The organism is Gracilibacillus halophilus YIM-C55.5, from assembly GCF_000359605.1.
Classification (GTDB): domain Bacteria; phylum Bacillota; class Bacilli; order Bacillales; family Amphibacillaceae; genus Gracilibacillus; species Gracilibacillus halophilus.
In genome coordinates this window covers 1-52,219 of sequence record NZ_APML01000034.1, presented here as the reverse complement: position 1 = coordinate 52,219, position 52,219 = coordinate 1, and the positions used below count along the sequence as shown (strand labels likewise).

45 protein-coding genes, 1 tRNA gene and 4 pseudogenes are annotated in these 52,219 nt (G+C 39.2%); 41 read left to right on the top strand and 9 right to left on the bottom strand.

Annotated elements, in window-relative coordinates; translation table 11 throughout:
• Positions 1 to 170 precede the first annotated feature (170 nt).
• From J416_RS09310 to J416_RS09295, 4 genes are all read left to right on the top strand, one after another.
• Positions 171 to 614, top strand: coding sequence for an urease accessory protein UreE (locus J416_RS09310; RefSeq protein ID WP_003469252.1), 444 nt, complete (start codon positions 171 to 173; stop codon positions 612 to 614).
• Between the two features lie 66 nt (positions 615 to 680).
• Positions 681 to 1,289, top strand: coding sequence for an urease accessory protein UreF (locus J416_RS09305; RefSeq protein WP_003469249.1), 609 nt, complete (start codon positions 681 to 683; stop codon positions 1,287 to 1,289).
• 19 nt (positions 1,290 to 1,308) lie between these two features.
• Positions 1,309 to 1,941 carry an urease accessory protein UreG gene (ureG, locus tag J416_RS09300; protein ID WP_003469246.1) on the top strand — a complete coding sequence of 211 codons (633 nt, stop codon included), beginning with the start codon at positions 1,309 to 1,311 and terminating at the stop codon, positions 1,939 to 1,941.
• A complete protein-coding gene (locus J416_RS09295; protein ID WP_003469243.1) occupies positions 1,928 to 2,737 on the top strand; it encodes an urease accessory protein UreD in 810 nt (269 codons plus the stop codon). The genes ureG and J416_RS09295 overlap by 14 nt, the downstream gene beginning before the upstream one ends.
• An 84-nt stretch (positions 2,738 to 2,821) precedes the next feature.
• Here J416_RS09295 and J416_RS09290 read toward each other — a convergent pair whose 3' ends face one another.
• From J416_RS09290 to J416_RS09260, 7 genes are all read right to left on the bottom strand, one after another.
• On the bottom strand, positions 2,822 to 3,265 hold the full coding sequence (locus tag J416_RS09290; RefSeq protein WP_003469233.1) for a DUF2269 family protein: 444 nt from the start codon (positions 3,263 to 3,265) through the stop codon (positions 2,822 to 2,824).
• Positions 3,266 to 3,399: 134 nt separating this feature from the next.
• Complete coding sequence (locus tag J416_RS09285; RefSeq protein ID WP_003469228.1) at positions 3,400 to 3,843, bottom strand: small multi-drug export protein; 444 nt, start codon at positions 3,841 to 3,843, stop codon at positions 3,400 to 3,402.
• Positions 3,844 to 3,898: 55 nt separating this feature from the next.
• The gene (locus J416_RS09280; RefSeq protein WP_003469225.1) at positions 3,899 to 4,339 is read right to left on the bottom strand and encodes a flavodoxin domain-containing protein; all 441 of its coding nucleotides are present in this window, start codon (positions 4,337 to 4,339) and stop codon (positions 3,899 to 3,901) included.
• A gap of 28 nt (positions 4,340 to 4,367) precedes the next feature.
• Positions 4,368 to 5,417 carry a ribonucleotide-diphosphate reductase subunit beta gene (locus J416_RS09275; RefSeq protein WP_003469222.1) on the bottom strand — a complete coding sequence of 350 codons (1,050 nt, stop codon included), beginning with the start codon at positions 5,415 to 5,417 and terminating at the stop codon, positions 4,368 to 4,370.
• Between the two features lie 53 nt (positions 5,418 to 5,470).
• Positions 5,471 to 7,759, bottom strand: coding sequence for a ribonucleoside-diphosphate reductase subunit alpha (locus J416_RS09270; protein WP_003469219.1), 2,289 nt, complete (start codon positions 7,757 to 7,759; stop codon positions 5,471 to 5,473).
• Between the two features lie 479 nt (positions 7,760 to 8,238).
• The gene (locus J416_RS09265) at positions 8,239 to 9,963 is read right to left on the bottom strand and encodes an ABC transporter ATP-binding protein (protein ID WP_003469216.1); all 1,725 of its coding nucleotides are present in this window, start codon (positions 9,961 to 9,963) and stop codon (positions 8,239 to 8,241) included.
• Positions 9,964 to 10,061: 98 nt separating this feature from the next.
• Positions 10,062 to 10,355: a hypothetical protein gene (locus J416_RS09260; protein WP_003469214.1), complete on the bottom strand. Its 294-nt coding sequence runs from the start codon at positions 10,353 to 10,355 to the stop codon at positions 10,062 to 10,064.
• 152 nt (positions 10,356 to 10,507) lie between these two features.
• Here J416_RS09260 and J416_RS09255 point away from each other — a divergent pair, with 152 nt between their 5' ends.
• The 6 genes and pseudogenes from J416_RS09255 to J416_RS09225 all read left to right on the top strand — a co-directional run bounded on the left by J416_RS09255 (position 10,508) and on the right by J416_RS09225 (position 18,319).
• Positions 10,508 to 11,497, top strand: coding sequence for a LacI family DNA-binding transcriptional regulator (locus J416_RS09255; protein ID WP_003469211.1), 990 nt, complete (start codon positions 10,508 to 10,510; stop codon positions 11,495 to 11,497).
• 161 nt (positions 11,498 to 11,658) lie between these two features.
• Positions 11,659 to 13,046: pseudogene (locus J416_RS09250) on the top strand (sucrose-specific PTS transporter subunit IIBC).
• A gap of 50 nt (positions 13,047 to 13,096) precedes the next feature.
• Positions 13,097 to 14,494 (top strand): glycoside hydrolase family 32 protein, encoded by a 1,398-nt coding sequence (locus J416_RS09245; protein WP_003469209.1) that lies wholly within the window; start codon positions 13,097 to 13,099, stop codon positions 14,492 to 14,494.
• A 1-nt stretch (position 14,495) separates the two neighbouring features.
• The gene (locus tag J416_RS09240) at positions 14,496 to 15,365 is read left to right on the top strand and encodes an ROK family protein (protein WP_003469206.1); all 870 of its coding nucleotides are present in this window, start codon (positions 14,496 to 14,498) and stop codon (positions 15,363 to 15,365) included.
• 127 nt (positions 15,366 to 15,492) lie between these two features.
• Positions 15,493 to 16,410 carry an aldo/keto reductase gene (locus tag J416_RS09235; RefSeq protein ID WP_003469203.1) on the top strand — a complete coding sequence of 306 codons (918 nt, stop codon included), beginning with the start codon at positions 15,493 to 15,495 and terminating at the stop codon, positions 16,408 to 16,410.
• A 1,228-nt stretch (positions 16,411 to 17,638) separates the two neighbouring features.
• Positions 17,639 to 18,319 carry an NAD(P)H-dependent oxidoreductase gene (locus J416_RS09225; protein WP_003469198.1) on the top strand — a complete coding sequence of 227 codons (681 nt, stop codon included), beginning with the start codon at positions 17,639 to 17,641 and terminating at the stop codon, positions 18,317 to 18,319.
• Between the two features lie 134 nt (positions 18,320 to 18,453).
• Here J416_RS09225 and J416_RS09220 read toward each other — a convergent pair.
• Positions 18,454 to 19,643: pseudogene (locus J416_RS09220) on the bottom strand (M14 family metallopeptidase).
• Positions 19,644 to 19,831: 188 nt separating this feature from the next.
• Between J416_RS09220 and J416_RS09215 the strand changes: the two are divergent.
• From J416_RS09215 to J416_RS09090, 27 genes are all read left to right on the top strand, one after another.
• Positions 19,832 to 20,908, top strand: coding sequence for a Gfo/Idh/MocA family protein (locus J416_RS09215; RefSeq protein WP_003469192.1), 1,077 nt, complete (start codon positions 19,832 to 19,834; stop codon positions 20,906 to 20,908).
• A gap of 156 nt (positions 20,909 to 21,064) precedes the next feature.
• Entirely contained in the window at positions 21,065 to 21,988 is a 924-nt protein-coding gene (locus J416_RS09210) for an AEC family transporter (RefSeq protein WP_003469189.1), read from the top strand.
• 54 nt (positions 21,989 to 22,042) lie between these two features.
• Entirely contained in the window at positions 22,043 to 23,311 is a 1,269-nt protein-coding gene (locus J416_RS09205; protein WP_003469187.1) for a nickel pincer cofactor-dependent isomerase, group 22, read from the top strand.
• 23 nt (positions 23,312 to 23,334) lie between these two features.
• Complete coding sequence (locus J416_RS09200) at positions 23,335 to 24,105, top strand: SDR family oxidoreductase (RefSeq protein WP_003469185.1); 771 nt, start codon at positions 23,335 to 23,337, stop codon at positions 24,103 to 24,105.
• Positions 24,106 to 24,123: 18 nt separating this feature from the next.
• Complete coding sequence (larE, locus tag J416_RS09195; protein WP_003469184.1) at positions 24,124 to 24,924, top strand: ATP-dependent sacrificial sulfur transferase LarE; 801 nt, start codon at positions 24,124 to 24,126, stop codon at positions 24,922 to 24,924.
• Between the two features lie 56 nt (positions 24,925 to 24,980).
• Complete coding sequence (locus J416_RS09190) at positions 24,981 to 26,444, top strand: gluconokinase (RefSeq protein ID WP_003469181.1); 1,464 nt, start codon at positions 24,981 to 24,983, stop codon at positions 26,442 to 26,444.
• Between the two features lie 18 nt (positions 26,445 to 26,462).
• Positions 26,463 to 27,230 carry a nickel pincer cofactor biosynthesis protein LarB gene (gene larB, locus J416_RS09185; RefSeq protein ID WP_003469179.1) on the top strand — a complete coding sequence of 256 codons (768 nt, stop codon included), beginning with the start codon at positions 26,463 to 26,465 and terminating at the stop codon, positions 27,228 to 27,230.
• 408 nt (positions 27,231 to 27,638) lie between these two features.
• Complete coding sequence (locus J416_RS09180) at positions 27,639 to 29,225, top strand: ABC transporter substrate-binding protein (RefSeq protein ID WP_003469178.1); 1,587 nt, start codon at positions 27,639 to 27,641, stop codon at positions 29,223 to 29,225.
• A gap of 21 nt (positions 29,226 to 29,246) precedes the next feature.
• The gene (locus tag J416_RS09175) at positions 29,247 to 30,227 is read left to right on the top strand and encodes an ABC transporter permease (protein ID WP_003469175.1); all 981 of its coding nucleotides are present in this window, start codon (positions 29,247 to 29,249) and stop codon (positions 30,225 to 30,227) included.
• On the top strand, positions 30,224 to 31,033 hold the full coding sequence (locus J416_RS09170; protein WP_003469173.1) for an ABC transporter permease: 810 nt from the start codon (positions 30,224 to 30,226) through the stop codon (positions 31,031 to 31,033). Before J416_RS09175 ends, J416_RS09170 begins: the two co-directional genes overlap by 4 nt.
• Positions 31,011 to 31,763, top strand: a complete 753-nt coding sequence (locus J416_RS09165; RefSeq protein ID WP_003469171.1) for an ATP-binding cassette domain-containing protein — start codon at positions 31,011 to 31,013, stop codon at positions 31,761 to 31,763. Before J416_RS09170 ends, J416_RS09165 begins: the two co-directional genes overlap by 23 nt.
• Positions 31,764 to 32,363 (top strand): ABC transporter ATP-binding protein, encoded by a 600-nt coding sequence (locus J416_RS09160; protein ID WP_003469167.1) that lies wholly within the window; start codon positions 31,764 to 31,766, stop codon positions 32,361 to 32,363. It begins immediately after the preceding gene.
• Between the two features lie 66 nt (positions 32,364 to 32,429).
• Entirely contained in the window at positions 32,430 to 32,912 is a 483-nt protein-coding gene (locus J416_RS09155; protein WP_003469164.1) for a PH domain-containing protein, read from the top strand.
• Positions 32,905 to 34,368 (top strand): PH domain-containing protein, encoded by a 1,464-nt coding sequence (locus J416_RS09150; RefSeq protein ID WP_003469163.1) that lies wholly within the window; start codon positions 32,905 to 32,907, stop codon positions 34,366 to 34,368. Before J416_RS09155 ends, J416_RS09150 begins: the two co-directional genes overlap by 8 nt.
• Positions 34,369 to 34,520: 152 nt before the next feature.
• Positions 34,521 to 35,339, top strand: coding sequence for a zinc transporter ZupT (gene zupT / locus J416_RS09145; RefSeq protein WP_003469162.1), 819 nt, complete (start codon positions 34,521 to 34,523; stop codon positions 35,337 to 35,339).
• Positions 35,340 to 35,591: 252 nt separating this feature from the next.
• Positions 35,592 to 36,062: a hypothetical protein gene (locus tag J416_RS09140; protein WP_003469160.1), complete on the top strand. Its 471-nt coding sequence runs from the start codon at positions 35,592 to 35,594 to the stop codon at positions 36,060 to 36,062.
• A 1-nt stretch (position 36,063) separates the two neighbouring features.
• Entirely contained in the window at positions 36,064 to 37,608 is a 1,545-nt protein-coding gene (locus tag J416_RS09135; RefSeq protein ID WP_003469158.1) for a spore germination protein, read from the top strand.
• A 2-nt stretch (positions 37,609 to 37,610) separates the two neighbouring features.
• Entirely contained in the window at positions 37,611 to 38,714 is a 1,104-nt protein-coding gene (locus tag J416_RS09130; RefSeq protein ID WP_003469156.1) for a GerAB/ArcD/ProY family transporter, read from the top strand.
• A complete protein-coding gene (locus J416_RS09125) occupies positions 38,707 to 39,891 on the top strand; it encodes a Ger(x)C family spore germination protein (RefSeq protein WP_003469154.1) in 1,185 nt (394 codons plus the stop codon). Before J416_RS09130 ends, J416_RS09125 begins: the two co-directional genes overlap by 8 nt.
• A complete protein-coding gene (locus J416_RS15940; RefSeq protein ID WP_003469152.1) occupies positions 39,891 to 40,034 on the top strand; it encodes a hypothetical protein in 144 nt (47 codons plus the stop codon). The genes J416_RS09125 and J416_RS15940 overlap by 1 nt, the downstream gene beginning before the upstream one ends.
• 55 nt (positions 40,035 to 40,089) lie before the next feature.
• A complete protein-coding gene (locus J416_RS09120; protein WP_003469150.1) occupies positions 40,090 to 41,109 on the top strand; it encodes a DUF3231 family protein in 1,020 nt (339 codons plus the stop codon).
• A 165-nt stretch (positions 41,110 to 41,274) separates the two neighbouring features.
• A tRNA-Gly gene (locus tag J416_RS09115) sits at positions 41,275 to 41,348 on the top strand.
• A gap of 329 nt (positions 41,349 to 41,677) precedes the next feature.
• Complete coding sequence (locus J416_RS09110) at positions 41,678 to 43,171, top strand: endo-1,4-beta-xylanase (RefSeq protein WP_003469147.1); 1,494 nt, start codon at positions 41,678 to 41,680, stop codon at positions 43,169 to 43,171.
• Positions 43,172 to 43,245: 74 nt separating this feature from the next.
• Complete coding sequence (locus tag J416_RS09105) at positions 43,246 to 43,866, top strand: class D sortase (RefSeq protein WP_003469144.1); 621 nt, start codon at positions 43,246 to 43,248, stop codon at positions 43,864 to 43,866.
• Positions 43,867 to 44,007: 141 nt separating this feature from the next.
• Positions 44,008 to 45,711 carry an ABC-ATPase domain-containing protein gene (locus J416_RS09100; RefSeq protein ID WP_003469141.1) on the top strand — a complete coding sequence of 568 codons (1,704 nt, stop codon included), beginning with the start codon at positions 44,008 to 44,010 and terminating at the stop codon, positions 45,709 to 45,711.
• Positions 45,712 to 45,726: 15 nt separating this feature from the next.
• Positions 45,727 to 46,869, top strand: a complete 1,143-nt coding sequence (queG, locus tag J416_RS09095) for a tRNA epoxyqueuosine(34) reductase QueG (RefSeq protein ID WP_003469138.1) — start codon at positions 45,727 to 45,729, stop codon at positions 46,867 to 46,869.
• Between the two features lie 75 nt (positions 46,870 to 46,944).
• The gene (locus J416_RS09090) at positions 46,945 to 47,451 is read left to right on the top strand and encodes a methylated-DNA--[protein]-cysteine S-methyltransferase (protein ID WP_003469136.1); all 507 of its coding nucleotides are present in this window, start codon (positions 46,945 to 46,947) and stop codon (positions 47,449 to 47,451) included.
• Positions 47,452 to 47,478: 27 nt separating this feature from the next.
• Here the strand turns inward: J416_RS09090 and J416_RS15780 are convergent, their stop codons facing one another.
• Entirely contained in the window at positions 47,479 to 47,631 is a 153-nt protein-coding gene (locus tag J416_RS15780; protein WP_156809563.1) for a hypothetical protein, read from the bottom strand.
• A gap of 215 nt (positions 47,632 to 47,846) precedes the next feature.
• On the opposite strand from J416_RS15780, the gene J416_RS09085 reads away from it, so the two are divergent.
• From J416_RS09085 to J416_RS09070, 4 genes and pseudogenes are all read left to right on the top strand, one after another.
• Entirely contained in the window at positions 47,847 to 48,683 is an 837-nt protein-coding gene (locus tag J416_RS09085) for an amidase domain-containing protein (protein ID WP_003469133.1), read from the top strand.
• 64 nt (positions 48,684 to 48,747) lie between these two features.
• A complete protein-coding gene (locus tag J416_RS09080) occupies positions 48,748 to 49,221 on the top strand; it encodes a tRNA (cytidine(34)-2'-O)-methyltransferase (protein ID WP_003469130.1) in 474 nt (157 codons plus the stop codon).
• Positions 49,222 to 49,598: 377 nt separating this feature from the next.
• Positions 49,599 to 49,975 (top strand): annotated as a pseudogene (locus J416_RS09075) (ArsR/SmtB family transcription factor).
• Positions 49,968 to 52,042: pseudogene (locus J416_RS09070) on the top strand (heavy metal translocating P-type ATPase). Before J416_RS09075 ends, J416_RS09070 begins: the two co-directional pseudogenes overlap by 8 nt.
• Positions 52,043 to 52,219 lie beyond the last annotated feature (177 nt).

The window sequence follows — 52,219 nt, the reverse complement described above, 5'->3', positions numbered from 1 at the left end:
GCAAGCATTCGCCGATAGCGAATCATCTTAAAACAACAAAGTTTACGAAAACAGCCTTTTAAGAAAAGCTTTTGTTGATAAAATGCTCAGTTTTCGTGGGCTCGGCTTCAGCTAACTTTGCAAAGCATCGTCAAATCAATGATCAATGGATCAATAAAGGGGGCTTATCAATGTTAACGAAAGAAGTGATCGGAAATATTGAACAAGAACAGGAAAGTCATCTGAATCGTGAGTTTATCGAATTAGATTGGGATGAATTAAATAAACGAATCTTACGAAAGAAAACGGACAAAGGAACGGATGTTGCGATTGCGCTGGAACAAGAACAACCATTAGCGGTTGGTGATATTGTCTATCAAGATGAACAACGACAAATTGTGATTCAAACGAAAAAAGAAAAAGCATTCGTCGCGTATCCCGAATCAATCGTCGAAATGGGCAAAACCGCTTTTGAATTGGGAAATCGACACACCCCATGCTTAATTACAGAAAACCAAATCATCGTTCGCTATGATCAGACGCTCGAGCGATTATTCGAAGAAGTAGGTGTCACATATGAACAGACCGAACACAGATTTAAACAACCATTTAAGTACCGAGGGCATCAGCACTAAATTTTTGTATTTAATGCATATTCATGATTCGGCTTTTCCGATTGGAAGTTATACCATTCGTTTGGGATGGAAACTTATATTCAAGAAGATCAGATTCGAACAAAAGAAGATTTGTTTCAGTTTTTACAAATGTACATTCATGAAAATATTAGTTATACAGATGGCATTTTTGTGAAAGAAGCTTATGAATCGCTCGCGCACAAAGATTGGCACAGCCTCATCCGATTAGAGAAAATATGTGATGCTAGTAAAAATGCAGAGGAAACACGTAAAGCAAGTCGAATGATAGGAAAACAATTTTTGCAGGCGATCCTTCCTGTTCACGAAACAGAGAATTTGCATGAATGGTACCAACTATTTCGGAACCAGCGAATTTATGGACATTTTCCAATGGCTTATACATTGTACACGTACGATATGGAATTTGATGTATATACGACATTGTTAACGTTCATCTATTCATCAACAGTTGGTTTAGTACACAATGCTGTGCGGGCGATTCCATTAGGACAAAAGGGTGGTATCGAAGTCATTCATCGCTTAATACCGGAAATGGAAAAGGGTGCACAAATCACATTGAACCGTTCATTAAGTGATTTGTCCAATCATGCCATTGGGCTAGAGCTTGCATCCATGAATCATAAATTTTTACCATCAAGATTATTTATTTCGTAATGTGAAAGGAGAATGATATATGAAACCTGTTATTGTAGGTATCGGAGGTCCAGTTGGTTCAGGAAAAACGTCATTAACTGAACAATTAACGAAACGCATGGTAGATCATTATAATGTTGCGGTTATTACAAATGATATTTACACGAAAGAAGATGCCGAATATTTAATGAAACAAGGTATTTTATCAAATGATCGTATTATTGGTGTGGAAACAGGCGGTTGTCCACATACAGCGATTCGTGAAGATGCATCGATGAATTTTGAAGCGATTGATCAATTAAAGGAACGATTTCATGACCTTGATTTGATTTTATTAGAAAGTGGTGGGGATAACTTATCGGCAACATTTAGTCCTGAACTCGTTGATGGCTATATTTATGTAATTGATGTCGCAGAAGGTGGCGATATTCCACGTAAAGGCGGACCTGGTGTTACACGTTCGGATTTATTAGTCGTTAACAAAATCGATCTGGCTCCTTATGTTGGTGTGGATATTGAAAAAATGAAACAGGATGCCAGTGTTGTGCGGAAAGAGCGACCATATGTTTTTGCTAATGTGCGAGGTGGGAATGGCGTCGATCAAGTCATTGAATGGATTCAGCATGACATGTTATTAGAAGGAAGTGGAGAAACGGAACATGCTGGCAGCTAATCAAGTGGAACATCCCCAACGTAACGGTAAACTGGATATGCATTTTGCTTCAAAGCAAGGTAAGACTGTCATGACAGATCTTTATCATCAACCGCCACTCAAGGCAAGTCGCGCATTATATTTGGATGATTCTCATAGAGCAACCGTTTATTTAATGGAATCTTCGGGTGGAATGGTTGCGGGTGACCGAAATACGTTTGGCGTTTATTTGGAAAAAGGGGCACAAGTTCGACTACATCCGCAATCGGCGACCAAGATTTATCCATCTTTTAACAAGCAACCGAGTCAGCAAGTCGTCAACATTCATTTAGAAGAAGGGTCATCTCTCGAGTGGAAGCGAGAAGAGGTGATTCCTTTTACAGATGCTCGGTTTCATAGTGATATATCGATCGACATGGACCGAACGGCTTCGGTTTGGTGGGAGGAAATTTTGTATCCTGGTCGTGACAAGCGGGGTGAATCATTTGAGTTTCAGGAGTGTCACACGAAGTTTCAAGTTTGGTCAGGCGAAGATTGTTTAGCTTATGATGCTGTTCGTTTAAATCCATCACACCAGCAAATAGCTGCACTAGGTGTGATGGAAACTTATCAGTATGTAGGTAGTGTTTGGGTCATCGGACCGAATATAAACTTTGATGAAGAATTGATTCAATCGGAGTTACGTCAGACGAAAGGTCATCAATCTAGTGTAACAAAGCTGCATGAACGCGGGTATTTAATCCGTTGGCTATCGAACCATTTACCTGTCATCAAACAAGAAATGGATACATTATCAGAATGGATAAATGGTCAGTGAAAGGAGACTGGGACAAAAGGAAATTCGTATGTTATCAGCTAACATTTGGTTTTCATGACTTAAAAATCCTTTGTCCCAGTGTCTTTACAATGGCTTTGTGATCATGAGAAGAATAATGATGATCAGAAGTGTATTTACTATATATTCAGCTATTAATAATTTTTTTATATACTCGTGATAGACAGTTGGTATTTCTTCTGGCTGTTGTGCGAGAAGTTCTTTGATCGGTTTGGTATACTGTTTTAACACGGTTGGTCCCATTAGAAACGAAATGGAATAGAGCACTAAGCTTAGTAGATACCATCCTTCTTGAAACAGTCTTGGCTTAAGGATGCCCATAGCGATACCTGTCAGTAACATGAAGCTACCACCAGAGATAACAATATTATGCACTTTTCTTTTGAGAAAGAATGCAAATTGAATCTCGTTAATGGTTTGCGCTGACTTTACAATCGTTGTGAGAATAAATCCAGGACCAACACCGATAATCGCGGAGAAAATATGAACAATCACCAATGTTTCATACACTGCGTCCACCTACTTTTTCGAATATCGCTATATCATCTGCCTGTCGCAAAAATATCTTGTTTTTCGCAAAATTATTTCTAATTTCGCAAAAAAATTTTCAAAATCGCAAAATGATGGTCATTTTCGCAAAAATATTATTGCTTAGGGACAAAGGCTTCAAATCCGAGTGCAGTCGCAATTCCTAATACAAGTGCCCAAATGACAATCGCGATCGTTGACCAGATCAATACCGCTTGTTTCGATGATCCAAGTGTCATCCCAATAAATGCAGCAAGGTGAGAGCCAAGAACAACAGGTCCAAGCATGATCATTCCCGGTAGGCCGTATTTGTTCCACATAATTTTCGCTCGCGCAGATCGTTTGGACTGTTTTTTGGAATCGCTTTTATCAGTGATCCATGTTTTTACCTTCTCAAAAGCAATGACTAACGGTATCAATGTCGATAAGTTGCCAACAATGCCAATTAATATCACAAGAGCTGGATTCAGGCCAGTAAAAACACCTAAAGGAATGACAACTAATATCTCAAACCAGGGTATCGCTCCTCCAAGAAATACGAGAAGATATTCGACTAACATTATATGATTCCTCCTTTAGTTACAGAAAAAAAGTTGATGCTTTAGGAGCACCAACTTATACAAGGATAAGCTCACGCGTTAAACGATCACAGAATTTATCACAACGATCGAGATCGGTCTGCTGTGGTGTTAATTCGACTTTTAGTGTAACAGCGAGACTCGTTTGTGCAAATAGCATATCTCGAAAAAGGTCGACAGCGCCGCAATAGTGGGCAAAGAAACTATCACCAGTTCCGAATACACCAGTTGTTACATGTTTCACGTCTTCGGTTTCAAATGCTTCATATAGGTCTTCCATTTCAAGCGGAAGTTCACCATTATCCCAAGTATATGTTCCAACGGCAATGATGTCATATTGAGATAACTGTCCAGGACGGAATTCATGAATTGGGATGAGGTCTGTCTCCATGCCACGACTTTCCATCCGTTCATGAATTAACTCGGCTAGCGTTGAGGTATTTCCAGTTACCGATGTGTATATAATGGCTGCCTTCATCGCTTGATCAGTCCTCCTATATTATAAATTACAATTCGTCAAATCCGTTTGATGAAGATACTTTCGTGTACGTTCTCGACTTTTGCTCAAAGAAATCGGATTTTGTTTCGTTCATCATTTCATCACTAAACACTTGAATCCACTGCATTGGATTTTCGCGTGCAGGATAATAATTATCGAGACCCAGCTGACGGAATCGCTTATTCGCGAGGTATTCTACATAGCCATGGAACTCTTCAAGGTCAATGCCATCAATATCTTTTAAGATGTAATCGGCCCATTCTTTCTCTAACTGCACAGCTTTATCGACCGTCTGATAAACGTAATTGATATTTTCTTCCGTATTGAGTTCTGGGTTTTCTGTTAGTAAAATACGAACGAACTGGGACACAAAATACGCATGTTGCATCTCATCGCGCTGAATGTAGCTGATCATAGAGCTCGTTTTTACCATTTTTTGTTGACGGGCTAAATGATAGAAAAAGGCAAATCCAGCATAGAAATAAATGCCTTCTAAATTAATCGAGTTGACCGCTAATTCAAATAGACGTTGCGGTGATGGATGCTGGCGAAATGCTTCATAGCGATCTAAAATTAATTGATTTCGTTTTCTAACGATGGGATCTTCTTTCGCCTGGTCAAATCGTTCATTTTGCTCACGTAACGGAACGAGTGAACTTAAGATATAAGAATACGATTCATTGTGAACAGCTTCTTGTTGTGAAATGACAGCAAAAATCGCTTTGAAACTCGAATCGGTTACGTAATCCATAACTTCTGTCATCGTTGGCGTTTGTAAGCTGTCTAATGATGCTAACTGTGTATTAATGCGCAAGAATACATCTTTCTCAGTCTCTGTTAGATATTCCCACTGTTTAATATCATCTTGCATGTTAATCTCTTGTGCTTTCCAAAAGTTCGCAAGCAATGTTTGATAGAGATCATACATTTGCGGATAAGCAATATCATTCCAATTTAGTAATCCAGAAGATTCTCCATTAATAATACCGGTCGATTTATTTGGATAAGTGGGGTTTAACAGTTTAATTTTTGATAAGGGTTGGTCCATTTGTGACATGCACGGTTTCCTCCTTCAATGTTCGAAAAATCGAAGAAACAAGGTGCCACGAATTAGCTGTGGCACGCTTCACATTCTTCAATCTCAGTCTGTGATGTACTGCGAACGTAATACGTCGTTTTCAGTCCATTCTTCCATGCTTCCTTGTGTAAGTTTAACAGTTCTTTTGCTTTAATGTCATGGCGAACATAGAAATTAAAGCTAACGGCTTGGTCCACGTGACGTTGACGTTTGGCATTTTGTCGAATGCTCCACACTTGATCCAACTCATGACGAGCACGGCGGTAGTAATTGTAAGTCACGTGATCTAAGTCAGGTGCAGTAACTTTAAATTTGAAATTTTTCTTCTCTTCAGCATATTCAACAGCATATAATGGGTCGATACCATCCGTTGATCCACCGATCTTTGCTGTTGAAGAGTTCGGTGCAACAGCCATTAACCAGCCATTGCGAATGCCGTTTGCTGCGACGTCTTCGCGTAAGTTGTTCCAGCGATCCGATGTGTAATCTCTGCGCTCAAAATATTTCCCAGTATGCCATTCAGATCCTTCAAATTCTGAAAATGCGCCTTTTTCTTTGGCTAATTCCATAGAGGCTTTAATCGTGTAATAAGCAATATCCTCATACAATTTATCTGCATAGTCAACGGCTTCATCAGACTCCCAATGGATACTTTCAAGTGCAAGAAGATGATGCCATCCAAATGTACCTAATCCGACAGCACGGTATTTTTTGTTAGTGGTTTGCGCTTGTCCAACAGTAATCGTATTTAAGTCAATGACATTATCCAACATGCGTACTTGAATGTTGATGAGTCGTTCCATCACATCTGCGCGTACAGCATTTGGTAAGTTGATCGATGATAGATTACAAACAACGAAGTCACCAGGTTTGCGAACAATGACAATATTGCCATCTTCGTCTTCATATTCATTAGAAATAGTAGTTGGCGACATGTTTTGTGCAATTTCTGTACATAAGTTACTGCAATAAATGGATGTTTTACCTGTTCCGCGCTTATGTTTATTTGGATTTTGGCGGTTTACTTCATCACGGTAGAACATATATGGTGTGCCTGTTTCAAGTTGGGCAACCATAATGCGTGCCATAATGTCCATTGCACGATACGTTTTTCTCGGTAGAAGCGGATGGTTCACTGCTTCCCAATATTTTTCAGTGAAATATTTCTTATCATTTTCGTCATAGAAGTCTTCTAATCCGAGTGGGTTGCCATGTTCATCTTTCCAGCCCATAAATTGTTTGACCTGGTGTGGACAGAACGTATGCCATTCACCAATACTCTTTCCGTTCTCATCAGTAACATCGAGTTGTTCCATAAATAAGTCAGGTAATGATACACCAGTGAAAATATCGTGTGCTTTGCGGCGTTCATCGCCATTATTTGTTTTTAGATCAAGGAAGCCATTCATAATATCTTTATGGAATACGTCTAAGTAAACGGCAACTGCTCCTTGACGTTGACCAAGTTGGTCGACACTAACTGCTGTATCATTAATTAATTTAATCCAAGGAACGACACCTGAAGAGTTTCCTTTGAATTTCTTAATATCAGAGCCAAGTGCACGAACCTTACCGTAATAGATGCCAATGCCACCGCCGTCTTTACTTAAGCGTGCGATATCCCAATTATTTAAGTAAATACCATCCAACGAGTCATCAACTGTATCAATAAAACAAGAGGATAATTGCCCATAACTTTTACCAGCGTTGGATAGAGTTGGTGTCGCAACAGTCATATATAAATGGCTGAGTGCCCAGTAAGCTTCTTTTACTAATTCTACTCGTTGTTCAGGTGCTTCGTTTTGCATTAATGTCATCGCAATAATCATAAAACGTTCTTGTGGCAGTTCATATAAATTGCGTTCATGATCATGTGCTAAGTAACGATCTGATAATAAGAAAAGGCCGATATAATTAAATAGATCATCGCGTTCAGGTGCGATTGATTGACCGAGTTCATCAATTTCTGCTTTGCTATATGAATGTAATAGTTCTTGTCCATAAATGCCAAAGCTCGTCAAAGTGTCGATTAGCGAATAAAAATCTCCGTATTTTTGATCGGCATCATAGTTTCGATTCGTTGCGGCTTCTTGGTAAAGTTGGCGCAAGCGAAAATGAGCAGCAACAAATGTCCAGTCTGGCTGATCCATGGAGATCCGATTTAACGCATAAAAGAGCGCTTCTTGTGTGGAATCCTTATTGGTATCTGCTGTTTCCTCAATGCGTTTTTGTAAATCCTTTGTGTCAAGACCATACTTTCTTTCCGCTTCTTCTAAAGCATCTGTGACGGTCTGGCTAATTGATTTTACCTCTGTTGTCATGTAAAAACCTCCATATACATAATAAAAGCGCCCTTATAAAATAGAGCGATGATAGATATAGTACTTGATGTATGTTGATAAAAAGCGTAATGACCGCTTTTAACGATAGGATTATCGAACACCATATGTTGATGTTTTTTATTAAATTATCACTATATATTGTATTTTATCGTATTTATTTTAGTTTTACAATAGCTAAAAACATCTATTTCTATATAAATGAAAGGAACAAGTTTGTCGAAAGTTGATTCCTCAGTAAATGATAGAGTAGCGGGACTTTTGTATTAATTTTAAGTTAAGATAGAAATGAAAATGATTCACATTGCGACATGTGAATTTTCTACAAACAGAGGAACTATTATTCTATCAATACAAGCAAATGACTTCAAGAAAAGTGATCATCTTCCCATGATGGCAGTTTGTACGTTTCTGTCATGACTATGATTCAATATATGAAGGCAGAAAAAAGCAATGATTGCTTATTCCTGTGCTTCATTATATTGAATCGCATGTAAGCGTGCGAATACGCCGTTGCGATCGAGTAGTTCTTGATAAGCCCCTTGTTCGACAATTCCGTCCTCTGTCACTACGACTACGCGATCTGCATCACGAATGGTCGCTAAACGGTGGGCGATAACTAGTGTTGTCCGGTGCTGACTCAAATCATCTAACGATTGTTGAATCAAACGCTCCGTTTCCGTATCTAGAGCAGATGTTGCTTCATCTAGAATCAAAATAGGTGGATTCTTTAAAAAGGTGCGAGCAATCGCCATTCGTTGCTTTTGACCACCTGATAGTTTTAGTCCCCGCTCACCAATTTGTGTGTCATATCCATTCGGTAAATTTTCAATCACTTGATCGAGGTGTGCTTTTCGTGCGGCTTCATAAATTTCTTCATCGCTAGCGTTCTGGTTGCCATACGCAATGTTTTCCTTAACTGTACCAGTAAATAAGAATACATCTTGTTGAACAATGCCAATTTGTGAGCGAAGAGATTGCTTTGTCATCTGACGGATATCCATTTCATCAATCGACACTGTCCCTTGATCTACATCGTAAAAACGCGGAATTAACGAACAGATCGTCGTCTTCCCTGCCCCGGATGGACCGACAAAAGCTACTGTTTCACCAGGATGAATGGTGACATTGATATCATCCAATACCGTTTGTTCTTCATCGTAGGAAAACGTAACATGATCAAATTGAATATGCCCTTCTAATTTATCAACCGATACTGCGTCTTCCGCATCTTGAATGTCCGGTTCTTTTGCAATCATTTCACGGAAACGGCGAAACCCAGCCATTCCTTTCGGATAAATTTCGAGTAGTGCGCTAATTTTATCAATTGGTTTAATTAACACGTTCGTATATAATACAAAACTGACGAGTTCGCCGTATTGTAGTTCTTGATTGATGACTAACCAAGCGCCAAATACTAATACTAATAGTGTCAATAAACGTGTCGTCATATAAATACTTGAATTTGTTCCAGCCATGACTTTATAAGCAGCAATTTTTGTCCGTCGAAACAGTCCGTTATCTTTCTGGAAACGAGAGATTTCAAAGTCTTCGTTTGTAAAAGATTGAACCACGCGAACCCCTGAGACAGCATCTTCTACGCGAGCATTGACATCTCCGATTTTTTGATACATTTCTCGCCATGCTCGATTCATAGCTTTATTACAATAAGTGACGAGTGCAACTAGTATAGGAACCATTACTAAGGCAACTAATGCGAGGGAAGGGTTAACAGTGAACATAATTCCAAAAGCTCCCGCAAACGTCATGACGGCGATAAATGCATCTTCTGGGCCGTGATGGGCCAGTTCACCGATATCAAATAAGTCATTTGTAATTCGGCTCATGATATGCCCTGTTTTTGTATTATCAAAAAAGCGAAATGATTGCCTTTGGACATGGGTGAAGAGTTCCTCCCGCATGTCGGTTTCGATATTAATCCCAAGCTTATGCCCCAAATAACTAACGATAAATTGTAACAACGTACTTAATAGATAAACGGCAAATAACAGAATACTAACCGTAATAATAATACCCCAATCACGCCCAGGCAGTAATTCGTCGATTAACCATTGAACGGCTAGTGGAAAAGCCAATTCCAAAATTGCGACAATGACGGCACTGCCAAAGTCAATCATAAATAGGCGTTTATGTGGTTTATAATATGAAAAAAATTGTTGTAACATCGCTTGATCTCCTTTTCCTCAAATGAACGAAATCATTATAGCAAAAAATTCGTGTTCTATGGAAGAAAAGAAGTGACGAATTGATGAAAGCGATGTGTCTATAAAAAATGGTTACGCGTACCATCTTGCCCGCCTTTTGTATGCTTTTGCGGAATACGATGTGTTTTTTCTAATTCTAAGTCATAGTTATAATCGACTGCTTGCCACAAGCGATATAAGATCCATAGGCCAAAAAGAATTTGTCCAATCATGATTATGGTAAGAAATACTCCGTCTAGAAAATAAATCCCGATACCTATTGCGACTTGGACGAGTAATAATGGCCAGTGCTTTAACCAAACAATCAAACTACCGGTTAGAAGTGCGATCACCCAAAGTGCTTCAATTGTCATACGATTGTTTCCTCCTAAGTAAAGTTGTGCTTTGTCTGTTAGTTTTGCTTGTCGTGAGAAGAATATGCAATGACAGGCTTTCCTTTTTCACCAAATTTCTATAGAATAAAAGTGGAAGATGAGATGAACACGATGAAAATGAGGAGAGACTTATGACGACGATTAATGATATAGCGAAATTAGCGGGAGTGAGTCGTTCGACCGTTTCTCGTTATTTAAATAGCAATGGTTACGTAAGTGAAGACGCTACCCAAAAAATTACCAAGGCGATTGAAGAAACAGGTTATTTACCGAGTCAATCTGCCAAATCGTTACGTACGAAAAAATCAGGTGTAATTGGTGTCATTTTACCTAAAATTAGTACTGAAACAGCGAGTCGTGTGATTACGGGTGTGAATAAAGTATTACAATCGAATCATTACCAAATGTTATTAACGGACACTTCACTTGAGTCAGAAAAAGAAATTGAATTTATCCGATTGTTACAATCACGTCATGTCGATGGCATTCTTTTATTAGGGACGAATCAAGAACCGGCGTTAATCCAAGCGATTGAAGAAGCCAACGTCCCGATTATAGTATTGGGACAAGAGATAGCGGAAACGATTTCGGTTACTTATCCAGATTACGAAGCGACACAAACAATGATCGAATATTTTATCGAACAGCATTATCAGCGTATTGGCTTTATCGGTGTTGACCCTAGTGATCCAGCTGTTGGCCAAATCCGTAAACAAGCTTATGAGGACACACTAAAAAAACATCAACTGCCAATGAATGAGAACTGGGTGCAAATCGGTGACTTCAGCATTGAATCAGGGTATCAAGCGATGCAAACGATACTTGAGCGATCAACTGATGAAACACCAGATGCAGTATTTGTCGTTACGGATCGTATGGCCGTTGGTGCCATGCAATGTATGAAAGAACACCAGCTACAAATACCCGCAGATATAGCGATTGCCACAACAGGCGCTTCGACATTGTCACAATATATAGAGCCAAGCCTTACGACGATTGATTTTCTAAATGAAGAAGCAGGGGAGAAAGCTACCGAATTATTGTTAGAAGCGATCAACGGAAAATGTCCTCAAAAAAAATTAATGCACAACTATAGACTTTTAAAACGTGATAGTGTATGATAAATTTGAAATTGACATGAGATCGATTCCATAAATCCATGTCTTTTCTTTGTTTCTTTGTGGTATCGTTCCCATAAAATGAAAACGACATCATATTTAGGGGAATGATTAATTTTTATCGATTGTGGAATCGATCCCGTAAATTAAAGGAGGGAGAAACAATGGCAAGCAATCAAGAGATTGCCAATCAGGTAGTAGAAGCAATTGGTGGAGAGGACAATATACAGTCCATTACCCATTGTGCCACAAGATTACGAATTATGGTTCACGATCATGATCAGGTCGACGTGGAACAAGTGGAAAACATTGATAAAGTGAAAGGAGCTTTTTATAATTCTGGTCAATACCAAATTATTTTTGGCACCGGTACCGTTAACAATATCTATCAAGCAGTAACTGAATCTGGTGTTACAGGCACTTCGAAAGAGGAAATGAAGGAAGAAGCAGCCAATCAAGGTACGCGCTTTCAGCGAGCTATTCGTACATTTGGTGACGTGTTTGTTCCGATTATTCCGGTACTTGTTGCAACAGGTTTATTTATGGGGCTTCGTGGCCTGATTACACATGAAAAAGTTTTAGCGCTATTTGGGCTCACCCCTGACAGCATTTCTGACAATTTTCTATTATTTACGGAAGTACTGACGGATACCGCGTTTGTCTTCTTACCAGCATTAGTAGCATGGTCAACGTTCCGCGTGTTTGGCGGTACTCCTGTCATCGGATTAGTATTAGGCTCATGCTCGTATCGCCATCGCTGCCAAATGCATGGGTAGTCGCTGAAGGTAATGCAGACCCGCTTCAATTTTTAGGATTCATCCCGGTCATCGGGTATCAAGGTTCCGTTCTACCAGCCTTTTTTGCTGGCTTTATTGGAGCAAAAATCGAAAAGTTCTTCCGCAAGCGAGTACCCGAAGCACTTGACCTAATTGTAACGCCTTTTCTCGTATTACTTATAATGATTACATTATCACTATTTGCGCTGGGACCTGTTTTACACTTAGTAGAAAATTGGATTTTTGACGGTACACGCGCACTGTTAGAATTACCATTTGGTTTGAGTGGACTCATTATTGGTTTCTTTAATCAGATAATTGTCATCACTGGAGTTCATCACATCTTTAACTTCTTAGAAATTCAATTGTTAGAGAATTTAGGAAATAATCCATTCAATCCACTGATTTCAGCATCAATTGCGGCACAGGGTGGGGCAGCATTAGCTGTTGGTGTAAAAAGTAAAGCGACCAAAATGAAAGCATTAGCTTATCCGTCGTCGTTATCCGCCTTTCTAGGAATTACAGAGCCAGCAATATTCGGTGTAAATTTACGTTACGGAAAACCATTTATTATGGGACTAATTGGTGGAGGTGCTGGTGGATTTTTAGCAGCACTTGTCAATCTTGAAGCGAGCGGCATGTCCGTCACGGTGATTCCAGGGGTTTTACTATATTTAAATGAACAAATTCTTTGGTATATTCTTGTCAATGTTGTATCGATTGCAACAGCATTTATCTTAACCTACTTATTTGGTTATAAAGATGAATCATCTTAGTAAAGACCGGTTTATGCCGGTCTATACTATTTACAAGAAAGGGTGGCATTATGAATCAAGACGAATATTTAAAACAAAAAGCTGAAGAATATAGAAAAAAACATCAAGAACAAGTAAAAAATGATCCTTATTATCCTCAATATCATATCGCTTCTCCTGTCGGTCTATTAAATGATCCGAATGGTTGGATCCAATGGAATGGAACGTATCATCTTTTTTTTCAATGGATGCCATTTGATACGGCTCATGGAGCGAAATTTTGGGGGCATGTCCGTTCTGAGAATCTCGTAGACTGGCAATTAGAAGCACCCGCACTCACGCCGAGTAGTTGGTATGACAAGGATGGCTGTTATTCTGGTAGTGCAATTGTTCATGAAGGAAAACTATATTTATTTTATACTGGAAATGTGAAAAATGATGAAGTTCGTGAAGCTTATCAATGTTTGGCAACATCAACAGACGGACAAGTCTTTCATAAACAAGGTGTTCAGATAGAGGTGCCTGATGGATATACTGCCCATTTTCGAGATCCGAAAGTATGGAAAGAAGGTACGAAATGGTATATGGTCATCGGAGCGCAAACGGACCAAGAAAAAGGAAGTGTTGTGTGGTATGAATCAGAAGATCTGAACGATTGGACATTTCGTGGTGAACTATCAAGTGGCTTTGGTTATATGTGGGAGTGTCCTGATTATTTTCAGCTAGATGGAAAAGATATCTTACTGTTTTCACCACAAGGATTATCAGCTTCTGGCATCGATTATCAAAACACATATCAATCCGGATATGTCATTGGTGAGTGGAAGGATGACTTTACGCACGGCCCATTTGTTGAACTTGATCGAGGATTTGACTTTTATGCACCACAAACGACAAAAGATGAGCATGGACGTCGATTACTATTTGGTTGGATGGGCATGGCAGATGATAATGAACCACATCACCCAACGATTTCTAATCAATGGATTCATCAGTTAACGATACCACGGGAATTAGTACGAGAGGGTGACCGATTATATCAAAAGCCTGTCCCAGAATTAAAAGAATTACGAGAAACGAAGGAAGAACACACTTTTTATGACAATTGGAATGGTCCCATACCGCGCGTTAGTGAATGGTACTTTGAAGTGAGTAAAGAAAAGGATATTCACATGTCGATTTTTCGTTATGCTACAATGGAATATAATGCATCAGAGAAAAGCATCCGTTTCACAAGACCGAGGTTAGATAATGGTGAGATAGAAGAGCGTATAGGGATGTTAAATGAACCATTACATTCGCTGCATTGTTATCTCGATCATTCGTCCATTGAGTTGTTTGTGAATGGAGGCGCATTAACCTTTTCGGCACGAATGTTTCCCGATCCCAATGAAGAAACGTTTGAAGTGAAAGGATCAGGAACATTATCGATATGGTCATTACGAAAAAGTGTAGGAGGAGGCGATTAATGTGCGAATCGGAGCCATTGAAGCAGGCGGCACTAAATTCGTATTAGCTGTTGGCACAGAACAAGGTGAAATTGTCGAGAAGACGACCATCTCGACGGAACACCCGGATATCACTATGCCGAAAGTGATTGAATTTTTTGAGGATAAGGGAATTTCTCGCATTGGTGTAGGTAGTTTCGGCCCCATTGATTGTAATGAAATGAGTGCTAGTTATGGAACGTTACAGAAAACGCCAAAAACCGATTGGGTTGACTATCCACTCGGCGGAACGTTAAAAGAAGCGTTAGACGTGCCTGTTTTTATTGATACGGATGTCAATGTAGCTGCTATGTCCGAAACGAAATGGGGCAATGCGCGTGATGTCGATACTTGCTTATACATTACTGTCGGAACAGGAATAGGCGCAGGTGCTTATTTTCACGGGCAGACGTTAACAGGATTATCCCACCCGGAAATGGGACATATTAAAGTGCGACGACATCCTAATGATGACTATGAAGGAACTTGCCCATATCACGGTGATTGCTTAGAAGGATTGGCAGCTGGTCCAGCTATTGAAAAGCGTTGGGGAAAAAGTGCCAAAGAATTAGCAGACAACGAACAAGTATGGGAACTGGAAGCTGATTATTTAGCACAAGCTTTGACAAATTATATTTATATTTTGTCACCTGAACGAATCGTCATCGGTGGTGGTGTCATGAAGCAACAACAGCTGTTTCCATTCATTCGCGAGAAGGTTTTACACATGTTGAATGGCTATGTGACGTCCCCGTATGTAACGGAGCGTGAAATTGATCAATATATTGTCCCTCCTGGTCTCACTGACGAAGCGGGTGTAAAAGGTGCACTTTACTTGGCAATGAGAGACTGATTATAGTAAGTGACGATTTTTTCTCGCCTGAGTGTTGGAATTCTCGCGTGAGTTCTTTTTCATGGAATTTATGAATCGCTTACATTTTGAATATGTGCTACACTGAAGACGAAGGGGTGATAAAAAGATGAAACGATTAGAGCTAGGGAATAGTGGTTTAGAAGTAAGTGATATTTCATTAGGTTGTATGCGGATGGATCAGTTGTCGACCTCAGAAGCCAATCGTGTGATTGAAAATGCGTTAGAACAGGATATTAACATGTTTGATCATGCCGATCTTTATGGAAAGGGAAAATCTGAAGAAATTTTTGCTGATGCGATTGAGATGAATCCAAGCATTCGTGAGAAGATGGTCATCCAAACGAAATGCGGCATTCGTGATGGTTTTTTTGATTTTTCAAAAGATCATATTATTTCATCTGTCGAGGGTAGTTTGAAGCGCTTAAAAACCGATTACATAGACATTTTATTATTACATCGACCGGATGCGTTAATGGAACCAGAAGAAGTAGCAGAAGCATTTAATGAATTAGAGAAAAGTGGAAAGGTACGCCACTTTGGTGTGAGCAATCATAATCCCATGCAGATTGAATTACTGAAGAAATATGTAGATCAAGATTTAATTGCAAATCAATTGCAACTTAGTTTAATGTTCACTCCAATGATTGATGCTGGCTTAAACGTTAATATGGAACATGACCCGGCAATTGTACGTGATGGTAGTGTGTTAGATTATAGCCGTTTAAATGATATGACCATCCAAGCTTGGTCACCATTCCAACATGGTTTCTTCGAAGGTGTATTTGTTGATAATGATCAGTTTCCGATTTTGAATGAGAAACTGCAAGAATACGCTGATAAAAAAGGGGTAACGAAATCCGCAATTGCAGTGGCATGGATTTTACGACATCCCGCACGCATTCAGACGATCGTCGGCACCATGAATCCAGAGCGATTAGCCGGCATTGCAAAAGCATCAGACATTCATTTGACGCGAGAAGAATGGTATGATTTATATCGCGTGGCAGGAAATGATTTGCCATAGAATAATTTTTTACAAAATATTCTTGACGATATATGAAGAAGATGATATAGGTTTTAGTACTCTGCATTTTTTGGTAGTAATGAGACTCCGCACTAAGTAAAACTGTGTAAGTACGAAGGTACCGACCCCCGAAAGTCAGAGTTGAAAATCTAACTTTCGGGGGTGTTTTTATGGCTAAATATTTTTTATGGCTAAATATAGTGAAGAATTTAAAATTAAGCTCGTCACAGAGTATTTATATGACAACTATAAGGGGTTCAAGATTTCAGACAGCAAGAGAAGTTGTGTGTAGTCATGAATAAAAACAACTTGAAAAAAACTATCAAAATGCTGCTGTTATTTTGATCATTTCAATACTATTAGAAACGATTAACAAAACTATTACAGCGGTCAATGAACGAATATCGCAATTAGAAAAATATCAAGGATCATCTTTGTTATTAACATTACATGATTATCGAGTTATCCATCAGTAGCTATATTTATTTCTGTGTATAATGAAGAAGTTGTTATTCAAGAATACCTTAAACGCTTTGGTTGCTTTGTATTATCCTGGTGATCTCAATATTTATATTTTAGATGACCGTTCTATCGAGGCAACATGTTTGCATCCGCATTTATAGTTTTTACATATCCTACTGCACCAGCTACATGCTTCACGGTTTCTGCTCAGGTTGATTATCACCATCAAAAACTGCAATATACTTTGAATCTGTTGCCTTTATCCCCTATTGGATCACCATTTTTCAAGGAAGTCTATCATAGTAAAATACAAGCATTTCAATCGGGACATCAACAATCTGTAAATCTCATTGATCAATTATTAATTGCGATCTAATATGTAAAATTTACGGAAGACAAACCAGACGCTTTTCATGAATGGTTGATCGAACAATGGGATACACACCATCAGTGGTACGGGCGGTATCGCCAAAGTGATGCCAAACCCTATTGTTCGTTATGAATCCCCAGCCGTTAATGCATTAGCTATGATGTATTTTACAGAGTTACATAATAAAGAAATGTCTGAGGTACTGTATAAAAGATTGTTATAACAACGAGCGAGCATGGTTAAACAGCAATTCGCGAATGTTCATGCATTTGACTATCGATATCTTGATACCGCGATTCTTTTATATGACAAACAAATGAAATAAGCAAATTACTCGTGATTTTCCAAAAAACTCCCTATAATAGATAGCGAATCTTAGGACAAAGGGGAGTTATAATGACACAAGAGAAACAGGAAACAAAACAAGCGATTATTGATGCTTTCCATTTTCGACATGCTACGAAGAAATTCGATGCTAATAAAACAATTCCTGAAGATGATTTCCAATTTATTATGGAAACGGCACATCTCTCACCAAGTTCATTTGGTTTCGAACCATGGCGCTTTTTAGTCATTCAAAATGAAGCACTACGTGAGAAAATTAAAGAAACATCGTGGGGCGCGCGTGGAAAAATCATGGATTGTAGTCACTTTGTCATTGTATTAGCACGGACGAAAAAGGACACGCGCTATGATTCCGCTTATTTACAAGATCACTTAAAAAATGTATTACAATTTCCAGAAGAAGCGGCAGACGGTTTATTACAGATGGTCGAAAACTTTCAAAAAGAAGATTTCGCTATTTTGGAAGATGAAGACCGTATGGCTGACTGGGCATCCAAACAAACGTATATTGCGCTCGGTAATATGATGACAGCTGCTGCTCAAATTGGGATTGATTCTTGTCCAATCGAAGGTTTTCCAATGAAAGAGATGAATGATTTATTGCGTGAAGAAGGCTTGCTCGATGATGAGAGTTTCTCTATTTCAGTGATGGCTGCATTCGGTTATCGAGCGAACGATCCAGCACCGAAAAAACGCCGTCCATTTGATGACGTCGTAAAATGGGTCGAATAAAAGTAATGATCGTTGAGGAGAGTTTAGCAAAAGAATTGCTAAACTCTTTTCTTGTTGTATATATGGAATTTATTCTCGACTTTCGCGATTTTATTCTCAACTTCAGCAGATTTATTCTCAACTTCATATTTCCATCAGAGATACAGTGTTGCGAGCATTATGCCTAGTGTTTCCTGATAAATTTCGTCAAATTGCTCAATAGGGAGGGGGTTCACGCCAGTGCCTAATTCAACGGTGTAACTAGGTAACTGAAATTCTTGGATCAGCCAATCTTTGTAACCGGCAAAGCTATCTATATAACGAATCGGTTCATATCGCTCACGCGTTGATATTCTTCGACAATCGATCTCGCATGTGCAGGCTCTAATCCTTGATATCCCCAATAGATGACTTCGCCTTGTGTGTGGAAGGCGTTTATGATTTGGAAATCACGTTGTCGCGCTAAATTGGCCATGGCGATTGCTTCAGGTTCAGTTAATGGACGCTTGCCGGGAAAATCTCGTGGCTGAGGTGACGTCGGTTTACGAGTCGTTTCAGTTTCCCATAAAGCAGGAAATTGATTATTTAAATCGACCCCGCGAATATTTGCCTTCCAATTCGAAAAATCACGATGACCATCATTCATTGAAATTACTTCTTCTTTCCATTCGCCACTAGCTTCACTTCCTTTTAAAACAAGGTTGACACCATCGGGATTTACCATTGGTACGACAGATAACTGTGTATTTTGAAAATAAGAGAGTACATGTAAATCGCGTATCGGTTCATGATTTGTCAGCGATAGTGCATATTGATTGAGAAATTTCATAATTACCGGTGTAGTAATCCATTCATTGGCATGGAAAGAGCCATTTATGTGTCGCAGATTGGTACCTGTACCGATTTGGAGTTCGAGGATGTCTTTCCCTAAAACAGAGGAACCAATGGATTGACTTTGAATAAATGGATAAACCGAAACGAGATGTTTTATGTCGTTTACCATTTTGTCATACGTATAGTGGTTGATATCTGTAATGATGATGTCTGTCACACGATGGGGGATTAGTAGCGTTTGCCCAATTTGTAGTTCTTTTGGATCGATTTCTGGATTCGCCAGTTGTAGGCCATCTAGTGGAAGTTGATGGGTTTGGGCGAGATTCCATAACGTGTCGTTTGGCTTAATGTGATAGTCTTTTTCTAAAAAACCTGGTATTTCGATCGTTTGACCAATCGTAAGTGAATGGGGATTCACGTTTGGGTTGGATGCCTCAATGATTGGTAAAGGAATTGAGAACAGCTGGCTATAGTACCAAAGCGTATCACCTTGACGAACTTGTACCTTCATGACTTCACTCCTGAATAATGATTTGTCGTTTCAATATATTTTATGAAAAACCATACGAAAAAAGAATTCATTCTACTTTATCTCATATAAATGATATGATGAAAAGGAATACATTATTATAGAAAAATGAGTGCAAACCATTTACAATTTAGTGGAGAAGAAATTTGTGGAAGGAGTGTCTCGTTCACATGAGTAAAGCGGATGGAATGAATTATGCACCGCAAGGAAAGCCGAATCCAGTTGTTAAAGAAGGGGAGTTTCAATTTGCGGCAGTCGCCCTTGATCACGGACACATCTTTGGTCAATGTAATGGACTGTTGGAAGCAGGTGCGACCTTGAAATGGGTCTATGATGCCGATGAAGAAAAGGTGAATAACTTCTTAGACAAATTTCCTCAAGCAAAAAAAGCCGAATCCTTGGAAGAAATTTTACATGACCCAGATATTAAACTCGTTACTGCAGCAGCCATTCCATCAGAACGGAGTACATTGGGTCATCGAGTGATGCGGGCAGGAAAAGATTACTTCACCGATAAAACTCCATTTACAACACTGAAACAGCTAGAAGAAACCAAAGAGGTGATTCAAGAAACGGGTCAAAAATATATGGTCTATTTTAGCGAAAGGTTGCATGTCGAAAGCGCAGTCTATGCTGGACAGTTAATCGAACAAGGAGCGATTGGAAAAGTTATTCAAGTGACAGGTTTCGGTCCGCATCGATTGAATGCATCTTCCCGCCCGACCTGGTTTTTTGAAAAAGAGAAGTATGGTGGCATTTTATGTGACATTGGTAGTCACCAAATTGAACAATTTCTTTTCTATACTGGTTGTGAAGATGCCGAAGTATTGCATAGTAAAATAGGAAACTATGATCACCCAACATATCCAGAGTTAGATGATTATGGTGATGCTACACTTGTAGGTGATAATGGTGCTACGCAGTTCTTTCGTGTTGACTGGTTTACACCAGATGGGCTCCGGACATGGGGAGATGGACGTACATTTATTCTTGGTACAGAAGGTATGATTGAAATACGTAAATATATTGATCTTGCAAGCGATAGAGGCGGGAATCAGTTATACTTAGTCAATCAAGAAGGTGAGCAGCATTTTGACTTAAACGGAAAAGTTGGTTATCCCTTCTTTGGTCAATTGATCAAGGATTGTATATATCGAACCGAACATGCGATGACGCAAAAACATGCCTTAAAAGCGGCCGAGTTATGTTTGAAAGCACAGGAAAAAGCGATTTATGTGACGAAATAATCGTTTCATAGAGAAGAGAAAGTTGTTTTGCATAATAGATTGAAACAGCTTTCTCTACATAATGGTATAGAACACGAAAATTTACATTTCCATTTTGAAAAAATTATGATACTATATAAATAACAACGTTGTTATTTGATGAAGGGGAAGTCGAGCATGACAGAATTTTTATACATCTTTAAGGATATTTTACTCCCCGTAGCCATATTAATGGCGATCGGTTACTCATTGCATATCAAATTTGAACTAGATCTCGCAACATTGGCCAAACTAAATATTTATTTTGTTGTGCCGGGATTTATTTTTGTTAAACTCTATGACGCAACATTCGGACTCGATTTATTTTTGCGCGTTCTTTTCTTTTTTATCTTACTTGTTACTTTACTTGGTGTCATCAGTTGGTTGATTGCTAGAGTGATGAACATAAATGGTGGAAAACGAACGACTTTTGTTAATAGTACGATGTTTTTTAACTCAGGCAATTACGGTGTTCCAGTAAATGATTTAGTGTTTCGTGGTGATGCATTTGCCATGTCCATTCAAGTGATTATGTTAACTTTGCAAAATATTTTCTTATTTTCGTATGGCATCTTTTCATTGCGAGCAGGGGAAGAAGGCAAATGGAAAGCGGCACTTGGATATTTTAAAATGCCGGTTCTATATGCGATGGTAGCTGGCGTGTTACTGAATGCTTGGAATGTACCTATTCCCGAACCAATCTGGGTGCCAGCGAATTATATCGCCGATTCGATGGTTGCACTAGCTTTACTAACTCTAGGTGCACAAGTGGCAAAACTGAAAATAAGTAAAGGGTTATTTTCGGTATATGCCAGTATTGCATTACGGTTAATGGGTGGCCCTCTTGTTGCACTGGGACTTATCTATGTTCTTCAATTAGAAGGTATGACGGCACAAGCGCTTTTTATAGCTTCAGCCATGCCAACTTCGGTGAATAGTGCGGTTATTGCCGAAGAATACAAGAGCCATCCAGAATTTGCAGCCCAAACCGTCTTATTCTCGACAGTGGCAAGTATGGTGACAGTAACATTTGTAGTTTATTTTTCAAGACTATTATTCTAGTGCTGTCTTGTTTGAAAGATATAAGAACAGGCTGGCCAAAGGAGTGATCAATGAATGGGGATTCTACATGATTTAGTGAAAGATATTCCGATTCCCAAAATGCTCAAAGTGAAACAGTCGTTTGACGATACACAAATTGACCATGTGGGGGAACGGATGCAGGAACAATTTCGCGAAAAACAGCTAGAAACACAGATTCAACCAGGAATGCAAATTGCAGTCGCTGTTGGCAGTCGGGGACTAGATCGTTTAGTTGAAATGACGAAAGAAACGATCGATTTTCTCAAAAAACATGGGGCAAAACCGTTTATTGTCCCATGCATGGGAAGTCACGGCGGCGCAACGGGGTCAGGACAAAAGGGGGTACTAGAACATCTCGGAGTGAAAGAAGAAGTCGTTGGTGCCCCTATTCGTTCATCAATGGAAGTTGTGAAAATTGACGAGTTAGCGAATGGTTTACCGATCTATATTGACCGTTTGGCATCAGAAGCAGATGGAATTGTGGTTATCAATCGTGTGAAACCGCATACAGCATTTCGAGGGCCAGTTGAAAGTGGTATTCAGAAAATGATTAGTATTGGACTCGGAAAGCAAAAAGGGGCTGAAGCTTGTCATCAATTAGGTTTTAAACATATGGCTGAACATGTACCAGCCATGGCCAACATCATTATTGACAAAATGCCGATATTGTTTGCTGTAGCAACAGTTGAGAATGCCTTTGACAAAGTGGCGAGCCTTGAAGTATTACGAGCTGAAGAAATTGAAGAACGAGAGCCAGAGATGCAAAAACATGCCAAGCGATCGCTACCTAAAATCTTTTTCGACCAAATCGATGTGCTTGTCATTGATGAGATTGGTAAGAACATAAGTGGGGATGGTATGGATCCAAACATTACTGGTCGTTATCCGACACCGTATGCTTATGGCGGTCCAGATGTGACGAAAATGGTCGTATTGGATCTAACGGAAGAAACGGGTGGGAATGCGAATGGTGTTGGAACAGCTGATTTTACGACGCAAAAATTAGTTGACAAGATGGATCGTGAAGCTACTTATGCGAATGGTTTAACGTCAACTGTTGTAGGACCAACACATATTTCTACTGCTATGCCAACTGATAAAACAGCGATTCAAGCTGCCATTAAGACTTGTAACATCTTAGATTTTTCGAAAGCTCGAGTCGTTCGAATTAAAAATACTTTGGATATCGGCGAGATAGAAGTATCAGAACATATGATCGAAGAAGTGGAACAACACGAAAATATGGAACCGTTATCAAAAACGTATGATCTTACGTTTGATCAAGAGGAAAATTTACAATAAAAAGAATGAAAAGGAGAAATGTTATGAGTCGACTATTTGATTTAACGGGGAAAGTAGCTGTAGCACTTGGGGGAAATAGTACGCTAGGTGGATCAATCGCCAAGGGATTAGCTGAACACGGAGCGAAAGTAGCGATTGTCGGACGTAATATGGAGACCGCTGAAGAAGTAACGAAAGAAATTAATGAAGCAGGTGGCGAAGCAAGATCCTTTCAAGCTGATGTCAGTGACTTATCGACGGTTGAAAAAGTAGCTAAAGAAATTGAAGGTTGGGCAGGAGGATGGGATATCCTCATGAATGCACCAGGTATGAATAGTCCTACACCTTACTTTGAACTAAAGACGGATGAATGGGATAAGATTATGGACGTCAACTTACGAGGCGTGGTTTTTGCTACACAAATTTTTGCTAAGAAAATGGTTGAACAGGATCGTGGCGGTAGTATTATTAATATTTCATCCGTATCATCAGGTCCGCCATTATCGAAAGTATTTACTTACTCTGCGTCAAAAGCAGCGATTAATAATGTGACGCAATTTTTGGCTCGTGACTTTGCTGAGCACAATATCCGTGTCAATGCGATTATTCCAGGCTTTTTCCCCGCCGAACAGAATCGAAAAATATTAAGTGAAGAGCGTGTCAATCAGATTATGGGACATACACCGTTGAATCGTTTTGGTGAACCAGAAGAATTGCAAGGTGCTGCGGTTTATTTAGCTTCCGATAAAGCGAGCGGTTTTGTGACGGGTGAATTGCTTCGTGTAGATGGTGGATTTGGCAGTATGACGATATAATAGAAAGGAGATCGAATAATGGTTGAGCAAAAGTATCGGAAACTAGTCTCGATTCTCCAAGATATGAAAAGAATTGTTGTTGCCTACTCAGGTGGTGTTGATAGTACGCTGTTATTAAAAGTGGCTGTTGATACACTCGGTGTAGATAACGTATTAGCCGTAACCGCTGACTCTGAAACATATCCGACAAGTGAATTAGAAGAAGCAAAACGTTTGGCGAAAAAAATAGGTGCTAGACACCAAGTCATAGAAACAAGTGAACTCGCCATACCTGGTTATACGGAAAATGATAAAAACAGGTGTTATTTTTGTAAGAATAGTTTATTTGATCACCTCGTTCCAATTATGGAGGATAAAGGTTATAAGAATATCGTCTATGGTGTAATTGCTGATGATTTAAGCGAGTATCGCCCAGGAATGCAAGCAGCAAAAGAGCAAGGTGTACGTGGACCGTTAGCGGAAGCGACTTTATATAAAGAAGAAATTCGTGAGCTGTCAAAGGAAATGGAGCTCGATACTTGGAATAAACCATCTTTTGCTTGTTTATCTTCAAGGATAGCTTATGGAGAGAAAATTACACAAGCAAAATTATCAAAAGTTGAAAAGTCAGAAGCATTTTTAAAAACAGTTGGTATCCGTCAGGTGAGAGTTCGGACGCATGAAGAGATAGCTAGAATCGAAGTCGAACCTCAAGATATGCAAAAACTACTAGCAAATCATCAGCGAATTACGGAAAAACTGCAGAGCTATGGATATAAATATGTCACCATGGACTTAGTAGGTTATAAAAGTGGCAGTATGAACAAAGCATTGTCATAAACGAGGAAGTCCTTCAATACTTGGTGATGGTTTTACTAGATGAGGAGGAACAAACGATGAGCAAAGCAGTCATTGGACTTGATCTCGGAACGACGAGTGTAAAAGCAGTTGCCTTTAATCTAACGGGAAACGTGTTGGCTGAATCAGAAGAACAGATCGAGACCCTTTATCCGAAATCTGGCTATGCTGAGCAAGATCCTGATGTGATTGAGAAACAAACACGTTTCGTATTAAACACATTGCTCTCGAAATTATCCAATACGCATGTGCTTTCCATCGGTATTTCTTGTGCGATGCATTCACTCATTTGTGTGGATAAACAAGGAAAGGCACGATCAAATATGTTGATTTGGTCTGATGGTCGAAGCAGTGATGTTGTTGAGCAGCTAGAGGATTCCGTTAAGCGACGTATATATCGAAAAACGGGGACACCGATTCATCCTATGTCACCACTGCTAAAATTAATTTGGATGAAACAAGTCCAAGATCCATCCTACCAAGAAGCCAGCTATTATATGTCGATGAAAGAATACTTGCTTTTTCAATGGTCAGGTGAACGAATTATAGATTATTCGATGGCTTCTGCTACTGGACTAATGAATATCCATCAACTCGACTGGGATGATGAAGCACTTGAACTAGCTGGTATATCACGTTCACAATTATCGACCATTGTGGAACCAACCGCAATCATCACTGAATTATCATCTAATATTCAAACGGAAATTGGTTTATCAAAAGATGTGTCTCTCGTGATCGGTGCGGCTGATGGACAATTAGCGAATCTTGGCAATGGAGCGATTCAATCAGGAGAGGTTGCAATTACAGTTGGAACGAGCGGTGCCATTCGACAACTGATTGAAGGACAACATGTGAATGACAATCAAGAAACATTTAGTTACGCTTTCACGGCCCATTCATCCATTATCGGTGGTGCTACCAATAATGGTGGGATAGCTCTACAATGGATCAAAGACTTATTTACATATAACGGTTCGCATGAGGAGCTACTACGAGAAGCAGAAGAAATCAAAATTGGTTCTGATGGCTTGTTATTTGTGCCTTATGTAAATGGTGAGCGTGCGCCGGTGTGGAATCAAAACGCAAAAGGTAACTTTTATGGTCTTCAAGTGACGCATCAACGGGCGCATTTTGTTCGTGCCGTATTAGAAGGAATCACGTTTAATTTGTATCAAATCGCTCAATCATTAGAAGACATTGCAGGAAAGCCGAAAACCATCTCGGTAAATGGTGGCTTGTCGAAATCACCGTTTTGGGTACAAATGGTAGCGGATGTATTTGGACATCCGATTCAGCTTGCCGATACACATCATGCCGCAGCGTGGGGCGCAGCTTGGACGTCACTTGTGGCGATTGGTGAAGTACCATCTTTTGAATCAATTAAGGAAAATATACCGATAAATTACATCGTAGAGCCAAACGAAGAACGCCACCGTCGATATCAAGAGATGTTTCAGACATACCACAATGTGGCTAGAACTATCACTAGATTTTTTTAACATAAGGTTGTGATTAAAATGTTAGAAGATATTTTGCACAAAGTTGCACAAGGACATGTAACAGCAGATGAAGCTAAAGAAAAACTAGCTACATTTGAAAATTTAGGTTTTGCTAAAGTCGACCACCATCGCACCAAACGTCAAGGTTTTCCTGAAGTGATCTATGGCGAAGGAAAAGAACCGTCACAACTTATCGATATTTCCCGGGCAATAAATGCAAAGCAGGAAAATGTATTTGTTACACGCGTTGATGCAGAGAAAGCGGCAGATATTCAAAATCAAATGCCTGCATTCACATATGATCAAACATCACGTACGTTGTTTCTTGCGAATGGCAAAGAGCGACACCAAGCGTGGCGAGGATATGTTGCAATTGTTTGTGCTGGTACGTCTGATTTACATGTAGCAGAAGAAGCAGCGAAAACAGCTGAAGCTTTTGGGGCAGAAGTGAGGCGGTTTTATGATGTGGGTGTCGCAGGGATTCATCGATTATTCGAGCATATCCATGAGATTCGTCAGGCGACTGTATCTGTGGTCATCGCTGGTATGGAAGGAGCGCTACCGAGTGTTGTCGGAGGATTAGTATCACATCCGGTCATCGCTGTTCCGACGAGTGTTGGTTATGGTGCTAACTTTCAAGGCTTGTCTGCATTGCTCACCATGTTAAATTCTTGTGCTTCAGGAATCAGTGTAGTCAATATCGATAATGGTTTCGGTGGTGCTTATAATGCCATCATGATTCATCAAATCGCAAATCGATCATTATCTGAAGTGAATACAGATTAGAAATATGACGTACGGTTCTTATCTCAATGTGATCTGCAGCAAGCAGCAATGAGTGAGAACCGTTATTTATGTTACAGAGAAAGGAGATATTTACAGAATAAATGGGAGCGGAACTTGCATTGAAAACTTAATTTTTCTTTTGAAATGCTTGAGTAGATACTGTTGGCATGAAAAATGAACGGATGTGTATGTTGACCCGGAAATCGAATCAAGATCACGTGCTGTTTTCCTTGTCATTCAAGTTTTACTGGGAAATCGACCTTATATCTAGAAACTTTTCCTGGTTATCATAAAAAATTTTTGGTCTGCGATTTTTGTAAAACTTCTTCCAATTACGTGTTCTCAATCAACACCTCTATGATATAATTGATCAATGACGAATATCGATAAGTGAGGGAGTTATTCATCATGAAAAAATATAATATATTACTAGTATTATTGATTTTCAGTATACTAGTCGCTTGCAGTAATAAACCTACACCTGAAACCAATGCAAGTGAGCCGAATGATCAGTTAACCCTAGCCATAGGCGGTGAACCTGATGATGGCTTTGATCCGACGACAGGATGGGGACGATATGGATCACCATTGTTTCAAAGTACATTATTAAAGCAAAACAAAGACATGGATATTGGTTATGATGTAGCTACAGATTACACAGTGTCCAATGATGGTCTTGAGTGGACAGTAACCATTCGACAAGATGCCAAGTTTTCAGATGGTGAAGCATTAACAATAGACGATGTCATTTTTACATATCAAACAGCGAAAAAAGCGCAATCTGTTGTCGATCTTACAAATGTACAATCGATGACAAAAATGAGTGATTACAAGGTTACATTCACATTACATGAACCTCAATCGACATTTGTCTATACGTTACAAACGTTAGGTATTGTCCCAGAGCATGCGTATGATGAGAATTATGCTGAAAACCCCATTGGTTCCGGTCCTTATCAGTTGGTCGAATGGCGGAAGGGGGAGCAATTAATTGTAAAACCGAATCCTCATTATTATGGAAGTCAGCCAGCGTTTGAACAACTCACTTTCCTATTTATTGCTGAAGATCAAGCGATTGCAGCGGCCAAAGCAGGAGAATTAGACGTTGTTTCAGTACCGATCACGCAAGCGAATCAAGATTTTACAGGTATGAAACGTGTATCGTTACGAAGTGTTGATAATCGTGGGGTCATGTTACCTTACCTTGAGCCGACGACAAATGGAGAAGGTGAGGCTGTTGGACATGCGGTGACATCGGATATAGCGATTCGTAAAGCAATGAATTATGCAGTTGATCGTCAGGCGATGGTTGAAGGCGTGTTAAATGGTGAAGGGACAGTTGCCTATTCTACTGTAGATGGGCTACCTTGGAAAAATAGTCAAGTAACAATTAACGATGCAAATCAAGCGAAGGCGGAACAAATATTGAATGAAGCCGGTTGGTCTCGTGGAGAAGATGGGGTGTTCAAAAAGAATGGTCAGCGTGCGAGTATGACGCTTTATTACCCTTCAGAAGATCAAATGAGACAATCGTTATCTCTCGTATTTGCTGACATGATGAATAACTTTGGCATTGAAGTGACGACTGAAGGGGCTAGTTGGAATGTGATTGAAGAAAACATGCATTCCCATCCAGTGATGATGGGATGGGGAAGTCATAATCCAGTGGAATTATATTCGCTCTATCATTCTGAGATGCAAGGAATCGATTATTACAATGCGAATTACTATCAAAACTCAACAGTCGATCAATATTTAGAACAAGCCATGCACGCGAAGTCAGAAGAGGTCGCTTATCAATTTTGGCAAAAAGCACAATGGGATGGAGAAACCGGTATGAGTGTACGTGGTGATGCGCCATGGGTTTGGTTAGTGAACCTAAACCATGTTTATTATATCAATGAGCATATAGATATAGGAAATCAAAAAGTTCAGCCTCATGGACATGGCTGGCCTATCACTGATTTAATAACAGACTGGACGTTGAACGAGTAAATCGAGAGGAGACGAGTGCAAATGAAAGAATTTGTCATCAAGCGAACCATACGGTTATTCACCTTATTATTTGCGGTCAGTTTCCTAACGTTTATGCTCGTCTATCTATCGCCAATTGATCCCGTACGAGCGTATATCGGCGCTGATATGCTTCTCATTAGTCCAGAACAACGAGAAGCTATTCAAAGTTATTGGGGATTGAATCAATCGATGTTTCTTCAATATAAACAATGGTTGACGAACTTACTTTCAGGTGATTTTGGCACATCGCTCATTTACCGAACGCCAGTATTCGATGTCATTAGCGATCGCTTTTTTTCATCCATTTTACTCATTGCTATCGCATGGGTATCATCAGGGATTTTTGGTATGGTCTTCGGAACGTTGGCCGCAATGAATGAAGGGAAATGGCTTGATCGCTTTATTAAAGGGTATTGTTATGTACTTTTATCTACACCTGGATTTTGGTTAGGACTATTATTGCTAATGGTATTTTCTGTATGGTTGGGCATATTTCCGACAGGATTAAGTGCTCCTATTGGAATCACTGGTTCAGAAGTTACCTTTATGGATCGGCTGTATCATGCGATCTTACCTGCGATGACACTAAGTGTTGTCGGGGTATCGAATGTTTGTTTACATACACGCCAAAAGCTAGTCGATGTGTTGCGCCAGCCTCATATTCTTCAAGCGCGAGCGAATGGGCTTTTTGGTATGCGCTTATTTATACGACATGGTTTGCGTCATGTGATGATTCCTGCGGTGTCGGTACATTTTGCATCATTTGGTGAATTATTTGGTGGAGCGATTTTAGCAGAACAAGTCTTTAGTTATCCTGGATTGGCTCAAGCAGTGGTCGATGCGGGTCTTCAAGGTGACGTGCCATTATTTTTAGCCATTGTAGTGATGAGTGCGGTGTTTGTGTTTGTAGGAAATTGGCTGGCGGATATGCTTTATTATTTATTAGATCCGCGGTTACGTAGAGGAGAGAAACCATCATGAGAAAACAATTGTGGATACCGCTTGTACTGTTTCTCTTCATTTATAGTCTATCAATTATGATTCAGGAAGAGAGTATCACCATTGCATTAACCGAGAAAAATGAGTCCCCCAGCTGGTCCCATCTATTTGGAACGGATTGGCTAGGTAGAGATATGTTTCTTCGTACGCTAGAGGGCATTCAATTAAGCGTAACGATTGGTTTCGTTACTGCCTTGTTATCGACAACTTTAGGTTTTTTCTTGAGTTTTATAGCTTCTATTCATTCAGTACTCGATCATATCGTCTCTTGGCTCATCGACTTGTTCTTAAGCCTCCCTCATCTGATTACGTTAATATTAATCTCATTCGTGTTAGGAGGTGGTTTTCGAGGAGTGGTGATTGGACTCATGCTCACGCACTGGCCAGTTATTACCCGAGTATTACGTGCCGAGTGGTTGCAGATACAGGAAATGCCGTATGTACAAATGTCGAAGCAATTGGGGAAAGGATTTTGGTGGCGAACGAAGCATCATTTCTTGCCTCATCTATTACCACAAATGATGGTTGGTTTTACCTTAATATTTCCTCATGCGATTTTACATGAGGCAGCGATTACTTTTTTAGGATTTGGGCTATCTGCTGAAGAACCTGCGATTGGGGTTATTTTATCAGAATCGATGCAATATTTATCATCGGGAATGTGGTGGCTTGCCTTTTTCCCAGGTGTAACGCTTCTCGTAATGGTGGTATTGTTCCAATGGTTTGCAAATACATGGAAGCATTATATAGAAAGGGATCGTTCGTATGAAACCTATTTTAACAATTGATCAACTTTCGATTGTTCACCGAGTCAGTGAGCAGCGATTATTGAATCAGGTGACGCTTTCGTTACAACCGGGAGAGGTGCTCGGATTAGTGGGTGCCAGTGGATCAGGAAAAAGTTTACTAGCACAAGGTATTTTTCACTTACTTCCAACAAATCTATACCGAACAGGTGAGATTTATTATAACAAGCGACCCATCACTACCCATGATCGAGGGACGAATCTTGTCTATATTCCTCAATCTGTTGAAGCATTAGATCCACTTATGAAAGTTGGAAAACAAATTGTCGAAGTCATCCGAGAGATGAACCCAGAGCAAAAGATGCTTGAGCTATTGCAACGATTAGGCTTACAGAAAGAAATGGCGAGCAAGTATCCGTTTCAATTGTCAGGTGGAGAAGCTAGAAGAGTCCTTGTTGCGATTGCGTTTGCGACACAGGCTGAAGTGGTGATTGCAGATGAGCCTACACCAGGATTAGATGAGGCGACCAAGCGAGAAGTGATTACTTTGTTTCAAGAATTGCAACAATCAGGAAAAACGATCCTCTTCATTACGCATGACTTTGATGTAGGATTGCAGCTAGCCGATCGTATCGCTGTCATGAATCAAGGCGAAATAGTGGAAGTGGCTGATCAAACGTCTTTTTCAGGTGATGGCGACCAGTTGCAACATCCTTATACAAAAAAACTATGGCAGGCTTTGCCACAAAATGATTTTACAGGGAGTTCGTAAATGCTGACGATATCGAATCTAACGTATCATATAGCGAATAAAGGTTATTTGTTTCAAAATGTCACTTTGTCGGTACAACCGGGTGAAATTGTTGGACTTACTGGTCACAGCGGTATCGGAAAATCAACGTTTGCTAAAGTGGTAGCAGGGTATCTTACACCAGATGAAGGGACTATAAATCGCGTGCAGAATAAACGACAACCTCACCCGGTTCAACTGATTTGGCAACATCCTGAACAAGCCGTAAATCCGAAATGGCGTATTAAAAAAGTGCTTGAAGAAGCTGGACCTATCGATGATGAATGGTTAGAACGCTTACAGATTCATTCGTCATGGCTCAAGCGTTTCCCTGATCAGTTATCAGGTGGTGAATTGCAACGAATTTGTATTGCGAGATGCCTCATGACACGTCCAGACTTTATTATTGCTGATGAAATCACGACAATGTTAGATCCGATCACGCAAGCAGATATATGGGATGTTTTACGACAAATTGCAAAAACAGAAAGCATTGGTATACTCGCGATTAGTCATCATTACGAGTTGCTCGAACGATTGACAGATCGCACGCTTTCATTTGAAACACTTTCCAAAAAATAGATGTGAATCCTCGTCGTCTATGTTATCGTATAAATGGTAGTAAAAAAGAAGAGAGGGGAAAACTTTATGAGGTTGCCACCGACTGAACGGATTGCTGCAGATGCGGTGAAGGCATGGAAAGTAACTGCACATTTAGTAACGGTCATTCCTTTATTACTGACTGTGGCTTCATTAATCCTTCCATCATTTGTTGATTTTTTTAATTACTGGATTGGTGCAGGGCTTGCCGTTTTTACCATTGTTTTATGGGTGTTTTCGGCCATTATTCTTCCTAATTTACGATGGAAGCGATGGAGATATGAAGTATTTGACCAAGAAATTTATATTCAACATGGAATATTAATTGTGACACGCACGCTCGTACCTATGATTCGCGTGCAACACGTCGATACTCAACAAGGACCGATTTTAAAAAAGTATGGTCTGGCTACGTTGGAAATTTCAACTGCAGCGACAACACATGAAATTCCAGCGCTTTTGGAAGCGGAAGCATCGGATTTACGTGATCAAATTTCAGAATTAGCGAGGGTGGAGCAAGATGATGTCTAAACCGAAACGTCTTCATCCACTTTCCATGTTGTTTACGGTGATTCAAACCATTAGACAGATGATTGTTAGCTTATTACCACCTTTTATCATTGCTATAGGAGATCGCTCCTGGTTGATACTCGGAGTTGCTACAAGCTTGTTTCTTGTATTGATTGTGATTTATCAAGTCTTGTCTTGGTTTCGTTATACATATCAAGTGGAAGACGATCAAATTCGAATCGAGCAAGGAATCCTCATTCGAAAAAGGCGGACGATCTCAAAACATCGCATCCAATCCATTGATCTGTCACAAAGTGTCATTCATCGGATCTTCGGTTTAACGAAAGTACAAATTGAAACAGCCGGCAATGACCATAATATTGATGCGAAGTTACATGCTGTGAGAATGCATGAAGGAAAAGCATTACACGATCATTTGAAATATAATAAGCATCAAAACGCTCAGGATCATGAAGCATCGGAACCGTTGAATCAGACTGAAAACGAAAAAAATGCCAAACATTATCCTTCGAAAACGATTCGTTTGCAGTCGTTATTCATTGCAGGTTCTACATCAGGTAGTTTTGGTGTGATCATTGGTTTAATTGGGGTTTCCTTTTCCGAACTGGAGTCATTAATTCCCGATCATTATTATAATCGTTTAACCAATTGGGTATTTGAACAGGCTATACCTACATTTATATTTCTTGCGATTTTTTTCTTCATATTACTTTGGGCATTTGGCATATTGATGACATTGGTTCAATATTGGAATTTTACAATTACCCGTTATGATAAAGAATTATTTATTACAAGAGGCTTGTTGGAAAAGAAACAATCAACCATACCGTTGAAACGAATTCAAGCCGTAGGAATCAATGAAACTGTCATTCGTCAGCCATTAGGTTTTGCTACGTTATATGTTGAAGTGGCTAGTGGCGAGGTGACAAATAGTCCAGAGATGTATACGATATTATTTCCGTTAATAAGGAAAAAACAAATCGCTGCATTTTTAGAAGAATTATTACCAGAGTATCGTTATACGCAATCGTCAATGGCCCATGTACCGAAACGAGCGTTACCTTATTATCTTGTTCGTATGGGGGTTCTTCCTTTGATAGCAACGACGATTGTAGGCATTTTTGCTTTCGAGTGGATTGTGCTTCCATTAGTTATAACTGTACTCGCGCTTATACTTGCTTATTTTCAGTATAAGGTGGCAGGTTACCAAATTGAAGGGGATCAACTCACCTTACAAAGTCGTAAAATCAATAAAGATACAGTGTTTGTGAATCATAAACGATTGCAATCATTTAAGCTCAAACAGCATATATTTCATCGAAAGCAGGATTTAGCTTCACTAGATACAGCTATTCTTAGTCGTTTTGCTGGTAGACATCTTATTTTAAAAGAATTGAATGAACATGATGTAGACAGGATCGCTAACTGGTATTCTTATCGAAACGAAGATATATAGCAACATGGTGAATCGTCACTTTAATAGTGGCGATTTTTAGTTGACTATCTTTTGAATCAGGAGTAAAATTTTTCACAAGGGAAACTTTTTATAGGTATTTGCATATAAATAGAGATGTACGATTACTCAAGGGAGAGGAGAACGAATGGACGATGTTTGGATTTGACGGTGTATGGTTAGCATTTAGTTTAACGTTGTTAGCTGGTTTAGCGACAGGTGTTGGAAGTGTGCTCGCTTTTTTTACTTCTAGTACGAATACGAAATTTCTATCGTGGGCGCTCGGTTTTTCGGCGGGTGTGATGATTTATGTGTCTATGGTTGAAATTTTTGTAAAAGCGAAAGAATCTTTAGTCAGTTCACAAGGTGAAATTGCAGGGAACTGGTTTACGGTTGTTGGCTTTTTTGCAGGGATGATTTTGATTGCATTAATTGACCGTTTGATTCCGAAACAAGGAAATCCTCATGAATTAAAAAAAGTGGAAGATATGAAAGAAACCAAATCGACTGCAAGTGGGGACAAAAGTTTACTTAAGATGGGGACGTTTACGGCTTTAGCGATTACGATTCACAATTTTCCTGAAGGGATTGCTACATTTACTTCGGCCCTACAAGATCCTGGTTTAGGCGTTGCCATTGCCGTAGCGATAGCGATTCATAATATCCCTGAAGGAATTGCTGTATCTGTACCGATTTATTTTTCAACCGGAAATAAGAAAAAAGCGTTTCGCTGGTCATTTTTGTCGGGGCTTTCGGAACCGTTAGGAGCAATTGTCGCTTACTTATTCTTGATGCCATTTCTAACGGACTTGATGTTTGGTATTATTTTTGCAGCGGTAGCGGGGATTATGGTGTTTATATCTCTAGATGAACTCCTTCCTGCAGCCAAGAAATATGATGAAGCACATACATCGATTTATGGTTTAATCGCCGGAATGGCAGTGATGGCCTTAAGTTTATTATTATTCATCTAAAGTTTAATGAGTCCAAGAACGATATTGGAAAAAATGAACCGTAAGTGTACAGAGGATCTGTATATTTGCGGTTTTTTTATTTGTCTCACATAATTTACAAGATGCAGGTAAAGACTATAACTAGCCATACAAAATTGAAAACAAAGGAATTATTGATATGAGCGGAATGAAACGATATTTGCTAAGTGAAAAGATCCGATCGAAGGCCTATTTCAGACCACTACATCCTATTAAGAGAGTGTGCGGTTCGGGATGATTCAGGAACGGGCCATTGAAAAACTGTTCTGGAGCATTGCATTTCCTGGATTCGGTCAATTTTTGAATGGGAAATACTTTAAAGGAACAGTTCTCTTATTATTAGAATTTTTGGTCAATGTGCAAGGCAATTTTAATCGGATCATTATACTTAGCTTTCAAGGTCAAATGGAACAAGCCATTCAACAAGCGAATTATCATTGGTTAATGTTCTATCCATGTATCTATTTTTATGCGATTTGGGATGCCTATCGTGATGCAGGTGGTGCGAGGAAACCATTTTCATTCATGCCGTTTGTTTTTTCCGCCTATTTTGTAACCATTGGTGTCATTTATTCACCATTCGTTCCTTTGCTAGGTCCTGTGTGGCTGCCCATTATTAGTGTGATTCCTGGTTTATTAAGCGGGTATTTCCTACAATATATATTGAAGCGCTCGGTAACTAGTACGTTAGGTGGCGATAAGTAATATGAGATGGCGTTCCTTTCTCCAACGTAACAATACAAAAAATAATCAAGCAGAAAATTTTTCAATTGAATTGGTTAAAGATTTAAATGAAAATATTAAAAATTTGGAAAATTTACTTGGCAAACCAGATGATTTGGTTGTACGAAAATTTCGCGTGCGAGGTACGAATCATCGTTGCGCGATTGCTTATATTGAAGGACTAGTGGACACTCAATACATACGTAACCAAGTGATGAGTCATATTCAACTAGACGAAGATTTAAACCAAATACCTGATCAAAAACAGGCTTTATTTGAAACATTGTATGAAGAAATCATGTCAGCAACGGCAGTGAAAAAAAAGAAGACGTTGGATGATTTGTCGAAAGGGATTTTAAGTGGCAGTACCATTTTCTATTTAGACGGATTGGCCGAAGTCTTTGTTATTAGTTCGCAAGGTTGGGAAAAGCGTCAAATACAAGAACCCGTTTCCGAAACGTTGATTCGTGGACCAAGAGAAGGATTTGTCGAGAATATACGGACGAATATTGTATTGATTCGCCGATATATTCAAGATCCGAATCTTCGGTTTGAAACACATAAAGTGGGCCGACGATCAAAGAAAAATTTAGTGGTAAGTTATGTGGACGGTGTGATTCATCCAGATATTGTACAGGAAGTGAATCGTCGGTTACAAACGATCGATATGGATGATGCTCCCGAAACAGGATTTATTGAGCAGTGGATTGAAGATAGTTTTCTATCACCTTTCCCACAGATGATGAATACCGAACGCCCAGATAAAGTTGCAGCTTCTCTATTACAAGGAAAGGTAGCCATTTTACTGGACGGTACACCGTTTGTCTTAATTGCTCCTACTACATTAGGAAACTCTCTACAGTCACCAGAAGATTATTACGAACGTTGGACAGTAGGATCATTACTTAGAGTGTTACGTTATATTGCAGCATTTATTGCGGTATTTTTACCGGCTGTGTATGTTGCGTTAGTCTCTTTTCACCCAGGAATGATTCCATCAGATTTAGCTTTTTCAATTGCTGCGTCAAGAGAGGGCGTGCCGTTCACCCCGTTTGTTGAAGCGCTATTAATGTCAGGGACAATGGAATTATTGCGTGAAGCAGGTGCTCGCTTACCGAAAACCATCGGGCAAACCATTGGTATTGTTGGTGGTCTCGTAATTGGTGATGCTGCCGTTCGAGCGGGTGTCGTTAGCCCGATTATGGTTATCGTCGTAGCATTAAATGCGATTGCTTCTTTTTCACTACCTGCATACAGCATAGCGATTGCATTCCGGATTATTTTGTTTGGCATACTTATTCTTTCAGGGATATTAGGTCTCTATGGCATCATTTTAGGCTATATTATGATCAATATTCATATTGTCAATTTGAAAAGTATCGGTGTACCTTATTCGACGCCTTATGCTCCAACATTTTATCGTGATTGGATGGATTTGTTTGTTCGTTTACCAATAACTGTTTTTACGAAACGACCAAAATATATGAAACCAATGGATAAATCCTCTGCAAATAAAGGAGATCACTAAACATGACAGGTTTTCAGTATGCTGATGAGCAATTGAGTGAACGTGAATTAATGATCGCACTTCCAAGCTTTATGATCGGTGTAGAAGCCTTATCTATGCCGAGAGAAGTTGCATCTGCGACAACTGGGTTGGACGGGGTTTTTTCGGTGATAGCAGCTGGTGTGGTTGTTGCGGGTTTGACATGGTGGACGGCCAAGTTTGTATCCAAATTTCCTAGAGAATCATTTCTTACTTATGCATCACGTATTGTAACAAAACCGATTGCTTGTATTTTAAGTCTTTTTTTTATTTTCTTATTTGTTGCGATTGCTGCATACCAAGTGCGCAGTTTAGCTGACATCGGTAAAATATATTTGTTTGATCAGACCCCTATTGAGGTGGCTTCTTTGTCTTTTTTATTGATTATTGTGTATGCGGTAGGTGGCTCAAGAGCTGGTATAATGCGTATTAATATGTTGTTTATTCCGTTCATCATTATTTTCGCATTTGTTGTTTTTTTCTTTAATATAAATTGGTTTGAAGTTAAACATGTAACGCCATTGTTTCAGACCGATATCAATGGATATATAAAAGGGTTGGGTAGAAGCATATTTTTCGGTGGGTTTATTATTTTATGGTTTTATATAGCATATGTGGAAAATCCGAAAGATACACCAAAGATGGTAACAAAAGGGATTTTGATTCCATTGGTTTTGTTTACGATTCTTTATGTAGGTTGTATCGCTGCCTATAGCAATGTGGTGACATCCAATCTCATTTATCCAACGATTGAGTTAGCAAAAATGATTGAAATTCCTGGTGGGATCCTCGAACGATTTGATTCGATATTTTTCGTGATTTGGATTATGGCAATTTTTAATACAGCAGCGATGGCTTACGATTTAGCAGTACTTGGCATTCAAATGTTGTTGAAGAGGAAAGGAAAAAAAACGATTGTCCTATCGATTGCTCCAGTTGTGTTTTTCATTGCCATGTTGCCACGTAATTTATTAGAAGTTTCGACTTTTGGGGAAGTGACCGGCTATGTTTCATTCTATTATTCGATTGCTGTTTTGTTATTGTTTGTTATCATTGCCAAGTTCAGAGGAGTGAAAGGAAATGGCTAGACGATTACTTTCTTGTTCATTTCTTGTATTAACTATGATTTTTTTAAGTGGTTGTTGGGATGAAAATCCAATAGAAAATTTCGGTTTTGTGATTGGCAGTGCCTTAGATTTGGGTGAAGATCATAGTTCAGAAACCCCCTCTGTGACATTAACGAATCAGTTTGCCGTTCCCTCTGGCTTTACAGTACCAAGTCAAGGAGGCGGTGGTAATCAACAAGCATACAAAAATTTGTCGGTTACAGGAAATAGTGTCTTTCATATGAATCGTGATATGTCAAAAGAGACGAGCTTAACGCCAATTTATGATCATTTGAAACTAATTGTTGTTTCATCAGAATTAGCACAGCAAGAAAAAATGTTCTCTAGTGTAGTGGATTTTTTTTTACGAGATCATGAAATGCGTAGAGGTATACGTATAGTAGTGTCAGAAAGTTCTGCAAAATCAATTTTTGATATTGTACCAAAGTACGAAAAGACCCCAGCGTTATACGTTAATTCGATTATGAAAAATAATACAAAAACAATTGAAGTCATCCCTTCGGTCAGAACTGCTAAACTACATCGCGATTTATTAAATAAAAGTAGCTTTGTTATTCCTATAGTAAAGGTGAAAGGTGAAGAAATTAAGTCGGAAGGCGGTGCAATTTTTAACGGACCAAATAATAAAATGGTAGGAAAACTTAATGCCTTTGAAACAAAAGGATATAATTTAATCAAAGGAAAAATCAATGGTGGGGTCATCAATTTCCAGGTAGATGATCAGTTAATGGTTTATGAAATTGAGGATACAAGTAGCAAGGTGAAAATAAATCCAGAGAATCCAGACCAAGTAAAAATTGATATAAAAATTGAAATTTCAGGATCGGTTGGTGAGATGTTTGGTCATAAGACATTGATTAATGAAGATTATCAGAAGGAAATCAAACAGAAAATTGAAGAATCAATAGAAGAACTTATCATGAATGTGGTTAGTAAAGCTCAACAAGAGTGGAAAGTGGATATTTTTGGTTTTGATCAAAAGTTGAAGAGTAGTCACTCTGGTAAATGGAGGGGAATGGAAGGAGATTGGAATGCTGGCAAACAATTGTTTACAAAAAGTGTTATTAATGTTTCTTCACAAGTGACATTGGAGCATATTGGATCAACCGATCGAACCAAAGATAGGGGCGTGAAATGATGTCTAAATTGTTAGAGTTTGTTCCCGAACGAATTGTCATCATTTGTACGATTTTAGCATTTCTTTTTCCTTACATTATCCATAAAATCAATCAACTGTTGCATAAGAACGGAGATCCTCCTTGGAAAAAGAATAAATCATGAATAGTTTTTTTGTACTGATAAACACTAGAACATGTATAGGAAGGAGGCGTTCAGCTTGAATGAACATAACATCCACTTAACGTCATCTGAGATCGGATCGCTTTGGACGATTTATATGAATGAAACGATGTCAGAGTGTATGTTAAGGTTTATGTTACAACATATTCAAGATGAAGATATTGAACCGATTGTACGTTATGCTTATGATATATCGTCGAATCATGTCAAACAGTTGACAGCGATTTTTGAAAGTGAACATTTTGCTATACCGAAAGGGTTTGGTGATGAAGATGTTAACATGGAAGCGCCGTGGTTATTTACGGATTCATTTTGTCTGACGTATGTCAATCAAATGAGCAAGGTAGGAATGGTTACATACAGTAGCTTTGTATCCATGAGTTATAAAAGGAGCATTCGAGATTTTGTATCAAATGCGCTAAATGATGTGTTAAGTTTATTTAATGAGTCAATGGATGTTTCTTTAGCAAAGGGATTAAATGCGAGACATCCATATATTGAAGTCCCTCATCATTCATCTTTTATTCATCATAACAATTATTTTAGTGGGCTGAACCCCTTTAGCGACAAGAGGCCATTAAATGCGATTGAAATTTCTCACTTATATTTAAATGTCATGACTAATAGCTTAGGTGAAAATCTTTGCTTAGCGTTTGCACAAACATCACCAATGCAGGAAGTGCAAGATTTCATGTTGAAAGCAAAGAAAATGTCACAGAAGCATATTAAGATTTTCTCTGAAACATTGCAAGATAATGATATTCAAACCCCTCAAGTACCAGATGTGTCGATAAGTAATTCGACAACCCCTACCTTTTCAGATAAGTTGATGATGTTTCATTTAACGTTAATTATATCAACCGGAACAGGAAACTATGTGATGGCAGGAGCGGTTAGTCAACGGATCGATTTGGTCTTGAATTATGAGCGATTATCTTTCGAAGTAGGACAATTGGCCAAGCGAGCAGCGAATTTAATGGTGAAATATCATTGGTTAGAACAATCACCTGGCACACCAAATCGTGAACAACTCGCAAAGGGAAAAGATAAAAGTTGATTCAATTCTAGCTTCAGTTTAGGGCTTTTACTATATCGTGATTTAGTAAAAGCCTTTTTTGTGAATAGTTTTATTAAACTGTTGCAATGTATATAAGGGATTGTTATAATGTAAAACGTGCTTAAAAAATGTAAAGATTTGTTGAATTTTTAGTAATTTTATGATGCGGGTGTAGTTTAGTGGTAAAACCTCAGCCTTCCAAGCTGATGTCGTGGGTTCGATTCCCATCACCCGCTCCATTACATAGGTGTGAACGTAGTGTTTCGTTTGAAAATGAAGCATTACGTTTTTTTATTTTCATTAATCATTACTTAGGCTTCGTAACTTAGGTAGTGAGCGTATTTTTAATATTTTAAAAGGTATAATTACTCATTGTTAAACAAATAATCCAAGAAACTTTGTTCAGACAGTGGACAAACTAACGATAACACAGTATAATAAACATTATCGTGAAACCCCTTACAAAACATAAAAACTTAGAGTATACTATGATATTTATTAAAGTGAGGTGAATGAGAAGAAATAGGGTAAGTGTGTTTTCACGAAAACTTGTAAAGGAGAGATTCAAATGGGTAGAAAAGTACCTATAATATCTGGGATTGCATTATCGTCCTTATTATTATTTGGTTCAACTGTATCGGCACAAGATACGGAAGCTCTTCATGCAACTGATGTACCATCGATGAAAGAACATTTTAAAGAATCATTTAAGATTGGAGCAGCAGTAGAGCCGCATCAATTAGAAGGTGAATCAGCAGATGTATTAAAATATCATTATAATAGCATCGTAGCAGAAAATGTTATGAAGCCTGAAACCATTCAACCTGAGGAAGACGAATTTAATTGGGAAGAAGCAGATAAGATTGTTGAATTCGCTAATGAAAATGATATGGATTTACGTTTTCATACACTAATATGGCATAGTCAGATACCTGATTGGTTCTTTCTAGATGAAGAAGGAAATCCAATGGTTGATGAAACTGACGAAGAGAAGCGAAAAGAAAATAAGGAATTGTTACTTGATCGATTAGAGACACATGTTAGGACGATTGTTGAACGTTATAAAGATGATGTCGATGCTTGGGATGTTGTCAACGAAGTAATCGATGATGGTGAACCTAATGAGCAAGGGTTACGCGAATCACCGTGGTATAAAATTACGGGAACAGAGTATATTAAGCGAGCATTTGAAGTTGCACGTGAATATGGTGGTGAAGATGCAAAGCTTTTTATTAACGATTATAATAATGAAGTATCGCCTAAAGATGATCATTTTTATAACTTAGTTAGTGACCTTGTTGAAGATGGAGTACCGATTGATGGAGTAGGCTTCCAATCTCATATTCAGTTAGGTTGGCCTACAATTGAAGAATCAAAGGAAGCTTTTGAAAGATTTGTCGACTTGGGATTAGATATACAAGTGACAGAACTAGATGTTAGTATTTATGGTTGGCCTCCAAGTGGTGAGTACAACAGATATGATGAGATTCCTGCCGAAGTGCTTAGCAAACAAGCAGACCGTTATACAGAGTTGTTCGATCTATATAAAGAATTGGATGCGAATATTAGCAATATCACTTTTTGGGGAATTGGAGACGATCACACTTGGCTAGATGATCGCGCTTCTGAACATAGTGATGATGGCGTTGGAAAAGACGCTCCATTTGTTTTTGACACTGAATTCAACGTCAAACCAGCCTATTATGCGATGATGGGGATGGAAAATCCGAATGTTGATGAAGAATCAGAAGAAAATGAAGAAGACACTACAGATGAGAATAAAGACAACTCCTCTGAAGAAACTGATAACACCTCGGAAGACACTACAGATGAGAACAAAGACAACTCCGCTGAAGAAACAGATAATACCTCAGAAGACACTACAGATGAGAACACAAACAATCCCGCTGAAGAAACTGATAACACCACAGAAGAAGAGAAAGAAGAAGGCGCTGCCCTTGCAGATACATCGACCAACTTTCCAATAGGCTTAGTAATCGGAACTATTATACTTCAAATCGGTGGACTTTTATTATTTAGTCGAAAACAAGTTCAATCTTGACCGTTGATAACAAAAGGGATAGGTGTAGCCTTGCATCTATCCCATTTTAACAATTTATAATAAAGGTGATAAAGATGAAACAAAAGCTAGCTATTTTGTTGATTGCCATTGGCATTTTTACGATAGGATGGAACGTCTATCATTGGTATGTACAAGCTGATACAGTTACGGCAAATAGTCAACAAGCAAGATCCATTGATGCAAATTGGCATAACACTGTGATGCAAACCGGCATTTCTGATTTAGCCCAGGAAGTAAAACAAGATGATGAAGAATTAAACGAAGGTGATGAAATCGGCACGCTAACAATCCCTAAATTAGAGAAGATTTATCCGATTTATTTCGGAACCGATCAAGAAACGTTAGAAGATGGGACTGGCTTGTATGATACGCCTTATACAGTACTACCCAATCAAAATGGCCATACAGCGATAGCAGGTCATCGAGATACGGTTTTTATTGGCTTAGATGAACTAGAAGATGGTGATCGACTCTATATTACATTCAATCATACGAAATATGAATATCAAATTCGTAAAACATGGGTCACAAATGCAGAAGACCGAACAGTAATTGTCGAAAAAGAAGAGCCCACCTTAACGCTAACGACCTGTTATCCGTTTGATTTTGTAGGACCAGCCCCAGATCGATATATTGTTGAATCGGAACTAATCAGTAAGGAAACACTAAAATAAATGACTACTTCTTACGTACATGAACATAATCTTGGCAGTGTAGAAGGATGAAATAGTTTTTCTAAGAAAAATACTTGAATACCTTGTTGAAAAAATTGTATCCTAGGTAGAGCAAAAAGTAAGAAAAGGAGTTTCGATAGCATGAAGCAATTGCAACAACTCTTACAACAAATAGACGGAAAAGGGTACAAAGCATATAAATCACTTCAAGGTCGTTATTCCTTCCATCGTTATGAGGTATGCGTGGATTACGTGCAAGGAGATCCGTTTGCATCGCCTTCGAAAATTCGCATTGTCATCCCAGATGCGTATCGGCCTATCAAACAAGAATGGAAAGAAGACCGCAACCGAAACGTTTATACTGCTGACCGTATCGCTCGTTCAGTCGCCAAAGCCATCCAACAGGAGTCATCAAGAAGTAAAGGCTCAGGGAAAAGCGGCATGATTGAAATTGATCAGCCGGGTCAAGAAATTCTTGAACGAACAGCGGTCCAAGTTCACCAAGATAAAACGGTGATTTGCTTTTCTGTCGGACTGCCTGCCAACGGTCGAAAAATTAACGGTCGGGAAGCGGATAAACTATTCTTCAATATCATTCCTGCCATTCTAAAGAATTCGATATTTTCTATTACGGATCAACAGATTGAAGACAGTGTTCAGCTAGCCGATCAACATCAAGTGATTCGGCAATTGATGCAAGAGAATGACTGGATTGCTTTTGTTGCCGATGATTCCGTATTGCCACGCTCAAGTGGTGTAAGCAATCAACCGTTAAAAGACGCTGTTCCTTTCAAAAGTCCAGAAGCCAATCGTGTCGAAATGAATATCCCGCATCGCGAGAAGCCGTTAGCGGGTATGGCGATTAAGAAAGGAATTTCACTTATTGTAGGTGGTGGCTATCACGGAAAGAGTACATTGCTTCAAGCGTTAGAACGAGGGGTTTATCATCATATTCGTGGAGACGGCAGAGAATATGTTGTAACAGATCCGAACGCTGTTAAAATTCGAGCAGAAGATGGTCGCCAAGTAACTTCTGTGAATATTTCTGCCTTTATTAATGATTTGCCTCACGGTCAAGATACAAAACAGTTTACAACGGAGAATGCAAGTGGTAGTACATCCCAAGCAACAAATGTCGTTGAAGCGATCGAAGCTGGTGCGACAAGTCTGTTAATTGATGAAGATACAAGTGCCACCAACTTTATGATACGTGACGTACGTATGCAAGAATTGGTGAATCAAGAGAAAGAACCGATTACACCATTTATTGATAAAATTAAACAACTTCGCGATGACTTAGATGTATCCAGTATACTTGTGATGGGGGGATCGGGTGACTATTTTGATGTAGCTGATGATGTGATTATGATGGATCAATATGTGCCGCACAATGTCACCGATCAGGCAAAAGAAATTGTAAACAAGTACCCGGTCACGCGTCACGCGAAAAAAGAAACGTTGACAGAGAATATGAATCAACGCATCTTTTTACCGAATAGCCTTGATTTACGAAAAGGAAAGAAAAAGAAAGTTCAGGCGAAAGGCTTAACGAATATTATGATGGGTAATTCCACGATTCAACTGCATGATGTCGAACAATTGGTGGATGCGTCACAAACAAGAGCGATTTCCGAGATTCTTCGCTATATGGAAGGTCAAGGTACGCTTAAGCAACAAAAAACACTCACAAACCTTTTGGATGAATTAGAAACGATCATTGATCAATACGGCTTACAGGCATTTGCCCCATTTCCAAAGCAACATCCAGGTGATTTGGCGAGACCGAGACGTTTTGAAGTGGCTGCGTGTCTTAACCGTATGCGAACAGCGAAAGTAAAACAATAGGAGGTGACAAGAGCAATGGCCTATGAACAGCTGAAGCAAGAAGTAATTGCCTATAGCAAAGAAATCGGCATTGATAAAATCGGCTTTGCGAGTGCTGAACCATTTGCCGAATTAAAAGCAAGATTGAAAGAACAACAAGAACTTGGTTATGCGTCTGGTTTTGAAAAAGGAACGATTGAAGAACGAACTGAACCAAAGCGGTTAATGCCTGGAGCTGAATCATTGATTGCTATTGCTCTTAGTTATCCGACAAGAATGAAAAATGAACCCAAAAGTGTAAAAGGCGATCGTCGTGGCATGTTCGCTCGTGCTTCATGGGGAACAGACTATCATATTGTGTTGAAGGAAAAGTTAGATAAACTCGCGGCATTTTTGCAAGAGAAACTGGCGGGTTTTGAATCACGATCGATGGTGGATACTGGTGAATTATCGGATCGAGCAGTGGCAGAACGGGCTGGTATTGGATTCAGTGGAAAAAACACATTAATGATTTCACCAGAATACGGTTCCTATATTTATTTAGGAGAAATGATTACCAATGTTCCGTTCACCCCTGATGATACGATAACGGACGGGTGTGGAACGTGTACGAAATGTATTGATGCGTGCCCAACAGGGGCGTTAGTCGAGCCAGGTCGACTTAATTCACAAGCTTGTATGGCGTTTCAATCATTGACGAAAGGGTTTATGCCAGATGAGCATCGGAATAAATTAGGGAACTTGATTTATGGTTATGAAACGTGTCAAGTCGTTTGTCCCTATAATCGGGACGTTGATTTTCATCATCATGAAGAATTTGAGCCTGATCCGGAACTCGTGAAGCCACGCTTACTTGATCTGTTATCAATATCGAATCGTGAATTTAAAGAAAAATTCGGCAAAATGGCTGGATCATGGCGCGGAAAAAAACCTTTACAACGAAATGCGATCCTATCTTTAGCCCATTATAAAGAAAAAGCTGCGACAGATAAGTTAATTGAGCTTATGCAGCAAGATCCACGCCCTGTGATTCGAGGCACGGCTGCTTGGGCGATAGGAAAAATCGGAGAAGAAAAAGGGTTTGACGCGATCGAAGAAGCAATGAAGCGAGAAAGTGATCATGAAGTACTTGTCGAAATGGAAAAAGGGCTCGATTTTCGCATTGAACATACAAACTAAAATGTTGATTCAGGCTAGACCTACATCGCTCATGCTAGAATGATCTCGTTCATGCTCATAAGGGAGAGGAATGGATTGTATTATGACGAAGTCGATTCACCGTTAGGAACGATTACGCTTATCGGGGATCAAACGAATTTATTTTCATTGTTTTACGGCACGTTTATTGAGAACCAGATGGATGTCATCAATTGGTGTCAGAAACATGGCCTACCAACAGACATGACACAATCGTCGAATCATTTTACCTCAGCCATTCATCAATTAGACGAATATTTTCAAGGAAAACGCCAAACCTTTTCGATCTCGTATCAATTGTTTGGCACAACGTTTCAAAAGAAGGTATGGCACGCACTCATAAAAAATGTACCATTCGGTGACATATGGTCATATAAAGATTTAGCTGAGCAAGTCGGTTCACCTAAAGCTGTGCGAGCCATTGGTGGAGCGATGAACAAAAATCCAATCTCGATTATTGTTCCTTGTCATCGGGTGATTGGAACGAGTGGTAAACTCGTTGGTTACGGTAGCGGTGTCGATAAAAAACAATATCTCTTACAATTAGAAAAGGGGAAGTCGTAATGGCTTCCCCTTTCTTTAAATGATAGATTACTCTTCGCTTTCTTCTTGACCACCGGAACCTTCTTCTTGTTCTACATTCTCATCAGCTGGAGCATCTTCTCCTTCATCTCCGCCACATGCTGTTAACATTCCAATGGTTAATGTACTGACACCTAGGATCGCTAATAGTTTTTTTCTCATCGATTGGCCTCCTTTGATTATTTTTTAAACCCAATGTCTATCATATGTGTTATGGATAGGAAAATCACTAGAATTTACCAAAAATTAAAAATTTTATAAATGTAATAACATTTCCCATGATTTTTATACAAATGGCCTCACTCGTTCTTTACTTCTTAATTATTCCGTCACACATAATATAGTAGTATCACCTGTTGTAAGGGAGTGAAGATTTGATGAATAAAATGGAGACTTTGCATCAGTATTGGCAAAAAAAATGCACGAATAAGAAAGAGCCCCATCCTTTTTTCCGAAAAATTGACTTACATAAGCGTCGTGATAAGCACGTCAAAGAAATTGGTGTATCAGGAAGAAAAATGAGTGAAACAACCGACGAAATTGATTACCAACTTCATATAAAGTTTTTGATTCAAGATCAAGAAACATATTATCATGAGGAAGAAGTTGAAACACATCGAGCCTTTATCGATCATCAAAAGCGCATCCATGATAGAGTAATCACACGACAAAAAATAGAAAATATACGGCCAGTACACGTAACGTCTTACGAGGAGGTGCCTCGTTTTTCATATGATCGAAGAAAAGCGGTGCAATATGCTGAGCGTTGGTGGAATAACGCGAATCCAACTTATCGTTACTTTGAAGACAATGATTGTACCAATTACATTTCACAATGTTTACGCGCGGGAGGGGCTCCGATGTGGGGAGCACCGAATCGTTCGCGCGGCTGGTGGTACAATGATGAGAGTTGGAGTTATAGCTGGTCAGTAGCGAATGCATTTCGCTGGTATTTGAGTGGTTCGAATGTTGGATTAAAAGGAAAGGAATTGGATCATGCTTCAGATTTACTACCAGGCGATGTGATTTGTTATGATTTTCAAGGTGATGGAAGATGGGATCACAATACGATTGTTGTGGCTAAAGATCATGAAAACATGCCCTTAGTGAATGCACATACAAACAATAGCAGGCATCGGTACTGGACGTATGAAGACTCTGCGGCATGGACGCCCGAATGTGAATATCGCTTTTTTCGAATTGGGGAGGAATAACGTGCACAGGTAAAAAAGTGTGTTATAATAGCTTCGTTAATCAAGGAAGTTAGAGGTGACGAGATTGGCAATTCACGTAGTTTTATTCCAACCAGAAATCCCAGCAAATACAGGGAATATTGCACGGACTTGTTTAGCTACTGGTGCACAATTACATTTAATTCGTCCACTTGGATTTTCGACGGATGATAAAATGGTGAAAAGAGCTGGTTTGGATTATTGGTATGATGTGGACATCAGCTATCATGATCAATTAACAGACTTGTATGAAGCTTATCCGAATGGCGAATTTTATTATATTGAAAATTTCGGTGAAGGTTATTATACCGATTATGATTTTAGCAATAGCGATCAAGAGCTTTTTTTCGTCTTTGGTAGAGAAAGCGACGGTATTCCAAAAGAGTTAATCGCTGGAAAAGAAGATCGTTGTTTGAAAGTTCATATGACTGATCAAGTGCGTTCGCTGAATTTAGCCAATACAGCTGCCATCATTATATATGAAGCATTAAGGCAGCAAGCTTTTCCAGGGCTACAATAAAATGATTGAAAGGTTCTCATTGCTTATGTTGATGAGAATCTTTTTTTGTAGAAATTGATGCTCCTTTTCGCGTGAAACAGAAGAAAGGATTATAGCTGTTTGCATGGAAAATTGATATATACTTCAAATAGAAGACGTGGAAGCAGTTGTTTGCATCGAAAATGAATATATGCGTCAAACACGGGTCTGCATAGCACTTGTTTGCATTGAATATTCGCTTATCATGCAAAACGCTAAATTATAATGAACTGTTTGCAGGATAAAACTGGTTGATATGAAAATATAAAAAAGAATTCGTAAAAATGAGTTGCTATTGGTAACTTTTTTTCATATACTATATTCAAACAATCAAACGAATATTTGAATGAGGGATGAGAATGGTTAATCAAAAGAATCGAAAGACAGTGACTTGTGATACGTATTGCTATAATGAAGCAGTAGTCAATCGGTTAACGCCAAAAATGGAAGAGATGAATGGCGTAGAAATGTTGTTTAAAGCGTTATCTGATGCTACTCGATTAAAAATCACTTATGCTTTAACCTTAGAAGATGAACTTTGTGTCTGTGATGTGGCGAATATTTTAGGTACAACGACAGCAACAGCATCGCATCACCTACGCACACTACGGAATATGGCTTAGCCACATATCGTAAAGAAGGCAAACTCGTTTTCTATTCATTAAAGGATCAACACATGGTTCAATTAGTTACAAATGCGAAAATTCATCAAAAGGAAGGAATTGCTCATGGCTGAGAAGCAAATATATCGTTTGCAGGGACTTTCATGTACAAATTGTGCAGCAAAATTTGAGAAGAATGTACGTGATTTAGACACAGTGGAAGATGTAGAATTAAACTTTGCTGCAGCTAAATTAACGGTTCATGGTCATCCATCGTTGGAACAGTTAGAGAAGGCCGGTGCTTTTGATCACATTCAAGTCTATCCAGAAAAGCAGCCGCAAAAGACGATCCCGTTCTATCGAAAAAAAGATAATCAACTGACAGCTGTATCATTATTATTTGTCGTCATCGGCTATGTTTTCTTATTTCAATTTGGTGATCATCATGGACTGACGCTGGCATCTTTTGCTTCAGCTATTGTTATTGGCGGCTTTGACTTGATGAAGACAGGCGTTCAAAACTTATTTCGTTTCCGTTTTGATATGAAAACATTGATGACGATTGCTGTGATTGGTGCTGTCTTGATTGGTGAATGGGCAGAGGCGGCAGTTGTTGTTTTCTTATTTGCTTTAAGTGAAGCGTTAGAGAATGCTTCGATGGCCAAAGCGCGTGATTCGATTCATTCATTAATGGAAGTCGCGCCAAATCGTGCCACAATAAAGAAAGATAATCAGTTCGTTGAGATGGACGTCGATGAAGTCAATATTGGAGATATTATGGTCGTTAAGCCTGGTGAAAAGATGGCCATGGACGGTGAAGTGGTGGATGGCCATTCATCGGTAAACGAAGCAGCCATTACGGGTGAATCACAAGCCGTGGAAAAAACGGAAGGACAAGAAGTCTTTGCAGGTTCATTAAATGAAGATGGAGCATTAATGGTGCGCGTAACGAAGACAAGTGATGATTCAACTATTGCACGCATTATTCATCTCGTAGAAGAAGCGCAAACGCAGAAAGCACCGGCCCAACAACTCATTGATCGTTTTGCAAAATATTATACACCGGCCATACTAATCATCGCATTAGTTGTCATATTTGTCCCACCAGTTCTGTTTCAAGCGTCATGGCAAGAATGGATTTATAATGGTCTTGCTGTGTTGGTTGTCGGTTGTCCATGTGCGTTAGTGATATCGACCCCCGTCGCTATTGTCACAGCCATCGGAAATGCTGCCCGTAATGGTGTGTTGATCAAAGGCGGTGCTATTTAGAAGCGATGGCGAATCTAAAAGCGATCGCATTTGATAAGACAGGAACATTGACGGAAGGAAAGCCGAGTGTAACGAATATTTTATCATTTAAGGAAAGCGAAGAGGAAGTATTACAGATTGCGGCAGCTCTTGAGTCCTATTCAGAACATCCGTTAGCACAGGCCATTTTACAAGAAGCGGTAGATTTGCCACGTGTAGAAGCAACGGACTTTCAATCTCTACCCGGAAAAGGTGTGAAAGCAACCATTGACGGTGTCACATATCAAATCGGAAATGCAACACTGTTTTCACACATCGATCGACCAGATATTGATGAGTGGGAGCAACAAGGTAAAACAGTGGTGTTTGTCGGAACAACAGATCATGTGATTGGTTGTATCGCTATGGCTGACGAACCAAGAGACCGCGTATCGAAAGTCATAAAACGTCTTCATCAACACAACGTCGAGCATACTATTATGTTAACGGGGGATAACCAACGAGTTGCTCAATCGATAGCAAGCAAAATGAACGTATCGGACATTAAGGCAAATCTTTTTCCTGAAGAAAAATGGACCGCACTGAAAGAGTTGAAACGAAAATATCCTCAAGTGGCAATGGTTGGTGACGGAATTAATGATGCACCGGCTTTAGCAGAAGCCTCTGTTGGAATAGCCATGGGTGGTGCAGGAACGGATGTGGCATTAGAAACAGCGGATGTTGCATTAATGGGAGATGATCTAGACAAACTACCGGATTCAATCGAATTAAGTAAGAAAACATTGCAGATCATTAAGCAAAATATTGGTTTTGCTCTTGCATTAAAAGCGTTGGCGTTATTACTCGTGATTCCAGGATGGCTCACATTGTGGTTAGCGATTTTCGCAGATATGGGAGCAACACTACTCGTTGTGTTAAATGCTCTACGTTTAGCAAAAAAAGCTCAAAAATAAAAAATGAGGCTGGGACAAAACTAAATAGCAAGAGCGAGAATCCGAACAATTTCAAGTTAAGCGTAGGCAAAATACGGAGACTCCTGCGGGAACGCACGAGCTGAAGATCCACTGTGTGAAGTATTCATCTTCACACAGTTAGCTGCAGACGTGCCCGCGGTATAGGATACACTGCGA

Bases quoted from the DNA above. Each gene is read 5' to 3' on its own strand.
- J416_RS09140 (WP_003469160.1), top strand. From the start codon at position 35,592: ATGATTCAGGAACGGGCCATTGAAAAACTGTTCTGGAGCATTGCATTT.
- J416_RS09125 (WP_003469154.1), top strand. From the start codon at position 38,707: ATGGCTAGACGATTACTTTCTTGTTCATTTCTTGTATTAACTATGATT.
- queG (WP_003469138.1), top strand. From the start codon at position 45,727: ATGGCCTATGAACAGCTGAAGCAAGAAGTAATTGCCTATAGCAAAGAA.
- J416_RS09190 (WP_003469181.1), top strand. From the start codon at position 24,981: ATGAGCAAAGCAGTCATTGGACTTGATCTCGGAACGACGAGTGTAAAA.
- J416_RS09150 (WP_003469163.1), top strand. From the start codon at position 32,905: ATGTCTAAACCGAAACGTCTTCATCCACTTTCCATGTTGTTTACGGTG.
- J416_RS09280 (WP_003469225.1), bottom strand. From the start codon at position 4,339: ATGAAGGCAGCCATTATATACACATCGGTAACTGGAAATACCTCAACG.
- J416_RS09155 (WP_003469164.1), top strand. From the start codon at position 32,430: ATGAGGTTGCCACCGACTGAACGGATTGCTGCAGATGCGGTGAAGGCA.
- J416_RS09270 (WP_003469219.1), bottom strand. From the start codon at position 7,759: ATGACAACAGAGGTAAAATCAATTAGCCAGACCGTCACAGATGCTTTA.
- J416_RS09255 (WP_003469211.1), top strand. From the start codon at position 10,508: ATGACGACGATTAATGATATAGCGAAATTAGCGGGAGTGAGTCGTTCG.
- J416_RS09160 (WP_003469167.1), top strand. From the start codon at position 31,764: ATGCTGACGATATCGAATCTAACGTATCATATAGCGAATAAAGGTTAT.
- J416_RS09205 (WP_003469187.1), top strand. From the start codon at position 22,043: ATGGGGATTCTACATGATTTAGTGAAAGATATTCCGATTCCCAAAATG.
- J416_RS15780 (WP_156809563.1), bottom strand. From the start codon at position 47,631: ATGAGAAAAAAACTATTAGCGATCCTAGGTGTCAGTACATTAACCATT.
- ureG (WP_003469246.1), top strand. From the start codon at position 1,309: ATGAAACCTGTTATTGTAGGTATCGGAGGTCCAGTTGGTTCAGGAAAA.
- J416_RS09265 (WP_003469216.1), bottom strand. From the start codon at position 9,963: ATGTTACAACAATTTTTTTCATATTATAAACCACATAAACGCCTATTT.
- larE (WP_003469184.1), top strand. From the start codon at position 24,124: ATGGTTGAGCAAAAGTATCGGAAACTAGTCTCGATTCTCCAAGATATG.
- J416_RS09135 (WP_003469158.1), top strand. From the start codon at position 36,064: ATGAGATGGCGTTCCTTTCTCCAACGTAACAATACAAAAAATAATCAA.
- J416_RS09260 (WP_003469214.1), bottom strand. From the start codon at position 10,355: ATGACAATTGAAGCACTTTGGGTGATCGCACTTCTAACCGGTAGTTTG.
- J416_RS09130 (WP_003469156.1), top strand. From the start codon at position 37,611: ATGACAGGTTTTCAGTATGCTGATGAGCAATTGAGTGAACGTGAATTA.
- larB (WP_003469179.1), top strand. From the start codon at position 26,463: ATGTTAGAAGATATTTTGCACAAAGTTGCACAAGGACATGTAACAGCA.
- J416_RS09310 (WP_003469252.1), top strand. From the start codon at position 171: ATGTTAACGAAAGAAGTGATCGGAAATATTGAACAAGAACAGGAAAGT.
- J416_RS09100 (WP_003469141.1), top strand. From the start codon at position 44,008: ATGAAGCAATTGCAACAACTCTTACAACAAATAGACGGAAAAGGGTAC.
- J416_RS09170 (WP_003469173.1), top strand. From the start codon at position 30,224: ATGAGAAAACAATTGTGGATACCGCTTGTACTGTTTCTCTTCATTTAT.
- J416_RS09200 (WP_003469185.1), top strand. From the start codon at position 23,335: ATGAGTCGACTATTTGATTTAACGGGGAAAGTAGCTGTAGCACTTGGG.
- J416_RS15940 (WP_003469152.1), top strand. From the start codon at position 39,891: ATGTCTAAATTGTTAGAGTTTGTTCCCGAACGAATTGTCATCATTTGT.
- J416_RS09165 (WP_003469171.1), top strand. From the start codon at position 31,011: ATGAAACCTATTTTAACAATTGATCAACTTTCGATTGTTCACCGAGTC.
- J416_RS09285 (WP_003469228.1), bottom strand. From the start codon at position 3,843: ATGTTAGTCGAATATCTTCTCGTATTTCTTGGAGGAGCGATACCCTGG.
- J416_RS09210 (WP_003469189.1), top strand. From the start codon at position 21,065: ATGACAGAATTTTTATACATCTTTAAGGATATTTTACTCCCCGTAGCC.
- zupT (WP_003469162.1), top strand. From the start codon at position 34,521: ATGTTTGGATTTGACGGTGTATGGTTAGCATTTAGTTTAACGTTGTTA.
- J416_RS09225 (WP_003469198.1), top strand. From the start codon at position 17,639: ATGACACAAGAGAAACAGGAAACAAAACAAGCGATTATTGATGCTTTC.
- J416_RS09245 (WP_003469209.1), top strand. From the start codon at position 13,097: ATGAATCAAGACGAATATTTAAAACAAAAAGCTGAAGAATATAGAAAA.
- J416_RS09105 (WP_003469144.1), top strand. From the start codon at position 43,246: ATGAAACAAAAGCTAGCTATTTTGTTGATTGCCATTGGCATTTTTACG.
- J416_RS09215 (WP_003469192.1), top strand. From the start codon at position 19,832: ATGAGTAAAGCGGATGGAATGAATTATGCACCGCAAGGAAAGCCGAAT.
- J416_RS09180 (WP_003469178.1), top strand. From the start codon at position 27,639: ATGAAAAAATATAATATATTACTAGTATTATTGATTTTCAGTATACTA.
- J416_RS09275 (WP_003469222.1), bottom strand. From the start codon at position 5,417: ATGTCACAAATGGACCAACCCTTATCAAAAATTAAACTGTTAAACCCC.
- J416_RS09110 (WP_003469147.1), top strand. From the start codon at position 41,678: ATGGGTAGAAAAGTACCTATAATATCTGGGATTGCATTATCGTCCTTA.
- J416_RS09305 (WP_003469249.1), top strand. From the start codon at position 681: ATGGAAACTTATATTCAAGAAGATCAGATTCGAACAAAAGAAGATTTG.
- J416_RS09235 (WP_003469203.1), top strand. From the start codon at position 15,493: ATGAAACGATTAGAGCTAGGGAATAGTGGTTTAGAAGTAAGTGATATT.
- J416_RS09295 (WP_003469243.1), top strand. From the start codon at position 1,928: ATGCTGGCAGCTAATCAAGTGGAACATCCCCAACGTAACGGTAAACTG.
- J416_RS09085 (WP_003469133.1), top strand. From the start codon at position 47,847: ATGAATAAAATGGAGACTTTGCATCAGTATTGGCAAAAAAAATGCACG.
- J416_RS09175 (WP_003469175.1), top strand. From the start codon at position 29,247: ATGAAAGAATTTGTCATCAAGCGAACCATACGGTTATTCACCTTATTA.